The 55752-nt window shown below is 67.0% G+C and carries 50 protein-coding genes and 1 tRNA gene (1 of these 51 only partly in view); 24 read left to right on the forward strand and 27 right to left on the reverse strand.

What is annotated here, in order from left to right:
- Nucleotides 1-100: 100 nt before the first annotated feature.
- Entirely contained in the window at nt 101-793 is a 693-nt protein-coding gene (locus LCF40_RS10785; protein WP_224828479.1) for a hypothetical protein, read from the reverse strand.
- A 186-nt stretch (nt 794-979) separates the two neighbouring features.
- Between LCF40_RS10785 and LCF40_RS10790 the strand changes: the two genes are divergently transcribed.
- Entirely contained in the window at nt 980-2095 is a 1116-nt protein-coding gene (locus LCF40_RS10790; RefSeq protein ID WP_224828480.1) for a BMP family lipoprotein, read from the forward strand.
- Between the two features lie 17 nt (nt 2096-2112).
- Here LCF40_RS10790 and LCF40_RS10795 read toward each other — a convergent pair whose 3' ends face one another.
- From LCF40_RS10795 to glpK, 4 genes are all read right to left on the reverse strand, one after another.
- The gene (locus tag LCF40_RS10795) at nt 2113-2580 is read right to left on the reverse strand and encodes an FKBP-type peptidyl-prolyl cis-trans isomerase (protein ID WP_114578300.1); all 468 of its coding nucleotides are present in this window, start codon (nt 2578-2580) and stop codon (nt 2113-2115) included.
- Nucleotides 2581-2645: 65 nt separating this feature from the next.
- Nucleotides 2646-3821, reverse strand: coding sequence for a Cdc6/Cdc18 family protein (locus LCF40_RS10800; RefSeq protein WP_114578301.1), 1176 nt, complete (start codon nt 3819-3821; stop codon nt 2646-2648).
- Nucleotides 3822-3888: 67 nt separating this feature from the next.
- Nucleotides 3889-4980 carry a DUF7973 family transport facilitator gene (locus tag LCF40_RS10805; protein ID WP_114578302.1) on the reverse strand — a complete coding sequence of 364 codons (1092 nt, stop codon included), beginning with the start codon at nt 4978-4980 and terminating at the stop codon, nt 3889-3891.
- Between the two features lie 4 nt (nt 4981-4984).
- A complete protein-coding gene (gene glpK, locus LCF40_RS10810; protein ID WP_114578303.1) occupies nt 4985-6517 on the reverse strand; it encodes a glycerol kinase GlpK in 1533 nt (510 codons plus the stop codon).
- 553 nt (nt 6518-7070) lie between these two features.
- Between glpK and glpA the strand changes: the two genes are divergently transcribed.
- From glpA to LCF40_RS10825, 3 genes are read left to right on the forward strand one after another with little or no spacing between them, the layout of a single operon-like run.
- Nucleotides 7071-8801: an anaerobic glycerol-3-phosphate dehydrogenase subunit GlpA gene (gene glpA, locus LCF40_RS10815; RefSeq protein ID WP_114578330.1), complete on the forward strand. Its 1731-nt coding sequence runs from the start codon at nt 7071-7073 to the stop codon at nt 8799-8801.
- Nucleotides 8791-10065, forward strand: a complete 1275-nt coding sequence (gene glpB / locus LCF40_RS10820; protein WP_114578305.1) for a glycerol-3-phosphate dehydrogenase subunit GlpB — start codon at nt 8791-8793, stop codon at nt 10063-10065. The genes glpA and glpB overlap by 11 nt, the downstream gene beginning before the upstream one ends.
- The gene (locus LCF40_RS10825) at nt 10062-11447 is read left to right on the forward strand and encodes an anaerobic glycerol-3-phosphate dehydrogenase subunit C (protein WP_224828481.1); all 1386 of its coding nucleotides are present in this window, start codon (nt 10062-10064) and stop codon (nt 11445-11447) included. The genes glpB and LCF40_RS10825 overlap by 4 nt, the downstream gene beginning before the upstream one ends.
- A gap of 32 nt (nt 11448-11479) precedes the next feature.
- On the opposite strand, the gene LCF40_RS10830 is transcribed toward LCF40_RS10825, so the two are convergent.
- Nucleotides 11480-12700, reverse strand: coding sequence for a hypothetical protein (locus LCF40_RS10830; RefSeq protein ID WP_224828482.1), 1221 nt, complete (start codon nt 12698-12700; stop codon nt 11480-11482).
- On the opposite strand from LCF40_RS10830, the gene LCF40_RS10835 reads away from it, so the two are divergent.
- A complete protein-coding gene (locus tag LCF40_RS10835) occupies nt 12625-13842 on the forward strand; it encodes an IS701 family transposase (RefSeq protein ID WP_224828483.1) in 1218 nt (405 codons plus the stop codon). The two genes, LCF40_RS10830 and LCF40_RS10835, sit on opposite strands and share 76 nt — an antisense overlap.
- Before the next feature lie 556 nt (nt 13843-14398).
- On the opposite strand, the gene LCF40_RS10840 is transcribed toward LCF40_RS10835, so the two are convergent.
- Together LCF40_RS10840 and LCF40_RS10845 are read right to left on the reverse strand one after the other, a co-directional pair.
- A tRNA-Ile gene (locus LCF40_RS10840) sits at nt 14399-14472 on the reverse strand.
- A 55-nt stretch (nt 14473-14527) separates the two neighbouring features.
- Nucleotides 14528-15142 carry an FxsA family protein gene (locus LCF40_RS10845; protein WP_114578307.1) on the reverse strand — a complete coding sequence of 205 codons (615 nt, stop codon included), beginning with the start codon at nt 15140-15142 and terminating at the stop codon, nt 14528-14530.
- A 124-nt stretch (nt 15143-15266) separates the two neighbouring features.
- Between LCF40_RS10845 and LCF40_RS10850 the strand changes: the two genes are divergently transcribed.
- Both LCF40_RS10850 and LCF40_RS10855 read left to right on the forward strand, forming a co-directional pair.
- The gene (locus LCF40_RS10850; protein WP_224828484.1) at nt 15267-16946 is read left to right on the forward strand and encodes a DUF255 domain-containing protein; all 1680 of its coding nucleotides are present in this window, start codon (nt 15267-15269) and stop codon (nt 16944-16946) included.
- Between the two features lie 46 nt (nt 16947-16992).
- Nucleotides 16993-17796 carry a TrmB family transcriptional regulator gene (locus LCF40_RS10855; RefSeq protein ID WP_224828485.1) on the forward strand — a complete coding sequence of 268 codons (804 nt, stop codon included), beginning with the start codon at nt 16993-16995 and terminating at the stop codon, nt 17794-17796.
- A 356-nt stretch (nt 17797-18152) separates the two neighbouring features.
- Here the strand turns inward: LCF40_RS10855 and mptA are convergent, their stop codons facing one another.
- On the reverse strand, nt 18153-19082 hold the full coding sequence (gene mptA / locus LCF40_RS10860; protein WP_224828486.1) for a GTP cyclohydrolase MptA: 930 nt from the start codon (nt 19080-19082) through the stop codon (nt 18153-18155).
- 323 nt (nt 19083-19405) lie between these two features.
- Here mptA and LCF40_RS10865 point away from each other — a divergent pair, with 323 nt between their 5' ends.
- The 4 genes from LCF40_RS10865 to LCF40_RS10880 all read left to right on the forward strand — a co-directional run bounded on the left by LCF40_RS10865 (nt 19406) and on the right by LCF40_RS10880 (nt 24463).
- Nucleotides 19406-20665, forward strand: coding sequence for an RNA-guided endonuclease InsQ/TnpB family protein (locus LCF40_RS10865; RefSeq protein ID WP_224828487.1), 1260 nt, complete (start codon nt 19406-19408; stop codon nt 20663-20665).
- A gap of 104 nt (nt 20666-20769) precedes the next feature.
- Nucleotides 20770-23400: a leucine--tRNA ligase gene (leuS, locus tag LCF40_RS10870; RefSeq protein WP_224828488.1), complete on the forward strand. Its 2631-nt coding sequence runs from the start codon at nt 20770-20772 to the stop codon at nt 23398-23400.
- A gap of 130 nt (nt 23401-23530) precedes the next feature.
- Nucleotides 23531-23812: a DdfA family disk-determining factor gene (ddfA, locus tag LCF40_RS10875; protein ID WP_114578312.1), complete on the forward strand. Its 282-nt coding sequence runs from the start codon at nt 23531-23533 to the stop codon at nt 23810-23812.
- A 45-nt stretch (nt 23813-23857) separates the two neighbouring features.
- Nucleotides 23858-24463 carry a DUF420 domain-containing protein gene (locus LCF40_RS10880; protein WP_224828489.1) on the forward strand — a complete coding sequence of 202 codons (606 nt, stop codon included), beginning with the start codon at nt 23858-23860 and terminating at the stop codon, nt 24461-24463.
- A 6-nt stretch (nt 24464-24469) separates the two neighbouring features.
- Here LCF40_RS10880 and LCF40_RS10885 read toward each other — a convergent pair whose 3' ends face one another.
- The gene (locus LCF40_RS10885; protein ID WP_224828490.1) at nt 24470-25228 is read right to left on the reverse strand and encodes an ABC transporter permease; all 759 of its coding nucleotides are present in this window, start codon (nt 25226-25228) and stop codon (nt 24470-24472) included.
- On the reverse strand, nt 25225-26202 hold the full coding sequence (locus LCF40_RS10890; RefSeq protein ID WP_224828491.1) for an ABC transporter ATP-binding protein: 978 nt from the start codon (nt 26200-26202) through the stop codon (nt 25225-25227). The genes LCF40_RS10885 and LCF40_RS10890 overlap by 4 nt, the downstream gene beginning before the upstream one ends.
- Nucleotides 26203-26306: 104 nt before the next feature.
- Between LCF40_RS10890 and LCF40_RS10895 the strand changes: the two genes are divergently transcribed.
- Together LCF40_RS10895 and LCF40_RS10900 are read left to right on the forward strand one after the other, a co-directional pair.
- On the forward strand, nt 26307-27263 hold the full coding sequence (locus tag LCF40_RS10895) for a TIGR03557 family F420-dependent LLM class oxidoreductase (RefSeq protein ID WP_224828492.1): 957 nt from the start codon (nt 26307-26309) through the stop codon (nt 27261-27263).
- Between the two features lie 50 nt (nt 27264-27313).
- The gene (locus LCF40_RS10900) at nt 27314-28294 is read left to right on the forward strand and encodes an aldo/keto reductase (protein ID WP_224828493.1); all 981 of its coding nucleotides are present in this window, start codon (nt 27314-27316) and stop codon (nt 28292-28294) included.
- 9 nt (nt 28295-28303) lie between these two features.
- On the opposite strand, the gene LCF40_RS10905 is transcribed toward LCF40_RS10900, so the two are convergent.
- Both LCF40_RS10905 and LCF40_RS10910 read right to left on the reverse strand, forming a co-directional pair.
- Complete coding sequence (locus tag LCF40_RS10905; RefSeq protein ID WP_114578318.1) at nt 28304-28528, reverse strand: YgaP family membrane protein; 225 nt, start codon at nt 28526-28528, stop codon at nt 28304-28306.
- 129 nt (nt 28529-28657) lie between these two features.
- Complete coding sequence (locus LCF40_RS10910) at nt 28658-30085, reverse strand: heme o synthase (protein ID WP_224828494.1); 1428 nt, start codon at nt 30083-30085, stop codon at nt 28658-28660.
- A gap of 107 nt (nt 30086-30192) precedes the next feature.
- Between LCF40_RS10910 and LCF40_RS10915 the strand changes: the two genes are divergently transcribed.
- A complete protein-coding gene (locus LCF40_RS10915; protein ID WP_114578320.1) occupies nt 30193-31194 on the forward strand; it encodes an LLM class flavin-dependent oxidoreductase in 1002 nt (333 codons plus the stop codon).
- A 31-nt stretch (nt 31195-31225) separates the two neighbouring features.
- Here LCF40_RS10915 and LCF40_RS10920 read toward each other — a convergent pair whose 3' ends face one another.
- The 6 genes from LCF40_RS10920 to LCF40_RS10945 all read right to left on the reverse strand — a co-directional run bounded on the left by LCF40_RS10920 (nt 31226) and on the right by LCF40_RS10945 (nt 36660).
- The gene (locus LCF40_RS10920; protein WP_224828495.1) at nt 31226-32323 is read right to left on the reverse strand and encodes a Gfo/Idh/MocA family protein; all 1098 of its coding nucleotides are present in this window, start codon (nt 32321-32323) and stop codon (nt 31226-31228) included.
- Between the two features lie 9 nt (nt 32324-32332).
- Nucleotides 32333-33508: a mandelate racemase family protein gene (locus LCF40_RS10925; RefSeq protein WP_114578980.1), complete on the reverse strand. Its 1176-nt coding sequence runs from the start codon at nt 33506-33508 to the stop codon at nt 32333-32335.
- Between the two features lie 99 nt (nt 33509-33607).
- On the reverse strand, nt 33608-34696 hold the full coding sequence (locus tag LCF40_RS10930; protein WP_114578979.1) for a UxaA family hydrolase: 1089 nt from the start codon (nt 34694-34696) through the stop codon (nt 33608-33610).
- Nucleotides 34693-34953: a UxaA family hydrolase gene (locus LCF40_RS10935; RefSeq protein ID WP_263623666.1), complete on the reverse strand. Its 261-nt coding sequence runs from the start codon at nt 34951-34953 to the stop codon at nt 34693-34695. Before LCF40_RS10935 ends, LCF40_RS10930 begins: the two co-directional genes overlap by 4 nt.
- Nucleotides 34954-35003: 50 nt before the next feature.
- Complete coding sequence (locus LCF40_RS10940) at nt 35004-36218, reverse strand: UxaA family hydrolase (protein ID WP_224828497.1); 1215 nt, start codon at nt 36216-36218, stop codon at nt 35004-35006.
- Between the two features lie 130 nt (nt 36219-36348).
- Nucleotides 36349-36660, reverse strand: a complete 312-nt coding sequence (locus LCF40_RS10945; protein WP_224828498.1) for a DUF7111 family protein — start codon at nt 36658-36660, stop codon at nt 36349-36351.
- Between the two features lie 86 nt (nt 36661-36746).
- Here LCF40_RS10945 and LCF40_RS10950 point away from each other — a divergent pair, with 86 nt between their 5' ends.
- The gene (locus LCF40_RS10950) at nt 36747-37034 is read left to right on the forward strand and encodes a PadR family transcriptional regulator (RefSeq protein ID WP_224828499.1); all 288 of its coding nucleotides are present in this window, start codon (nt 36747-36749) and stop codon (nt 37032-37034) included.
- Nucleotides 37035-37724: 690 nt separating this feature from the next.
- Here LCF40_RS10950 and LCF40_RS10955 read toward each other — a convergent pair.
- Complete coding sequence (locus LCF40_RS10955; RefSeq protein ID WP_224828500.1) at nt 37725-38867, reverse strand: acyl-CoA dehydrogenase family protein; 1143 nt, start codon at nt 38865-38867, stop codon at nt 37725-37727.
- Nucleotides 38868-38973: 106 nt separating this feature from the next.
- Here LCF40_RS10955 and LCF40_RS10960 point away from each other — a divergent pair, with 106 nt between their 5' ends.
- Nucleotides 38974-40026: a phytoene/squalene synthase family protein gene (locus LCF40_RS10960; RefSeq protein ID WP_224828501.1), complete on the forward strand. Its 1053-nt coding sequence runs from the start codon at nt 38974-38976 to the stop codon at nt 40024-40026.
- A 34-nt stretch (nt 40027-40060) separates the two neighbouring features.
- On the opposite strand, the gene LCF40_RS10965 is transcribed toward LCF40_RS10960, so the two are convergent.
- Together LCF40_RS10965 and LCF40_RS10970 are read right to left on the reverse strand one after the other, a co-directional pair.
- Nucleotides 40061-41347: a hypothetical protein gene (locus LCF40_RS10965; RefSeq protein ID WP_224828502.1), complete on the reverse strand. Its 1287-nt coding sequence runs from the start codon at nt 41345-41347 to the stop codon at nt 40061-40063.
- Between the two features lie 74 nt (nt 41348-41421).
- The gene (locus LCF40_RS10970; RefSeq protein WP_224828503.1) at nt 41422-42276 is read right to left on the reverse strand and encodes a 3-hydroxyacyl-CoA dehydrogenase family protein; all 855 of its coding nucleotides are present in this window, start codon (nt 42274-42276) and stop codon (nt 41422-41424) included.
- A 123-nt stretch (nt 42277-42399) separates the two neighbouring features.
- Between LCF40_RS10970 and LCF40_RS10975 the strand changes: the two genes are divergently transcribed.
- Complete coding sequence (locus LCF40_RS10975; protein WP_224828504.1) at nt 42400-43227, forward strand: class I fructose-bisphosphate aldolase; 828 nt, start codon at nt 42400-42402, stop codon at nt 43225-43227.
- Nucleotides 43224-44108: a class 1 fructose-bisphosphatase gene (locus tag LCF40_RS10980; RefSeq protein WP_114578970.1), complete on the forward strand. Its 885-nt coding sequence runs from the start codon at nt 43224-43226 to the stop codon at nt 44106-44108. Before LCF40_RS10975 ends, LCF40_RS10980 begins: the two co-directional genes overlap by 4 nt.
- 7 nt (nt 44109-44115) lie before the next feature.
- Here the strand turns inward: LCF40_RS10980 and LCF40_RS10985 are convergent, their stop codons facing one another.
- Genes LCF40_RS10985 through LCF40_RS10995 form a run of 3 tightly spaced genes read right to left on the reverse strand, consistent with a single transcriptional unit; the run spans nt 44116 to nt 46256 of the window.
- Nucleotides 44116-44922, reverse strand: a complete 807-nt coding sequence (locus tag LCF40_RS10985) for an AAC(3) family N-acetyltransferase (RefSeq protein ID WP_114578969.1) — start codon at nt 44920-44922, stop codon at nt 44116-44118.
- Nucleotides 44923-44947: 25 nt separating this feature from the next.
- Nucleotides 44948-45136: a DUF8119 family protein gene (locus LCF40_RS10990; protein WP_224828505.1), complete on the reverse strand. Its 189-nt coding sequence runs from the start codon at nt 45134-45136 to the stop codon at nt 44948-44950.
- On the reverse strand, nt 45120-46256 hold the full coding sequence (locus LCF40_RS10995; protein WP_224828506.1) for a hypothetical protein: 1137 nt from the start codon (nt 46254-46256) through the stop codon (nt 45120-45122). Before LCF40_RS10995 ends, LCF40_RS10990 begins: the two co-directional genes overlap by 17 nt.
- A 107-nt stretch (nt 46257-46363) precedes the next feature.
- Between LCF40_RS10995 and LCF40_RS11000 the strand changes: the two genes are divergently transcribed.
- The 3 genes from LCF40_RS11000 to LCF40_RS11010 all read left to right on the forward strand — a co-directional run bounded on the left by LCF40_RS11000 (nt 46364) and on the right by LCF40_RS11010 (nt 49912).
- On the forward strand, nt 46364-48157 hold the full coding sequence (locus LCF40_RS11000) for an acyl-CoA carboxylase subunit beta (RefSeq protein ID WP_224828507.1): 1794 nt from the start codon (nt 46364-46366) through the stop codon (nt 48155-48157).
- 166 nt (nt 48158-48323) lie between these two features.
- On the forward strand, nt 48324-48677 hold the full coding sequence (locus LCF40_RS11005; protein ID WP_114578965.1) for a DUF5658 family protein: 354 nt from the start codon (nt 48324-48326) through the stop codon (nt 48675-48677).
- Nucleotides 48678-48721: 44 nt separating this feature from the next.
- Entirely contained in the window at nt 48722-49912 is a 1191-nt protein-coding gene (locus LCF40_RS11010; protein ID WP_224828508.1) for a pyridoxal-phosphate-dependent aminotransferase family protein, read from the forward strand.
- Here the strand turns inward: LCF40_RS11010 and LCF40_RS11015 are convergent.
- Nucleotides 49909-50226 (reverse strand): DUF7116 family protein, encoded by a 318-nt coding sequence (locus LCF40_RS11015; RefSeq protein WP_114578963.1) that lies wholly within the window; start codon nt 50224-50226, stop codon nt 49909-49911. The two genes, LCF40_RS11010 and LCF40_RS11015, sit on opposite strands and share 4 nt — an antisense overlap.
- Nucleotides 50227-50590: 364 nt before the next feature.
- On the opposite strand from LCF40_RS11015, the gene LCF40_RS11020 reads away from it, so the two are divergent.
- Nucleotides 50591-51850 carry an O-antigen ligase family protein gene (locus tag LCF40_RS11020; RefSeq protein WP_224828509.1) on the forward strand — a complete coding sequence of 420 codons (1260 nt, stop codon included), beginning with the start codon at nt 50591-50593 and terminating at the stop codon, nt 51848-51850.
- Between the two features lie 56 nt (nt 51851-51906).
- Here LCF40_RS11020 and LCF40_RS11025 read toward each other — a convergent pair whose 3' ends face one another.
- Nucleotides 51907-53400, reverse strand: coding sequence for a sugar transferase (locus tag LCF40_RS11025; RefSeq protein ID WP_224828510.1), 1494 nt, complete (start codon nt 53398-53400; stop codon nt 51907-51909).
- Nucleotides 53401-53623: 223 nt separating this feature from the next.
- Here LCF40_RS11025 and LCF40_RS11030 point away from each other — a divergent pair, with 223 nt between their 5' ends.
- Together LCF40_RS11030 and LCF40_RS11035 are read left to right on the forward strand one after the other, a co-directional pair.
- On the forward strand, nt 53624-54724 hold the full coding sequence (locus tag LCF40_RS11030) for a glycosyltransferase (RefSeq protein ID WP_224828511.1): 1101 nt from the start codon (nt 53624-53626) through the stop codon (nt 54722-54724).
- Nucleotides 54725-54799: 75 nt separating this feature from the next.
- Nucleotides 54800-55752, forward strand: the 5' portion of a protein-coding gene (locus LCF40_RS11035; RefSeq protein WP_224828512.1) for a hypothetical protein. The gene runs 295 nt beyond the window's last position; only the first 953 of its 1248 coding nucleotides appear in the window; it begins with the start codon at nt 54800-54802; its stop codon lies off the right edge, out of view.

Raw genomic sequence — 55752 nt, forward strand, 5'->3', positions numbered from 1 at the left:
GACGCCGAGGTCAACGAGTTGCTCAAGCATTCCGCCGAGAGCAGCGCGTTCATTGGTCATGTACAACTGCTGTCGGCGGAATGCACTAACTTCCGTGATCTCAGTTCCGCAGTACTACAGAAGAGCGGCGAGGATCGACCTCGATCACCGACGCCTCCTCGACACCGGTCAACGTCTCACGGAACCGGTCGTCGACCGGTCCGAGGAGGGCGACCGTGCTCTCGCCCGCCAGATCGGAAAGCACCTCGCGGAGTCGCCTCTCGGACGCGGTCGGGGAGACGATCGCCGAGACGCCGAGCGCCGGCGCCGGAAGCGAGTCGGCGTCGACGGTCGAAACGACCGTGAGGCCGACGACCTCCTCGCGGCCGGCGCGCTCCCGGAGGGCCTCGAGGTCGGCCCGCGTCGGAACGCCACAGTCGACGACCGCGTGATGGGGGCCGTCGGGCTCGCCCTCGAGGACCTCGTACCCGGAGCGCTCGAGTTGCTCGACGAGCAGCCGGTCGAACCCGTCGTCGACCGACAGGGCGACCGGGGGCGCGGAGTCGGGGGCCGCGGGGAGGGGGTCGTCGCTCTCGACGACCTCCGCGACGCCGTCGGCCTCGAAGGCGTGTGCGATCACCGTCCCCAGCTCCTCGCTCGCGCCGACGATCTCCTCTAGGGCGTCGCGCTGTTCGTCGGTTACCGGGCCGAACGCGCCGTCGAGCGCCAGCTCGGCGTTGCCGAGGATCGGCGCGATCCGCCGCCGGAGCTCGTAGGCGAGGGTTTCGGTCTCCTCGTCTCGAATGACCGTCATGGCTGGTGAGATCGACTCGTCGGTCGACCATAAAAACATGGATGGTTGACAGTCATGTGATCGTACCCGTCGGAGTCCGACCGTCGCGGAGTCCCGTCCCCGGGCCGGGACGCGATACCCATTGGACAAACGACATCATAGATGCAAACGTTTTTACCCCGGTTGAATCACTTGTGGAGGTGTAGCATGGGAGGCCGTCCGGGGAGTCGGGTTCCGGGGACCGGGAGCCGTATCGACCGACGAACGCTGCTTGCGACCGCGCTGTCGGGGACGACGGCGACAGCCGGCTGTCTCGCCGGCGCCGGGAGCGGTCTCGGGGAGGACTCCGGGGAGGAGCGGGTCGACGAGGTGGCGATGGTCTCGAGTCCCGCGGGGTTCGACGACGACGCGTTCAACGACGAGGCCCTGGCCGGCCTCCAAGAGGCCGCCTCCGAGTACGGGTTCGGGATCCGGACGATCCAGGCGACCCAGCCCGAGCGTTACGAGTCGGTCCAGGCGGACGCCGCCGAGGAGGGCCACGATCTGGTCGTCTGTGCCAGCGACTACCACACGGACGCGCTGTCGACGAACGCGGCGACCTACCCCGACCAGAACTGGATGTTGATCAACAACGCCATCCAGGGCGCCGACAACGTCTCGGGCTGGATCGAGCGCAACGACCAACTCTCCTTTCTCGCGGGGGTCGTCGCCGGCACGATGACCGGCGAACGGTTCCATCACAACCGGTACCGGACCGACCCGGAGCGCTCGGTCGTCGGCTTCGTCGGCGGCGAGGAGAGCGATCTGCTCCGGGCGTTCGAGCGCTCCTACATCGAGGGCGCCCGGTGGGCCAACGAGGACGTCGAGGTGCTCTCGGGGTACGGCGGCAGCTTCGAGGACCCCGCCGGCGCCGACCGCGTCGCGAGCGCCCAGATCGACGACGGCGCGGACGTCGTCTGGCACGCGGCCGCCGGGGCCGGCGAGGGGGTGTTCGCGGCGGCCGACCGGCGGGGCCGGTTCGCCCTCGGGGTCGACACCGATCAGTCGGTGGCCGTCGAGGAGTACGCCGACGTCATCCTCGGCTCGGCCGTCAAGGCCGTCGACTCGGCGACCTACCGGGTCGCGAAAGCGGTCGTCGAGGACGAGTTCGAGGAGGTGGTCGGCGAGCGGACCCTGAGCATCGCAAACGGCGGGGTCGGCTTCGTCGTCGGCAGAGAGTTCGAAGACCGCCTCCCCGAGGGCGTCCTCGAGGCCGTCGGCGACGCCGAGGACGCCCTCGAGGAGGGGCGGGTCGATCTCAGCTGTGGCCCGACCGGCTGTTGAGTCGGTCCAGGAGGTCGCTACGCGACGTCCCGGACGCGGACGTCGAGGACGAGCGTCTTCCCCGCGAGTTCGTGATTGAAGTCGACCTCGACGGTGTCACCGGCGACGGCAGTGACGTCCCCGTGGAGGTCGTTTCGCGCCTCGACGTGGAGGCCGATCTCCGGCGGCCGCCCGACCATCGCCTCGAACTCGCCGACGTCGTACTCCCGGACCCGATCGGGGTCGTACTCGCCGTAGCCGTCCTCGGGCGGGACGGTGACGGTCGCGGTCTCGCCGACGTCCATCCCGACGACCGCCTCGTCGAGCCCCTCGATGACCTCGTTCCGGCCGACGGTAAAGGCGAGGGGCTCGCTCTCGTCGTCGTCGCCGGTCGGCTCCGGTCCCCCGCTCTCGGTGCCCGGCGGGTCCGACGTCGCGAACACGGTCCCGTCCTCGAGCCGGCCGACGTACTCGAGCAGTACCCGATCGCCGGGTTCGACGCTCACGGGTCGTACTACGCGAAGGCGAGGATAGCCCTTTCGATGAGCCTCGGGAGGACGCCTCGGAGATGCTACCGCTGGAGATCGTACAGGCGGCGGAACGCGGTCGGGGGAAAGCGCAACTCGAGGCGACTCGGCGGTCGTCCCTTGCCGGTCGACAAGTCGGACCGGACGCGCTCGACGACGGCGATTTCGGCCATCTCGTAGAGGAACCGTTTGACCGTTCCCGCGGAGAGATCGACGTCGGGTTCGGCGCTGATCGCCTCGGTCGTCGCGGTGACCGAACCCCGATCCTCTGGATCGAGGTCGACGAGGTGGCGCAACACGAGTCGCTTGTTGGCCGGCAGCGAGAGCACCCTCCCGAGGGAGACCGACGGCCGCGGGATCTCCTCGATCGCCGCCGTGACGTCGGCCTCGGTGAGACGAGTGCGTCCCTCCCGGTCGGCCCGGTCGGCGGCGACGAACAGCGCGGTCAGCCCGTCGTGGGCGTTGCCCTCGGCCCAGACGGCGATCCGACGCGCCAGGTCGTGCTCGAGTGCCTGCTGGGCGAGCCCCGCCGAGGCACGCGCCATCAGAACGTCGACGAGCACCCGGCGCCGGTAGCGCTCGACCGGGATCGACGTCGCCGTGTACCTGCTCAGGCTCGTCTCCTCCGGGTCGGCTCTCCCGACGGCGAGCCAGCTCACGGTGCTCGGAAGGCCCGCAAACAGGTCGGCGAGCGCCGCCGCGTCGATCCCCCCGGGATCGTCGACGTGGTCGACCGCCACGACGGCCCCGGTCCGGGACGACCCCAGCAGCGCGTGGAGGCGCTCGCGGAGCTCCGCCGTACCGACCCCGTGGTCGGGGACCGGCTCGTCGACGAGCTCGTCGAGGACGCCGTGGTAGAAGGCGAACTCGCTGGTCACCTCCCGCAGGTCGACGTAGACGAACTCGGGAACCGTCGGCGGCACCGCCCGCGTGCTCGTGTGGATGATCGACCGCGTCTCCCTTGACAGCCCTCCCAGATGCGCGAACAGCGCCGTCACGATCGCGGATTTTCCGGACCCGAACGGGCCGTGGACGTACGCGTTCGGGGGGAGCCCGCCCTCGAACACCGGATCGAGATGGTCGAGCAGTCGCTCGAGTACGGGTCCCCGATCGGACGGTTCGTCGACGTGTGCGACCGGCGACAGCGAGTCGTAGTTCCGGATCAGGCGAGGGCTCCCGTCCTGGCGTCGCCGTCGTTCGATTCTCGCGTCGATGTCCATGTATTGGCCGGATCGTCGTCGGTGGGGAGTTTCGGTCACACCTAAAAAAGGATCGCGATCGGTGCTCTCAGAGGTAGCCCGCGTTCGGGAGTACGCCGAGGAGTGCGAGGATCCCGACGCCCAGCATCGCGAGCGCGATCGCCATCGCCGGCGGGTCGACGTGGGTCCCCGAGTGGGCGTAGAACAGCCGCTGGGTCAGTTCGCCCAGCAGTCCGCTCGCCGCCCCGAACACGCCGGCGGCGAGCAGGGCGACGACGCTCCCCGCGACGGGGTCGAAGACGACGGCGCCGACCGCACCGACGAGCGTGATGTGGTGGGTCACCGGGATCTTCTCGACGCCGAGGTTCAAGAACAGCAGGCTCATCGCGGAGATCGCGTAGCCGAGGAAGATACTCCCGGTCTGGATCCAGATGTATCCCCCGAGGATCCCGCCGACGAGGCCGATGACCGTGACGCCCGACCATTCGTACTGGTGGGGGAGCCACGGCTCGGTCGCTAACCGACCCACGTGTTCTCTCTTCTCGCCTTCGGCTTCCGGATACGGCGTCTCGCTCTCGAAGAGGGACATGTCGAGGTAGCCCGATCCCCTCGGCTTCCCGACGAGCGGGTAGCCGAAGGCCAGACGGGCGAGAAGCGCCGTCGCGACCACCGAGACCGCGATGAAGTCCGTCGGGGGTGTCGTCTCCATGACGTTGATGAAGAGTCCGTTGGCCAGTTGCGTGATGAGCATCCCGACGACGCCGAAGACCGCGCCCACCGCGAGGATGTCCGGCTTCGTCCCGAACGCGTACAGGATGTCCTTCCCGAAGTGGTAGTCCCACCCCTCGGGTTTCATCTCGGGATACTTCTTGCCGGCGTACGCCGACGCGGCGACACCCCCCGCGAAAGCGATATGCGGGCCGGTGACGGCGCCAAAGCCGATGACGCCGGTGACCCCGGTCGCAAGATCGCCCGCGGCGACGACGTCGAGTCCCGCGATCTCCCGCTCGAGGATCGCGATGCCCTCGCCGAGGAAGACGACGAACCCCGTGAAGACGAACGCCGGGAGCGCGCCGAGGGCCGCGCCGAAAGCACCCCCCGCAAGCGCGGTGATGAACAGGAGCGCGAACTCCTCCCAGGCCATCCCGACGACCGGAACCTGAAGGACGATTCCGTCCATCGTGTTACTCCTCGCGCGCCCAGTCGAGCGAGCGCTCGACGGCGTCGTCCCACCGGCCGTACATCCGATCGGCCGTCGAGTCGTCCATCTCGGGGACGAACTCCCGGTCGACCCGCCAGTTGTCCCGCAACTCCTCGATGTCGTCCCAGTAGCCCACGGCCAGCCCGGCCGCGTACGCCGATCCCAGCGCCGTCGTCTCGTCGACGACCGGACGGGCGATCTCCGTCTGGATGATGTCGGCCTGGAGCTGACACAGGAAGTCGTTTTTGACCGCGCCGCCGTCGACCCGCAGCGACGTCGTCTCGATCCCCGAATCCGCCTCCATCGCCTCCGCGATGTCCCGGGTCTGGTAGGCGATCGACTCCAGAGTCGCCCGGACGATGTGTTCCTTCCCGGTCCCGCGGGTCATCCCCACGATCGTCCCCCGGGCCCGCCCGTCCCAGTGGGGCGCACCCAGCCCGGTAAACGCCGGCACCATGTAGACGCCGTCGGTCGAATCGACGGAACTCGCGAGCTCTGCGGTCTGTGCGGCGTTGTTGATCAGGTCAACGTCCTCCAACCACTCGATGGCGGCGCCGGTGATGAAGATCGAGCCCTCGAGGGCGTACTGGACCGGCTCGCCCGAGAGCTGGAAGCCGACGGTCGTGAGCAGGCCGTGGTCGGACTCGACCGCCTCCTCCCCGGTGTTCATCAGGTAGAACGACCCGGTGCCGTAGGTGTTCTTCGCGTCCCCCGTGTCGAAACAGGTCTGTCCGAACAGCGCCGCCTGCTGGTCGCCGAGGGCCCCGGCGACCGGGACCTCGGCACCGAGGAAGCCGTCGGGATCGGTGTGTCCGTACAGGTTTTCGTCCGAGGAGGGCCGGACCTCGGGCAGCATCGCCTCCGGAACGTCGAACTCCGCGAGGAGGTCGTCGTCCCACGCCATCTCGTGGATGTCGTACAGCATCGTCCGGGAGGCGTTCGTGACGTCCGTGATGTGGTTGCCCGTCAGGTTGTAGACCAGCCACGAGTCGATCGTCCCCATCAACAGCTCGCCGTCGCGGGCGCGTTCGCGCAGGTCCCGCGACCGGCCGCTCTGGAGCTTCAGGGGCTCGGCGTTGTCAAGGATCCACTCGACTTTCGTCGCCGAGAAGTAGGCGTCACACTCGAGGCCGGTCTTCTCGCGGATCCCCTCGACCTTGCTCGCGTCCTGGAGTTCCTCGACGCGATCCGTGGTTCGACGGTCCTGCCAGACCAGGGCGTTGTGTATCGGCCGGCCGCTGTCTGCGTCCCAGACCATCGTCGTCTCGCGCTGGTTGGTGATTCCGACTGCCGCCAGCTGCTCGGGGTCGAGGTCCGCCTCCTCGAGCGCCGTCTCGACGACGTGTACAGTGTTCTCCCAGATCTCTACGGGATCGTGTTCGACCCAGCCCGGTTCCGGGTAGATCTGTTCGTGTCGTTCGTAGGAGTTGGCGACGACCTCCCCGCTGTGGTCGAAGACCATGAAGCGGGTCCCGGTCGTTCCCTGATCGATCGCGCCGACGTATGAAGTTGCCATGATTGTGACTCTCCGTCAGGCGGCAGTTTACTAACCGAGCCACCTTGACAGTAAACAATAGCGGGATATGTATTAAATGTTCTCCATAATCGGGGAGAATCACGGAACGCTCGGTCGGTCCCAGGAGCATGATCGGCGGATAGAAGCGACACTGGTGCCGTTCGGGGCCAGAGTCGCCTCGATTGTCCCAAACCGCCCCTCCGATGGATCGTCGGCGGTGACCGCATGGGGCCTCTTGCTCGCCCGGCGGGTTCTCGCTTTCTCTCCGCGATGAGGACGAGCCGGCAGCGTGACCATCCCGTCCGAAACGCCGCCGGATCGCGCGTTCGGGCCGTCCATCGACCGCGTTCACCGCTCCCAACGAGCGGTTCGGCCAGCGATCGGCGGTAGCGAGACGGTTCGGGCGCGACGGGGGCGCGATCCGCGGGCCGAAGCGGTCCGTTCCGACGAGGAAGTTCTCGGGCGGATAGTGACCGTCTGCTGAATAAGTTTACCACCAGCTTCGACCCACCGGTTAAATAAAGTGGATCGGGGCCGAACGGGACGAACGGAGATGGGATCGCCACCACACATCGCAGTCATCGGGGGCGGATCGACCGGAGCCGGGATCGCCCGCGACCTCTCGATGCGGGGCCTGGACGTGACCCTCGTCGAACAGGGGAACCTGACCCACGGCACGACCGGCCGGATGCACGGGCTGCTCCACAGCGGCGGGCGGTACGCGGTCTCCGACCGGGCGAGCGCGAGGGAGTGTATCGAGGAGAATCGGGTACTCAGGGAGATCGCGACCCACTGCGTCGAGATGACCGGCGGCCTGTTCGTCAAACGCCCGGAGGACGACGAGGAGTACTTCCAGGAGAAGCTTCGGGGCTGTCGAGCGTGTGGGATCCCCGCCGAGGTGGTCTCGGGGGCGGAGGCCCGCGCGATGGAGCCCCACCTGGCGAAAGACGTCGAGAAGGCGATCTCGGTCCCCGACGGCGCGGTCGACCCCTTCCGGCTCGTGGTCGCGAACGCCGCGAGCGCGATCGAACACGGCGCGCGCATCGAGACCCACTCGACGGTCAGGGACGTCCTCATCGAAGACGGCGAGGTGGTCGGCCTCGAGGTCGAACACGCCTCGGGCGCCGGCAAGCGCGTCCACGGCACCGAGGGGGGACGCGAGGAGATCCGCGCCGACTACGTCGTCAACGCGACGGGCGCGTGGGCCGGCCGGATCGGCGAGATGGCGGGCGTCGACATCGAGGTCCGGCCCTCGAAGGGCGTCATGACCATCATGAACGTCCGGCAGGTCGACACCGTCATCAACCGCTGTCGGCCGAAGGGCGACGCCGATATCGTCGTCCCCCACGAGACGACGGCCATCCTCGGCACGACCGACGAGGAGGTCGAGGACCCCGAGGAGTACCCCGAAGAGGGGTGGGAGGTGGACCTGATGATCGAGACGCTGTCGGAACTGGTGCCGATGCTCGAGGACGCCCGGACGATCCGCTCGTTTTGGGGCGTGCGCCCGCTGTACGAACCGCCCGAGGTCGGGAGCACGGACCCGACGGACATCACCCGCGACTACTTCCTGCTCGACCACGCCGAACGCGACGGCCTCGAGGGGATGACGAGCATCGTCGGCGGGAAGTTCACGACCTACCGGATGATGGGCGAGGAGATCAGCGACCACGTCTGCGCGCAGTTCGGGATCGACGCCGACTGTCACACCGCCGACGTTCCGCTACCGGGCAGCGAGGACTTCACCGTGCTCCGGGATTACATGGACGAGTTCGGCCTGCGATCGCCCATCGGCCGGCGGAGCGTCGAACGCCTCGGCTCCCGGGCCGACGAGGTACTGACGACCAGCGATCCCAACCCCACCGTCTGTACCTGCGAGGGAGTCACCCGCGCGGAGATCCGAGACGCGATCGAGGGGTCGGGCTCGGACCTGAACGCGGTCCGGATCCGGACCCGCGCCTCGATGGGCAACTGCCAGGGGGGCTTTTGTTGTCATCGCATGGCCGGCGAACTCCACGGCGAGTACGACGAGGACGTCGCCCGGCAAGCGTGGGACGAGCTACTCCAGGAGCGTTGGAAGGGCCAGCGCCACGCCCTCTGGGGCGAACAGCTCTCCCAGGCCGCACTGAACTACGCGCTCCACGCCACGACACAGAACCGCGACCGCGACCCGGCCGACGGCGATCCCGTCGACTTCACGGCGTTCGACGGCGGCGCCCGATCAAGCGAGCCCTCGGGAACGGCCGGCGTCGCCACCGACGGAGGGGGCCAGGATGGCGATTGAGTCGGAGGTGCTCGTCGTCGGCGGGGGGCTCGCGGGACTGACGAGCGCGCTCGCGGCCGCACGCGAGGGCGCGGACGTCCGGCTGGTCTCCTACAAGCAGAGCTCGCTGCACCACGCCTCCGGGCTGGTGGACTTGCTGGGGTACACGCCAGACGGCGAGGGGCCAATAGTCGATCCCTACGCCGCGATGCCCGGGTTGCCCGACGACCATCCGTACCGAACGGTCGGCGTCGAGACGGTCCGGGAGGCGATGACTCTGTTCGACGACGTGACCGACTACCGCGGCGGCCACACCGACGCGAACGCGCTGGTCCCGACCCACGGCGGGACGGTCAAACCGACCGCGCGCTACCCGGCGGGCGCGGCCGCCGGGCTGGCGAGCGACGACCGCAACGTGTTGCTGGTGGGCATCGAGTCCATGACCGACTTCGATGCGCCCCAGGCCGCGGCCCACCTGGAGGCCGCGGGCGTCCCGTTCGACGTCCGCGGGGAGACGATCCGATTTCCAGGCGACCTGCGGGCGGACGCGAAGGTGACCCGGTACGCGAAGCTGCTCGACACGAACGGCGAGGTCGCCGTCCGGGGGCGAACGCGGGGCGCCCGCGACGCGCTCGCCGAACGGGTCAACACCGTCCACGGGAACGAACGGCGCGTCGGTTTCCCGGCCGTCCTCGGCGACCAACATACCGACGCCGTGCGCGGTGCGCTCGAGGACCGGATCGGCGCCGACGTCTTCGAGGTTCCGATGGGACCGCCGTCGTTACCCGGCCTCCGGCTGGAAGAGGCCCTGTTCGAGGCCCTAAAGGAGGCCGGCGCGAGCGTCGAGACCGGAAACCCGGTCGTCGATTTCGACGCCGACGGCGGGGAAATCGAGACGGTGTACGTCGAGAAAAACGGCGCGCGGATCCCCAACCGCGCCGACCAGTACGTCCTCGCGACGGGCGGGCTGGTCGGCAAGGGCATCGAATCGGATCGGGAGTCGGTCCGGGAGCCGGTGTTCGACTGTCACGTCGCCCACGCCGACGACCGCTACGAGTGGTTCGACGGCGACGCCTTCGGCGACCACCCCTTCGCCAGGTTCGGCGTCGACACCGACGAAACGCTCCGTCCGCTCGCCGCCGACGGGCGAGTCGAGTTCGAGAACCTGCGGGCGGCGGGATCGGTGGTCGGCGGCTACGACTTCGCCGCGGAGAAATCGGGCAGCGGCGTCTCGATCGCGACGGGCTACGTCGCGGGCAACACGGCTGCGATGGAGGTACGATGAGCGACACAGGACCCCAAACCGACTTCGATCCGATCGAACCGAACACGGGCCGCGAGTTCGAGCCCGTCGACGTCTTTCCTGCGACCGAGGAGTTCGACCTGCGTCCGGGCGCCGACTCCTGTTTCAAATGCTCGGCGTGTGATACGAGCTGTCCGGTCGCGGAGGTCGACGACGACTTCCCCGGACCGAAGTTCCAGGGGCCCGAACAGTGGCGGCTCAAGCGCCGGCAGGGCCACGAGATCGACGACTCGGTGATGTCGTGTTCGAACTGCATGCGCTGTGACGACGCCTGTCCGTCTGGCGTTCCGCTCTCCCAGATGCACAACACTGCCCGCGGGGAGTACGTCAGCGAGCAAATGAGCAAGACGTCGGTCGAATACTGGCGCAACCGCGTCCTCTCGAACTACCGCACCTCCGCCTTCCTCGCCAGCAAGGTGCCCCGCCTCGCCAACGTCGCGATGAACTTCGGGCCGGCCCGCTGGCTCATGGAGAAAACGATGGGTGTCACCAAAGAACGCGAGTTCCCCGAGTTCGCGTCCACGACGTTCCGCGAGTGGTGGGCCGAGCGCGGCGGGGCCGACGAGTCCCGTCGCCGTGCCAGAGCGCATCGTGAGCGTCTGGGACTGGACCGCGACGCCGACAAACGGGTCGCGTACTTCCACGGCTGTTACTCGAACTACAACACCACCGAGGTCGGGAAGGCGATGGTCCGCGTCTACGAACGCTACGGCTACGAGGTCGTCGCCCCCGAACAGAAGTGCTCGGGCACGCCGATGTTCGCCAACGGGATGCTCGCGGACGCGCGACGCCACGCCGAGGTCAACGTCTCCTCGATGGCGGACCTCGTCGAACAGGGGTACGACGCCATCGCGTCGTGTACCTCCTGTTCGATGGCGCTTCGCCAGGAGTACCCCGAACTGTTCGACATCGAGGGCATCGAGACGGTCGCCGCCAACACCTTCGAGTCCGTCGAGTACCTGCGCATCCACGAGGATCTCAAAACCGACGTCCGGGAGGCGAGCGTCTCCGGGGAGCTGGCCAGGGAGTTCGCCTACCACGCGCCGTGTCACGCCCGCAATCAGGGACTGGAGCGCCAGTCAGTCGAGTTGTTCGGCGACCTCGAGGGCGCCGGCATCGAGGACGTCGGCGACTCCTGTTCGGGGATCTCGGGAACCTACGGCTGGAAAGAAGAGAAGTACGAGACCTCGATGGAGATCGGCGAGGAGATGTTCGACCACATGGCCGAGGCCGACGGCGACGTCGGGATGACGGAGTGTCCGACGTGTGCGATGCAGATGGAACACGGCACCGGCTACGAGATCCGCCACCCCCTCGAGTTGCTCGAGGAGGCGCTGGTCGAGAACCCGCAGTCGGAACCGTAGTGGGTACGGTCGGAGTCGGTGCCGAGAACTCGTCATTCGGTGGAGTTATTAGACGGCGTTGTAGAAGCATTTTCATCGTCGTTAGAAGCAGTAGAGGCAGTTTCATTAGATCCATTAGCATCGTCTGACGGGGTTGATGGTGACTCTAACCCAATGGTAACGTCATCGACTCCAGAAGCATCAATAGTGGTTCCATTGCTTTCAAAGCCGTCAGCACTTACGTCGATGGTCCATTCACCACAGCGTTCATCGATAATTGCTTCACCAGCTTTGTTAGTAGATCCGTCTGTATTAGCAAAGGCTCCAGCAGTAGTCGTAATGTCAACATCGATGGTAGCACCAACGATAGGTTCTTCAGCTTCGTCTAGGACAGTGATAGTGGTACTACACAAAGGTTCATTGAAGGTTTCTATTTGAACTTCAGTATCATCATGAACTTCTACGCTAGTCGTTTTTCCATATTCGTATAGATGGCCTTGTTGTCTAGTTGCAGCAGTAATGTCTACAACACCATTGTCGGCTAATGCATAGATGGAAACACCATCAGCAGGCTCTTCATATACATCTATGGTTGCAACGCCATCGTCGTTAGTTTGGATAATGCCATTGCCACCACTAAACATCAAAAAGCTTTGAATTGGTTCACCATCATCGACGGTAGTGATGGTTAGCTCATATGGCGGACCATCATCGTCTTCTTCAGTGTGAGAGCTATCAGAAGCTTCTGAAGTATCATTTTCTTCTTCGGTAGAGGTGTCTTCTTCGGTGTCATTCCCCTCCCCTTCATCTGGAGTGTCTTCTTCAGTGCTTTGTTCTTCAGTATCTTCCTCTACAGTTTCCTCTTCGGTATCCATCTCCTCTTCTTCAGTTTGTTGTGCCGTTTCAGTTGATTGCTCTTCAGTGGTCTGTTGATCGTCAGACGCATTTTCAGAACCACTGGTATCTCCATCATCTACAGTGGCATTTTCAGGGGCCTGATTATCGTCAGAATCGTTTTGATTGTTGGTAGATGGTTGTTCAGTTCTGTTAGAGCCATTGTCAACCCGCTCAGAACCGTTTGTGTTGCCTTCAGTCGTCTGTGAACGAGACGTATTGTTGGTATTGCTATTAGATGTGTTGTTTGTACTCGGCTCTGCACGTTTAAGTTGAGGCGTGCTGTAGGCGGCGTCAACGGCTGATGCTGCCGATAACAGATTTCCTGTCGTGTACTGACCCGCTGGACGAGTTCGATTCGCTGTCGTATCACCAGACACATCACGCCAAAACGTACGTGACAGGTCTTGCTGCGGCCCGCAGCAAGACCGTGACTGGGATCGCACGAGAGGTACTTCCGGCAGGGAGTGACCGAGCGCTCAACAAGTTCCTCACCGAGTACGACTGGGACGAAGACCAGCTCAACCACGAGCGGTTAGAGGAACTGCAAAAGCACGGTGAGACGCGGTGGTCACAGGATGGCTACATCGTCATCGACGATTCGGTGTTCCAGCGAACCGGGAAGGAACTTCCCGGTGCTGGGGAGTTCTACGATCATACCGAAGGAGAGCCTGTCTGGGGACAGGATCTCGTTTACTCGTTCTACACCGACGACAAAACGTCCTATCCGCTCGTGTTTCGCCAGTACGAGAAAGCCGACGACGAGGATCAGGATGACGCAGACGAGACGAAGTACGATCTGTCCCGGGAGATGGTCACGGAACTGGAAGAAGAGGTAGGTGTGCCTGCGGACACCTACCTCTTCGATTCCTGGTTTGCACACGACTCGGAGTTGATCAAACACGTCGAATCATACGGCAAGGACTGGATCGGGCCGCTTCGGAGCAACCGGAAAGTGACCTACGCAAACCAGGAGATGCGCGTCGATGCGCTGGAAGAGCGCATCGACAAGGAAGAACGGGAGATTGACGAGGAAACGTACAAGATCTGGACGAAGACGCTGCCTGTGTCGAAGTTGGGCGAGGTTCGGCTGGTGATCGCTGAGAAAGTGACTGACGACGACGAGGAGAACCCGATCAAGTACCTTGCGACCAACAAGATCGACGCGCCTTCAGCCCATATCATTCGGAGCTATTCCTACAGATGGCGAATAGAGACGTTCTTCGAGGACTCGAAGCAGGATTTGGGCCTGGGAGACTGCGAGATGCGTGATTCTGACGGTGCCAGTCGTCACTGGCACCTCCAGATGCTCACCTACAGCCTCCTTCGTCTTGGTCCGGAATCGAGCGTCTCGGAGCGACTCGTCTCGAAAGCCTCGTCGCTCCGAGCACAGCTCGAACACGGCCTCAAAGAGGCGATCTACAACATGTTCTCGTGGGTCCGCGACCAGCCAGACCGAAATCTCGACGGACTGATGGAGGAAATCGACCACCTCTTCCTCCATTCTGACGGGAGCTTATAAACGTGCAGAGCCGAGTTTGTAGACGATTGATCTACACTGTTGGAGTCGTCGTCAGAACTATTATTAGATGAAGTGGATGTGTTGTCATCTACGTCTTCTTCTGTACTTTGTTGTTCTTCATCTAACTGTTGAGTACAGCCAGCTAGGAGCACAGCACTACCAGCCAACAGGTTTCGTCGTCGCATATCCTTGTCCACAACGCACAGTCAAATAAAACTTGACAATAGTGATAACAGTCACTAATGGCGTCAAAGGAGCAATAGAGTAGGGCTGGGCGGTATCTTATTTACTGAGTTATTGAGCAAACCTCTGACTTAGTAGTAATAGAGCCCTGTGTGATAATGTTTATACTATCTTATAAGTTATAGACCTATCCAACTACATTGATGGTTGGTTGCGGCTCAATGGCCTATGACGCCTTCAATTGGTTCAACTGACGCAAATCCCTAGACGGAAGGCACTGCACTTACTGAGTAGGTGAACTGAAACCGTTTGACCGGTAGATGCTTTTAATTCACCGCTCTATACTGTGTATAGCCGTCGTCCAACAGAAGTATGGGCCAACTCGGATTTGAACCGAGAGCCTCCACCTTATCAGAGTGGCGCTCAACCTAATTGAGCTATTGGCCCGCGCGTCTCCCCCTTGCCGGCTGTCGGGTTTAAACGTTTCTTTCTCCCCCGTCGACTATCGGGCGTCGGCGCCGTCGTCAGTCGGGTCGCCGTCGGAAGGGTCCTCGACGTCGACCGTGTACGACTCCCCCTCGACGGAGTAGTCGTCGTCGCCGAGATCGACGGTGTCCCCACCGTCGTCGGCGTCCGGGCCCGGTCCCGTGCCCGTCCGACCGGCCTGGCCCCCGGCGTCGGTGCCGCCACCGCCGGGGAAGCCGTAGGTCCAGACGGCGCCGCTCGTGAACCCGCCGGTCTTCTCGTCGAGATAGGGAGTCACGACGTACCGTTTGACGCCCATCCGGATCGGGACCCGGGTGATCGGGACGACCAGCAAGAATCCGATCAGGTCGGTGACGAGCCCCGGCGTGAGCAGGAAGGCGCCTGCGGCGATCAGGAGCGCGCCGTCTAAGAGTTCGTTCGTCGGCGGCTGCCCCTCGGCGAGCGAGCGCTGGATCTTGCGGATCGTCCGCCGGCCCTCCGCCCGGACGAGGATCATCCCGACCAGGCCAGTGAGGACGACCAGTAACACCATCCCAACCCAGCCGACGTAGGTGGTCTGGCTGACGACGACCGCGAGCACGACGGCGTCGAGGAAGGGGATGAGCAACAACGCCAGGATCCACCGGAGCATACCCTGCGGTAGCGTCCGGGGGATGAAAACCCTTTACGTCCGACACGGGTTCGACCGGTCGGACGCGCCGGGCGATCCCACGGGCGAACGAAGGCCTTACGCCCGCCACGACCGACCCTCCGGCATGGACGACCAGAGCCGGGTCGACTGGCGCCCGTGGGGGGAGGCCGCCTTCGTCGAGGCCGAGCGATCCGACCGGCCCCTCCTGCTCTCGCTGACGGCGACCTGGTGTGACCACTGCCACGAGATGGACCGGGAGACCTACGCCGTCGAGTCGATCGCCCGGACGATCGACGAGCGGTTCGTCCCGGTCAGGGTCGACGTCGACCGGCGCCCGCGGGTCCGCGACCGGTACAACATGGGCGGCTTCCCCTCCACGGTCTTTCTGTCGCCCGACGGCTCCCTGCTCACCGGCGCGGGCTATCTCGGCCCCGACGGGATGGAGCAGGTCGTAGAGCGAGTCGGGACGATGTGGGACGAGGAGGGCCGCGAGGCCGGACGGATCCCGCGGGCGCTCGCCGGGGAGGAGCCTCCCTCGGGAGAGCTCTCGGAGGCGATCGAGACGGGGATGCTCGTCGCCCTCACCGACGCCTACGACGAGGTCGTCGGCGGCTGGGGCGATGGGCCGAAGTTCCCGCTGCCGGAGGCCCTCGAGTTCGCGCTCGCCCGCGACCGGTCGATGGCGACCCGCTCGCTGGACGCCGTGAGCGCGAACCTGCTCGACGACCACGAGGGCGGCTTCCACCGTTTCGCGGGCGAGCCCGACTGGTCCGGTCTCCGCCACGAGAAGCTCCTCGACACGAACGCCGCCCTCGTCAGGGCGTTCTCGAACGCCTACCTCGCGACCGGCCGCGAGGAGTATCGCCTGCCGGCCGAACGGACGATCGAGTACCTGACGACGACGCTGTGGACCGGCGACGCCTTCGCCGCCAGCCAGGCGCCCGGCGACCCCGAAGCGTACACCGCGGCGGCCACGGATCGGGAGGCAGCCACCGAGCCACCGGTCGATCGGACCGTCCTCGCCGGCCCGAACGCCCTCGCCGTCGAGGCCCTGCTGACCTACGGCGCGTACACCGACGACGAGCGCGCCCGTCAGTACGCCGAACGCGCCCTCGATACGATCCGGGAGTCGCTCCTCGACGGGGGAGAAGTCGTCCGGTATCGTGAGCCGACGCGCAAGGGGGGCCACGACGGCGGGGAGGCCGACCCGCCGCCGTGGCGGACGGACACCGAGTCCCCCCGGCTCCTGCTCGCCGACCAGGCCCGGGTCTGTCGGGCGCTGCTCGCCGCCCGAAGCGTGCTCGGAAGCGACACCGTAGCGCCCGCTCGAGAGGTCGCAGACCGGACGATCGAGGCCCTTCGCGAGGGAGAGTCGTTCCTCGACGGCCCCCGGGAGGGCGAGGGGTTGCTCGACCGTCCGCTTCGCCCGCTCGAGGGCAACGTCTGGATGGCCGACGCCTGCCTCGACCTCGCGACCCTCGCTGGCGACGACCGCTACCGCGAGGTCGCCCGGGAGACGCTCTCGGCGTTTGCCGGCGCGAGCGACCGTCTGGGTCCCGAAGCCGCGGGCTACGCCGCCGCCGTCGCCCGCCTCACGGGGGACCGGCTCGTTATCCGGGTCGGCACCGACGCGGGATCGGACCTCCATCGGGCCGCCTTCCGCCTCGCCGACCACGAGAAACTCGTCGTCCCCCGGGCCGACGTCGAGAGCGACACCGCGGTCGTCGAGTACGGCGACCGCGTCGCCGAGCCGGCAACGACCCCCGCCGAACTCGAGAGTCGAGTCTCGGCGCTGTTCGAGTGAATCAAACTACCACAGCGTTTATACTCGACGGGGCGGACGTCCCGGTATGGCCAGTCTCAGGGATCTCGGGCTCTCGGAGTACGAATCGCGGGCCTATCGCGCCCTGTTGAACACCGGTCCGACAACGGCAAAGGAGTTGTCACGGGCCAGCGACGTCCCGATGGGCCGGATCTACGACGTGTTGGGCGCGATCGAACAGTACAACCTCGTCCGGAGCCAGACCGCCAGCCGCCCGAAGAAGTACGTCGCCGTCGAACCCGACACCGCCCTCGAGCGCCTGCTCGACGACAAGCGACGCGAACTGAGCGAGACCGAGGAGCGCTACGAGGCGATGGTCGAGGAGCTCTCCGCGGAGCTAGAGGCCGCCGAACCGATCGAGGAGGAGTTCTGGACCGCCACGGTCGGCCCCGAGGAGACCGCCGACCTCCTCTTGGAACGGCTCGCCGCGGCCGACGACAACATCGTGATGGTCGCCGTCGATCCCTCGCCCCAGCTCGACATCCGAACCCTGGGCGAGGACGCACTCGCCCACTTAGAGGACGCCCTCGATCGGGGCGTCACGGTCGAGATCCTGATGAGCCGGGAGCTCGTCGACTCGCTTCCAGAGACCGTCGGCCGGCGCTATCGCGAGGCCCTCCAGGAGCGTGCGGACTTCGCGGTCCGGACGAGCCCCGACGTCCGAGGGTCCTTTACCATCGTCGACGGCGTCGAGGTCTGTATCCAGGTCCCAAACCCGCTTGGATCGGGCGAGGCGTTCGGGATGATCGACCTGAAGGACCCCGAGTTCGCCGCCGACGTCTACGGGAAGTTCGGGCCCCGGTGGGAGGAGGCGACGCCGCTTTCCTTTTAGAGTTGGTATCTCCACGGGCCATTCGTTCCAACGGCATTGTGGGAAACGCCACCTACAGGTGTGGATCTCCCAAAAGAGTATGACGTTTCGCCAGTGATAGACGAGACATGCCCTCGTGGGAGGGGTTGAAAACGTGGTTCGACTACGAACTGGTGTTTACAGGGCTCGCTGTGGTGTTCGTCCTGATCTATTGGGGAGCGAGTCGAATACCACCGCTCTTCGGCGACTTCGCGGTTTCGGGTCCCCAACTCGCGGGCGTCGGAATCGGTATTAGCCTGAGCGTGATTCTCCTTCTGATGTGGATGGCACGAGGACTCGACCGATAGATTCGACGCTCGTCGATTCGTCCGGGGTGTCTAGTCGCCGTTGACTTCTGCTCGCAGGGTCCCCATCTCGACGACGCGCTCGGCGTGGGCGTTGTGCTGGTGGATCGACTCGTCGTTGGACTGTTTCATCGTGAGGACGGCGTCGTCGGCGAGGCCGTCGAACCGATCGACGACGCCCTCGGCCATCGAGCGTACGCAGTCCTCGACGAACTTGGCGTCGCTGTGGGCGTCGAAGGTCATGTGGTCCTCGTCGGGCCGCTTCGCCAGGTTGTAGATCCGGGCGCTCATCGAGTCTCTGGCGACGTCGATGAGGTCGTTCAGATCGACGTCGGGGTCGCCGTCGGCCTCGACGGTGAGGGTGGCGTGGCCCCGCTGGGAGTGACCCGGCTGGGGAATCTCGTCTAAGAACTCCGTGATCTTTCCCTCCGCAACGTCCAAGTCCTCGAGCTTCTGTTTCGCGCGGGCGACGGACATCCCCTGGGAGCACGGACAGACCGTCATCCCGACGACGCGGGCGCCAATCTCCTCGCGGGTGCCCTCCTCGGTCGCGGTCGCGCTCGCGAGGATGTCGACGGTGTGTTGGGTCTCGCGGTCGGTCGCGGGCGTCCGCTCGCGGCGGACGAACTCGGCCTCCATCGACACCTCGGCTTTCGTCGTGTAGTCGTGTTTCTCCAGCAGGCGTTCTGCGGCGTCGCCACAGACTTCCTCCGTCCGGTAGGCCTCCTCGCGGGTGGCCGCCTCGAGCACCTCGTCGATGACCTCCATGTTCCGGCTCATGTCGGCGCCCTTGCGCCAGGAGGGCAGATCGACGAAGACCTCGAACTCCGCCATCAGGACGATCGGCCGTTTCCCGTTACGGGCGATCTTGACCAGTTTCTCGACGCCGGTGACCCCCACCTGGCTCAGCCCGACGGTGACGTCGGGTGCCGTCGCCTGGACGTCCGGCAGCTGTTGGCTCATTGACCGACCTTCAGGAGAGCGCGCGATTAGGCCTTTCGGAACCTGCAGGCCGCTCGTTTATACGCTGAACAGGCGCGTATCCACGCCCTTGAGTGGTCTGCGTAACGTTTGAACACGTGGTCGTCAAGGCTGGGACCGACGGGACGAGGAGACGCAGTTTGCAGAGCTTGGACGTGCAAAGGTTACGCCAATTACTCCGGGGCGTGGATACGCGCCGTCAATTGCTGCAACAATCCACCGCCTATTGCATGGCCGGATATTCTATACTGGATCGGTAGTAGTAAGTTCTCGAGGTCCATAACTGGTTATGAAGCCAGAAATCGATGCGCATCCACCGAACTTTCGAAGCGTCAATCACCAACCCAGGGCAGGTGAGTGACGACCTCGATCAACTCGGACGGGCCGCGTCGAAACTCTGGAACGTCGGTCGCTACTACGCACACGAACAGTGGGACGATACGGGCGAGATCCCCGATGACGGGGAACTCAAATCCGATCTCAAAGGCCACGAACGCTATACGGATCTTCATTCTCAATCCAGTCAGCGCGTTCTCGAGGAACTCGCTGAAGCGTTCAACGGTTGGTTCAGGAAGCGTCGGAGCGGCGAGAGCCGTGCCCGACCGCCCGGCTACCGCAAACGCGGCGATTCGCACCCACGTTCTACCGTGTCGTTCAAAGCGGCTGGCTTCAAGCATGATGCACAGTTCACCCGCGTTCGCCTCTCGAAAGGACGAAACCTGAAGGAACATCGCTCGGACTTCGTGCTGTGCGAGTACGGGCTACGTCCCGACGTAGACCTCTCCGAGTGGGACATTCAACAGGTCCGGGCCGTCCACAAGTACGGCGAGTGGCGGCTTCAGTTCGTCTGCCGAACGACGATTGATCCCGAACCACCCGGTGAGGAGACTGCCGGGATCGACCTCGGTATCTCGAACGTTGCCGCGCTTTCGTTCGGCGGTGAGTCGATCCTCTTCCCCGGTAACGCGCTGAAAGAGGACGAATACTACTTCGGACGAAAGAAGGCAAAGTGTGACGATAGTCGGTCGCACGAGCGGCTTCGGCTGGATCGGAAGCGTACCGAACGCCGAACTCACTTCCTCCATACGCTCTCAAAACACATCGTTGTGGAGTGCGTCGAGAGAGATGTCGGAACGATCGTCATAGGAGACCTCGGTGATATCCGAGACGACGAGAACGGGGACTCCCGAAATTGGGGCACACACGGAAACCTCGATCTTCACGGGTGGGCGTTCGACCGCTTCACGTCGATACTCGACTACAAGGCGGAAGCCGAGGGGATCGACGTGACGGTGGAGTCCGAACGCGATACCTCAAAGACGTGTTCCGCCTGTGGGACGAAAGACGGCGACCAGCGCGTCGAGCGCGGGTTGTATGTCTGTGAAGAGTGCGATACGGTGGCGAACGCGGACGTGAACGGTGCGGAGAACATTCGGCGAAAAGTAACTCCGAGTCCTTCGCAGGATAGGAGTAACGGCTGGTTGGCACAGCCTTCAGTCCATCTGTTCGATTGTAGTGAGGGCCGTTTCGCCCCGCGAGAACAGGTCGTGGACTGTAAACCGTAATATCCCAACGGCGGTCGGGATTCCACGTCGTTTACGGCGCGGGGGATGTCAACCCGGGCCCAACAGTGATATGGACGCCCCACCCAGGTGAGCCAAGAGCCGGGATGACGAGACAGTACAACCCCGCCGAGGCCCGCGAGTTCTGGCAGTACGTCTGGGATCGCGAGGACGTTTATGCGCTTCCCGAGGACGTGACCGACCCGACCTACGTGCTGGGGATGATTCCCTACACGTCGGGGACCCTCCACATGGGACACGTCCGCAACTACGCGATCGCGGACGCCTGCGCCCGGTATCGCCGAATGCAGGGCGAGGACGTGCTCCACCCGATGGGATGGGACGCCTTCGGCCTCCCCGCGGAAAACGCCGCCGAGCGGCGCCACACCGACCCCGAGTCCTGGACGCGGGCCTGCATCTCGCGGATGCGTGAGGAGCTCCGGACGCTCGGCTTCGGCTACGACTGGTCGAGGGAGATCACGACCTGCGAACCGGAGTACTACCGCTGGAACCAGTGGCTCTTCGAGCGGTTCTTCGAGGAGGGGCTGGTCTCCTACGAGGGGGCGACCGCCAACTGGTGTCCCGACTGCGAGACGGTGCTCGCCGATGCCCAGGTCGAGTCCGTCAGCGAGTCGGGAAGCGTCGAGAACAGGGGCAGCGACCAGGACCAGCGCCACGGCACCTGCTGGCGGTGTGGAACCGCAGTCGAGCGCCGGGAACTCGACCAGTGGTTCCTACGGGTTACGGAGTACGCCGACGACCTCCTCTCGGGGCTCGACGACCTCCCAGGCTGGCCCGAGGGCGTCCGAGAAATCCAGCGCAACTGGATCGGCCGCCGGGAGGGCGCCCGGATCGCGTTTCGGGTCCCCGACTACGGCACCGTCGAAGCGTTCTCCGCGGAGCCCGAAACGGTCTACGGCGCGACCTTCCTCGCGCTCTCGCCGGGCCACGATCTCGCGGCGGAACTCGCGACCGACGACCCGGGCCTTGCCGACTTCCTCGAGCGCGACCGCGACGCCCGCGAGGGGGGCTACCGGACCGACGCGCGAGCGATCCACCCCCTGACCGGCAAGGAGCTTCCGGTGTACGTCGCCGACTACGTCCTCGCCGACGTCGGCACGGGCGCGGTGATGGGCGTTCCCGCACACAACGACCGCGACCGATCGTTCGCGCGTGAGCAGGGCCTCCCGCTCGAGGAAGTGATCGTCGGAGAGGGAGCGGGCGGCGAGGAATCGCGGGAGGTGCTGACCGGCAGCGGGGAGTACGACGGACTCGCCCGGCCCGAGGCCCGCGAAGCGCTGTTCGAGCGGGAGGCGTTCGAGCCGGCGACGACCTACCGACTGCGCGACTGGCTGATCTCCCGCCAGCGCTACTGGGGGACGCCGATCCCGGTGGTTCACTGCGAGTCGTGTGGCCCCGTGCTCGTTCCCGAAGAAGAGCTTCCGGTCGAACTGCCGGAGTTCGTCGAGACGACCGGCAACCCGCTGGAGGCGGTCGAGTCGTTCGTCGAAACGGAGTGTCCTGACTGTGGCGCCGACGCCCGCCGGGAGACCGACACGATGGACACGTTCGTCGACTCTTCGTGGTACTTCCTGCGATTTCTCGATCCCGACCTCCCCGACGCGCCGTTCGATTCCGACGCCGCCCGCGAGTGGATGCCGGTCGATCTCTACGTCGGCGGCGACGAGCACGCGACCGCCCACCTGCTGTATGCCCGGTTCGTCATGCGTGCGCTCGCCGACATGGGCCTCGTAGACGATCCCGAGCCCTTCGAGCGTCTCGTGACCCAGGGGACGGTGCTCCACGGCGGCGAGAAGATGTCGACCTCGACGGGCAACGTCGTCGCACCCCACGAGTACGGCGCGGAGACGACCCGCCTGTTCTTGCTATCGGGGGCCCACCCCGAACAGGACTTCGAGTGGACCGCCGACGGCGTCGGATCGGCCTACGACCTCCAGCAGAGCCTGTTCTCGACGGTCGTCGAGTTCGTCGAGGAGGCGACCGTCCGCGAGGAGCGCGAGCCGAGGGACGACTACCTCGACGGCGAGACCGACCGGACGATCGAGATCGTGACCGCCGAGTACGAACGCGTCCGGTTCCACCGTTCGGTCGCCGAGATCCGGCGGTTCGTCCGGCTTCTCGGGCGCTATCACGGCGACGGACCGGTTCACGAGGAGAGCTATCGGCGGGCCTTGCTCGCCGTTACCCGCCTGATCGGTCCGCTCGCCCCCTACGTCGCCGAGGAGTGCTGGAACAAGCTCCGGGGGGAGGGCCTCGTCGCCGGGAGCGACTGGCCCGAGCCGGCCGTCGAGCGCGGGGCCGACCGCGCCCGCCGCGAGCGCCGGCTGGTCGATCGAACGACCGACGACGTCCGGGAGATCGCGGCGGTCGTAGACCGGCCGGAGCCCGACAGCGTCGAGATCGTCGTCGCGCCCGACTGGACCCACCGCGTGGCGGACCTCGCCCGCGAGACGGGCGATCCGGCGACCGTCGCCGAGCGGCTGGCCGGGGAGGGCCTCGGGATCGAGGCCGAGCGGGTGCGAGAGTACGCGGCCTCGGTCGTCGAGAGCGGAGGGGTCGATCCGGGCCTCGAGCCCGAGCGGGAACTCGCGGTCCTGCGAGAGGCCGCCTGGCTCGTCCGCGAGGAGTTCGGCGCCGAGGTGACGGTCCGTCGGGGCGAGGGCGGCGAACTGGCCGACGAGGCCCGACCGGGGAAGCCGGCGATCCGTCTCGAGTGAGAACAAGGAAGCCAGCCCACCGTCGATCGCGATCCGCCTCCGCCGGGACGATCGATCGGCACACCGTTTCCTCTGCCCGACGAGCCGGGAAGGACACACTTATCCTCCCGCCTCGAGTGAGCCAGTACGTATGGACGAGGGGGGCCGATCGACCCGATCAGTCGGCCGGATGGAACCGAGCCAGGCGATCATCGAGGCGGTCGCCGACCGCGAGGGCGTAGAGCCGACTGAACTGGCGCCGCCGGAGTACGAGACGCTGTACGAGGTCGTCGATCCCGGGGCGCTAGACGCGCTGTTCGCGCCGCGGGCAAACGGCGCAGGCCGGCTCGACGGTTCGGTCACCTTCCGGTTCTGTGGGTACACGGTGAGCGTCACGGCCGAGGGGACGGTCTCGGTCGAGCCGGCGGAGTGAGTCCGAAGGGGAACACGGATACGGGACCCGTCCCAACCCCCGATAATGGCTATTGCGACAGCGAGACGGCGGCTCCGCGAGCACGCTCTCGGCGTCACCCTGTTGCTGACGGTCGTCGGCTACGCGCTCGTGATCGGCACCTTCCTCGTTGACCTGCCGATCTACCCCGACCTGACCGAGGCCCAGGTGAACCTGCTTTCTCACGCGATCGCAGTCATCAACGCGGCGGCGACCCTCCTGCTCGTCGCCGGCTGGTACTGGATCCGCCGGGGCGAGGTAGACAAACACCGGCTGGCGATGGTCGGCGCGTTCGTCCTGATCCTCGCCTTCCTCGTCGTCTACCTGCTCCGGGTCGGCGGCGGCGGCGAGAAGTACATCGCAGGCGCCCCCGATCTCGCACGGTACGCCTACCTCGGGATGCTCGCCGTCCACATCCTGCTGTCGGTGGTCGCGGTCCCGGTCGTCCTCTACGCGCTCGTCCTCGGACTCAGCCACACGCCGGCCGAGTTGCGAAACACGGCCCACGCCCAGGTCGGCCGGATCGCCGCGGGCTCGTGGATCCTGAGTCTCTTTCTGGGAGTCGTGACCTACGTCCTCCTGAACCACGTGTACGGCTACGAGTTCCACCCGGTGACGGTCCTCCCCGTCTAAGTACCGCTAGTCGGTCCGTGGGATCGACCGCGCGCCGAGTGCGAAGAAGGCGACGGCAAAGGCCGACAGGACGAGCAGGTTCACCGTCGGATCGCCCCCGCCCGCGACCTCGGGTGCGGTCGCAGCCCGGACCCCCCGCGCGAAGTACGTGAGCGGCGAGAGCGCCATCAGGGGCTCGAACCAGCCCGGAAGCTGGGCCGCGGTGACGAACGTCTCCGAGAGAAAGAGCAGCGGAAGCCCGATCGCGTTGCTCGCGGCGACGGCGCCGTCCCGGGAATCGGTGTAGCTGCCCAGCATCGCGCCGACGCCACAGAAACAGACGACGCCGACGACGACGTAGGGTACCAGCAGGGGAGAGAACGCGATCCCGGCGCCGGTGAGGGCGACGACGAGACCCAGGATGAGCAGACTCGCGAGGCCGATGATCGCCGCGTTGACGACCGTACTGGCGAACAGCCACTCCCCGCGGGTGAGCGGGGTGGTCGCGAGCTTCTCGAAACGGTTTCCCTCGCGGTGGCGTGCGACCTCGCTGCCCAGCCGCGAGAGGGGAGTGAAGAGAACGACGACCGCGAGATAGCCCGGAACGTAGTAGGCCGGCGGCTCGGCGAACAGCCCCCCGCCGCCCGGATCGGTCCGGACCAGCGCGCCGAAGATGACGATCAGCAGCGCCGGAAAGAGGAACGTGAAGAAGACCGCGGTCCGCCGACGGGCGAACGACCGCCAGCCGGCCGAGATCTCCGCGCGAAGGCGTCCCACGCGGCTCATCGGGCCGACTCACCTCCCGTCCCGGCTCCGGCGGGACCGACGTCCGCCTCGTCGAAGCCGACTTCGCCACTTCTCCCCGTTCGAACGCCCTCGACCTCCCCCGCGAGTTCCATGTAGACGTCCTCCAAATCGGGTTCGCTCCAGGCGATCCCGGTGTACTCGATTCCCCGCTCCTCCAGGGCGGCGACGACGCCGCCGATCCCCGTGGGGTCGACGCCCTCGACGACGACGCCTCCCGCGACCGTCCTCGTCGGGTAGTCGACTCCCTCGAGGGTGGCGTCCGTCTCGACGACCAGCCTGCTCTCGCCGGCGTACTCCGCGATCAGGGTCTCGGGGGGGTCACAGGCGACGAGGTCGCCGTCGGCGAGCAGGCCGACGCGGTCGGCCATCCCTTCGGCTTCGGCCATGTCGTGAGTCGAGACCAGAACCGTGGTCCCGCCCGCCGCAAGCGAGTCGACCAGTCCCCGCACCGTGCGCCGGCCCGCGGGGTCGATCCCCGTCGTCGGCTCGTCCATGATCACGACGTCGGGGTCGTTGACCAGTGCCGTGCCGACACAGAGCCGGCGCTGCTGGCCCCCCGAGAGGTTCTCGTATCGCGTGTTGCCGGCGTCGGCGAGGCCGACCTCCCGAAGAACCGTGTCGGGCTCCCTGGCGTCGTCGTACAGTCCCGCGTAGTAGGCGAGCAGCTCCCGAGCAGTGAGCCGCTCGGGGGGCGAAAACGACTGGGGGAGCACCCCGATCCGGTCGCGATCGACCGCCTCGGGGCCAGTTCCGAGGATCGTCGCCGACCCCGAATCCGGGCGGGTCGTCCCCGTCAGTGCCCGGATCAGCGTCGTCTTCCCCGCGCCGTTGGGGCCGATGAGCGCGAACACCTCCCCCGATCGGATTGACAGCGACACCCCATCGACGGCGAGATGGTCCCCGTACGCCTTCCGCAGGTCCTCGGCGACGACGACAGCGTCTCCCGCGTCCATACGGGCGCTACCGACCGCCCGCGGGTAAGGGGTTCGGTTCGTCGGGCACCGCGCAGGCTCACGCAAGGCGAACTCCCACGGAGCGGATCGCCGTAGCCGACCCCATGGTAGAGATCGGCTACACGCTCTCGAGCGAGGAGCACGCCCCCGACGAACTGGTCGACAACGCCGTCCGTGCCGAGGAGGCCGGCTTCGACTTCGTCTCGATCTCGGATCACTTCCACCCGTGGGTGTCGGCCCAGGGCGAGTCCCCCTTCGTCTGGTCCACGCTGGGTGCCATCGCCCGCGAGACCGAGGAGGTCGGCATCGGCGTCGGCGTCACCTGCCCGACGGTCCGGATCCATCCGGTCAACGTCGCCCACGCGGTCGCCACGATCGCGGAGATGGCCGACGGCCGCTTCACCTTCGGCGTCGGCACCGGCGAGAACCTGAACGAACACGTCGTCGGCGAACGGTGGCCCGAACACGACGTCCGCCTCGAGATGCTCGAGGAATCGATGGACGTCATGCGAAACCTCTGGACGGGCGAGGAGGTCAGCCACCACGGCGACCACTACACCGTCGAGAACGCGAAGCTCTTTACCGTCCCCGACGAGCCGATCCCGACGCTCGTCTCCGCCTTCGGTCCCCAGACCGCACGAATGGCCGCCGACTACGGCGAAGGGCTGTGGTGTTCGGGTCCCCAGGCCGAGGTCGTCGAGGCCTACGAGGACGCCGGTGGAGAGGGTCCGGCCTACACCCAACTCCACGGCTCCTATCAGGACACTGAGGAGGAAGCGATCGATACGGTGTACGATGTCTGGCCCAACGGCGCGATCACCGGCGAACTCGCCCAGGAACTCCCCTCGCCCGCACACTTCGAACAGGCAGCGGAGATGGTCGACCGCGAGGACGTCGCCGAAGGCGGAACGATCACCGAGCCGAGCCCCGACCCCTACGTCGAGAGCATCGAGACCGCGATCGACGCGGGCTACGACCACGTCTACGTCCACCAGATCGGCGACAACCAGGAGGAGTTCATCGACTTCTTCGCCGAGAACGTGATGCCCGAGTTCCGGTAAAGGCGCCTGGGTTCGGGCGGCTTTTACCGCCGGCAGGCGAACCCGCTCGCATGGAGTACACCACCCTCGGCGAGACCGGTCTGGCCGTCTCGCAGCTCTGTTATGGTACCTGGCGCTTCGGCAAGGAGACCGACGGCGTCGTCGAGACCGACCGCGAGGAGGCCCACGAGATCCTCGATGCCTGCCGCGAGCAGGGAATCAACTTCATCGACACCGCAAACGTCTACGGAGACCCCAACGGCACCGCAGAGGAGTACATCGGCGAGTGGCTCGAAGACCACGACCGCGAGGAGTACGTGCTCGCCTCGAAAGTCTACTTTCCCTTCGACGGCTGGGGCGAGCCCGGTCCGAACGACTCGGGGCTCGGCCGAAAGCACATCCGCGCCCAGATCGAGGGCACCCTCGACCGATTGGGCACCGACTACCTCGACCTCTACTACATCCACCGCTGGGACGACGACACCCCGATCGTCGAGACGATGCGAACCCTCACCGATCTCGTCCGCGAGGGGAGAGTCAACTACCTCGGTGCCTCGACGATGGCTGCCTGGCAGCTCACGAAGGCGCTCTGGCAGTCGGATAGCGAAGGACTCGAGCGCTTCGACGTCACCCAGCCCCGGGTCAACGCCATCTACTACGACGAGGTGAGCGACTATCTCGACGTCTGTGGCGATCAGGACCTCGCGGTCTGTCCGTACTCGCCCCTTGAGGGCGGCTTCCTCACGGGCAAGTACGAGCGCGCGGGCGACGACCCCAACGACGTGATCTCGCCGGACGGCTCCCGGGGCAGTCTGAGCGGGATGTCCGTCGACGAGAGCGACTGGGCCGTCCTGGAGGAAGTCGAGGCGGTCGCCGACGAACTCGACGCGACGCCCGCCCAGGTCGCCCTGCGCTGGCTGATCGACCAGCGCGAGTTCACCTGCGTCCCGATCGTCGGCGCGCGCTCGCCCGACCAGCTCGCCGAGAACGTCGGCGCGGTCGAACTCGAACTCTCTGACGACCAGTTCGATCGGATCGACGAGGCGCGCTGACGACGCGCGTCAGGACTCCTCGGAGTCGGAACAGGTGTCGATTCCCAGCAGGGCGTTCGCGCCACAGAAGCCGGTCGCCCAGTTGACGAGGAGACCGGCACCCGCAACGACCGCGAGGACGCCGGCCGTCCGCCTCCCTGCCAGGATGGCCACGAGGGCGGCGACGACCAGCGAGGTGCCGAGGACGCCTCTGACGGTTCGATCCAGTCCGCCGACGTTCTTCGCGGGTCTCATGCCTAGCGGAAGGGGCTGGCGGAAAATAAGCGTGGTCCCGACTTATACGGTCGGAGACAACGATTTCCCGTTCAGTCGTAACAACGCATTACGACTGACGTTCACTGACTCGTCTCGTCTCCGAACGTATCAGAGCACGAGCGCGTCGATCAGGACGGCGACGAGGACCGCCCCGAGGAACGCGTTCGAGGCATGGAACGACCGGAACGCGGCGGCCTCGCTTTGCTCGAAATGGAGCGAGACGGCGGCCAGGAGGAAGATCGCCCCGAAGACGACGACGGTCGCGGCGTAGAGGGTCCCCAGATCGGTGATCCAGGCGAGCGCGATCGTTCCCAGCAGGGTCGCGCCGATGTAGTAGAGGATGTGTTTTCGGGTGACGGTCTCCCCGCGGACGACCGGCATCATCGGGAAGCCGCCGCGGGCGTAGTCCTCCTTGTAGGCGAGCGCGAGGTTGTAGAAGTGCGCGGGCGTCCAGAGGAAGATCACGCCCGCGAGCGCGAGCCCCGGGGCGCCGATCGAGTTCGTGACCGCGGCCCAGCCGATCAGCGCCGGCAGGGCGCCCGCAGCACCCCCCAAGACCGTGTTCTGAACGGTATGGGGCTTGAGTAGGAGGGTGTAGACGACGCTGTAAAAGAGGATCGCGGCCAGGCCCAGCGCGGCCGCGAGCGCGTTCACGGTGAGGAAGGCGGTCATCGAGGCCGCCGCCAGAGCCAGCCCGAACAGGAGCGCGTTCCGAACGGGGATCAGTTCGGTCGCCAGCGGCCGGTCTGCGGTGCGGGACATCCGCCGGTCGACGTCGCGCTCGAGGACGTGGTTGAAGGTGCCGGAGGCGCCGATCGCGAGCACGCCGCCGCCGAGGGTCGCGACGATCGTCCGGGCCTCGAGAGCGGGTCCAGCGGCCAGGGCCATCCCGGCGGCGGCGACCAGACAGAGCAGCCACATCAGGCGGGGTTTGGTCATCTTGAAGTACGCCCAGGCGGTCCGACGGGCGCGTCCGACGGCCGAACGGTCGACGCTGCCGGCGTCCGCGGCGGTGCCGGTCGGCTCGTCGGGGCCGGCGATGGGCTCTGCGGGCCGGTCGATCCGATCGTCGGTGCCAGTCGCCCGCTCTAGGTCCCAGGCGAGCGCGCCGACGACGCCCGCGAAGATGACGACGCCGAGCGCGAGGTGGAGTCCCGGCGCGACTGCGTCCGGGCCGAGGGTCGCGGTGACGGCGCCGACGCCGACCTGGAGGGCGTAGAGCCCGGTCGCCGAAAGCAGGGCGGCCCGGACGCGGCCGGAGGCTCGCCCCAGCAGGGCGGCGGCGGTCGAGGCGGCGACCAGGAGGCCGACGACGACGGCGGCGAGCCGGTGGCCCCAGGCGACGGCGAGTTCTGTCTGGCCCGGCGCCGTCGGCGGGGAGCAGGCCGGCCAGGTCGAACACGCCGCGGCGGCGTCGGTCAGCGAGGTCGTGGCGCCGACGATCAAGAGGAGGTAGACCCCCACCGCGGTCGCTGTGAGCAGCCGCGAGAACCGTTCGTGTGTTCCGATCGGACGGGGGAAGTCGGTCGGTGCCACCGTTGGCTAGAGGTTCGGCTCCGCGTATTTAGCGTCGGCGGTTTTTCCCACGGCCCTCTGCTCGTTGGGGCCCCCAGCCTTATCGACCCGCGCTCCGGAGGTCGGGTATGCAGTTCGACTGGATGGTCCAGTGTTACGCCGGCGACGGCGTCCACCGCGACGCGCCGCTGCTCGAACGACTCGACCGCGAGACCGTCATGTCGGGCGTCGATACCGCCGTCGACGTCGGCCTCGAGGGGCTGTGGGCGCCCGACCACTTCATGCTCGGTCCCCGCGCCGAGGAGTACGAGGTCTGGACGCTCCTCTCGGCGCTGGCCGAACGAACCGACGACGTCGATATCGGCCCCCTGGTGGGGTCGATCACCTACCGGAACCCCGCCCTGCTCGCGAAGATGGCCACCACGGCCGATATCCTCTCGGAGGGCCGTCTCAGGCTGGGCCTGGGCGCGGGCTGGCACGAGGCCGAACACGCCGCCTACGGGTTCGACTTCCCGGACGTGGGCACCAGAGTCGACATGCTGGAGGAGGGAGTCGAGGTCGTCCGGACGATGTTCACCGAGCCCAAGCCGACCTTTCATGGCTCTCACTTCGAGATCGAGAACGCGCTCAACGAGCCCAAACCCGTTTCCGACCCTCACCCGCCGATCGTGATCGGCGGCGCGGGGCCTCGAATGCTCCGGCTCATCGCCCGCGAGGCCGACGAGTGGAACGTCGAGATCAGCGCCCGGGCACGTGGCAAACCCATCGAGTTCAAGGTAGAGAAGTTCGAGGAGTACGCCGAGGAGGCCGGGCGCGACCCCGCAGAGATCGACCGGTCGTGGCTCGCCCACGTCCTCGTGTGCGAAGACCAGGAAGAAGTCGATGAGTACGTCGATCGGATCTTCCCGCTGCCCTGGGGCGAGGAGTCCGACATGGACGAACAACTGGAGGACATAGAAGACGCCCGCGAGAAGGGGAGCATGCTGATCGGGACGCCCGCCGAAGTCGCCGAGGGGATCGAGGAGATTCGGGAACTCGGCTTCGGCAAACTCCAGCTCATGTTCCTCGACTTTCCCGACACTCGAGGCATGGAGCTGTTCGCCGACGAGGTCGCGCCCGAATTCCGGTGATCGCGAGCGCGGTTCGGGGACCGGACTCGAGCTACCAGGAGGTGACGGTTACGTCCCGGAGCGGGCGCGCCAGCGGAATCTCGACCTGTCCGTCCGTGTAGTGAGAGAGGTAGAAGGCAATGATGATCTCCAGAGAGCGCGTCGCCTCCTCGCCGGTCGAGCCGTTTTCGGCCTCGCCCTCCAGGACGTCGACGATGTGGGCGGCCGCGTTCGCGAACGCGCGCTGATAGTCGTCGTCCCACGTCCAGGCGCCCTCGATTCCCGGGAGGGGCCGTTCGACGTGGTCGCCGTCCTCGAGACTCCAGTAGCGCCACTCGCCGTCGTCGTTGTTCATGTAGAGCTTTCCCTCCGTGCCGACGACGTTGAACGTCATCGAGGAGATTTCCCGGGGAAGCGTGCAGTCGACGGTGACGAACGTACCGTCGTCCATCACAACGAACCCGCCCCCGCCCGAATCGTCAACCTGTTCGCCTGCCTCGAGACTCTCGACGGCTTCGTTCTCGCCAGTGATGTACCCCGAAACCCGCTCCGCGCGCGCGTCGAGCAGGTAAACCAGCGTGTCCAGCAGGTGTGTCGAGTTCCGCAGCAGTTCCATCCGGAACTGAGTGCTTACCGACCGGATCTCCCCTAGTAAGTTCTCCTCGTGGATCAACTGTCGGAGCTGCTGAAGCTTGTCCGTAAACCGGAACGAGTGGTTCACCAGCAGTTCCGTCTCCGTGTCCGCACAGACGTCGACCATCTCCTCGGCGTCGCTCACCTGCGAGGCGATGGGCTTCTCACACCAGATCAGCGACGGGTCCGCCGTCGAGCGGGCGGCGTCGACGACGTGGTCGTGATGGAGGTAGGAGGGCGTACAGACCGAGATGATATCGAGGTCCTCGGCGGCGAGCATCGCGTCGTGGCCGACGTAGCGCCGGTCGTCGGGGATCTCCCAGGCCTCGCCGAAGCGTGTGAGTTTTCCCTCGTCGACGTCCGCGACCGCGACGAGCTCGATTTCCTCGGTGGCGTCGAACCCGCCGGCGTGGCTCGCCTCGATCTTTGTCTGGCCGATCTCCTCGGCGTCGTGCATCCCGAGGATGCCCATCCCTGCGATGCCGCCCGTGCCGATGATGCCTGCCGTGTAGCTCATCTCCGACACCTACTCGTAGGCGTGGACCGAGCCGGTGGCGTTGTCCTCGATGTACTCCCAGTCGTAGGAGACGCCCAGTCCGGGACCGTCGGGGACCGAGATCTTCCCCTCGTCGTCGATCGTGTCGATCATGTCCGAGTAGTCGCCCTCGTAGACCGGCGGCTGGGTGTTGGGCGCCTCGGGGTGGACCAGCGCGAGTTCGTAGTAATTCGTATTTCGCGTGGCGGCGATGCAGTGGCGCTGGGCGGGGCCGGGCGCGTGGAACTCGACGTCGAGGCCGAACGCCTCGGCCATGTGGACGATCTTCATCGCGCCGGTGATGCCGGCGTCGTACTCGGGGTCCGCGCGGACGAAGTCGGTCGCGCCGTTGGCGACGAAGTCGGCGTGGGGTTCGAGCCCGCGGACGTGTTCGGTCTGGAGGATCGGCGTCTCGATGTGTTCGCCCAGGCGTTTGTGGCCGTGCTGGGAGATCCCGCCATCCCGATAGGGGTCCTCGTACCAGAAGAAGTCCTGTTCGTCCAGCGCCTTCCCGACTTTGAGGGCGTCGCCGAACGTCTCGTACTCGCAGGCGGGATCGAACATCAGGTCCATCTCGTCGCCGACCGCCTCGCCGACGGCGTGGACCGACTCGATCTCGCGGCCGAGGTCGCGGCTGGCGTCGCCGCCACCCCAGCCGTGGATCTTGAAGCCGGTGTACCCCATCTCGAGACACTCCTCGCCGAACTCCGCGAACGCCTCGGGGGAGTCGAGCCCGCCGTTCTCGTCGCCGTGGTACGTCGAGGCGTAGGCCGGAATCTCCGTCCGGTAGGTGCCGAGGAGTTCGTGGATGGGGGCGTCGTAGTACTTGCCCGCGAGGTCCCAGAGGGCGATGTCGATGGGGCCGATGCCCATGCGGTCGTACTTGCGGAGGGCGCGTTTGATCTCCGACCAATGTTTCTCGCGGTCGAAGGGGTTCTTCCCGATGAGGTAGTCGGCGAACATGTTGACCTGGGCGGCGCCGGGGGAGTTCCCGCCGACGTACTCGCCGGTGACGCCCTCGTCGGTCTCGATCTGGATGGCGAACAGTTTCCGCCAGGTAGTCTCGCCGGGCTCGTAGACGAGGTTGAAGCCGTGCTGGTCGGTCGCGAGGTCCTCTAAGGGGTACTCGAACTCGCGGCTCTCGATGCGCGTGATCGTCGGTGCCATACGCGACGACCGGCGGGGAGTATCATAAAGCCAGCCCTCCCGGAGGCGGCTGCCGTCGTTCGAGGCGTCCGGCCGATATCGGTGCCGACCGGTCGAACGCTACAGCGACGGCCCGGCCCGCTCGATCGCAAACGAGGTCACGCCGTGTCGTTCCGCCCGGCAAGGCTCGCCCGCCGCAGTCTCTCGGACCCGCCGGGCGAGTCCCGCGGCGTCGGTCTCCCTCGCGTCGACGTCGATGTCCGCGCCGACCGCCTCGAGGGTGGCCCGCGTCGCCGACACCTTCAGGACGGGCGCGAGCGGGTGACCCGTCGGGATCCCGTCGCCGGTGACGTGGACGACGATATGGGCACCGGCGGCGACGACTCCGGTCGCGGCCTCTTCGAATCGGGAGGCCGAATCGACGAGCGCCAGCCCGGAATCGGGGGCGGGACGGTCGCCGTAGGCGACGACCTCCTCGATCCTTCCTTCGCCCCACAGCCGACCGACCTCGGCCGGAGCGTACTCCCCGGCTTCGCGGGCCACACGGGGCGCTCGGGCGGGTTCTCCCCGGTCCGATAGGAGCTCCTCGATCGCCTCTCGGTCTCCGACGAACCGCTCCCGGGCCGCGTCGGGATGGGCCCGGACGCGCTCGGTTCCGGCGACGACGACCCGCCCGCCGGCGGACCGGACGCGGTCGACGAACTCGCCGACCAGCGGTTCGGCCCGCCCGACGGTGGGCTCGGCGAGGTCGGTGCTGACGACGCCGACCGTGAGATCGCCGAGGTCCGGCCCGCCGTTCTCGACGGCGTGGTCGGCCCGAAGCTCCTCGGCGGCCGCGACTCCCTCCTCGAGGCAGGCGTCGGTGCCGCCGACGCTCTGGATCGAGAGCTCCCGGACGGGGACGCCCCGGTCGGCGATCCGGCCGGCGAGGGCGTCGCTCTGGACGTGCTCACAGCCCAGCCCGACGACGACGCAGCCGGCGACGTTCGGGTGGTCGCCCATCGCGACCAGGGTCCGTGCGGTCCGGTCGTTGTCCCGGCCGATCTGGGCACAGCCGTGGTCGTGGGGTGTCGCGACCGCGCCGGGGACCCGGTCTGCGATCTCCTCTGTCACCTCGTGCGAGCAGATGACCGACGGAAGGATCAGGACCCTGTCCCTGATACCCGGCTCCCGGCGGTTCTCGGCGGTTCGGGCGTCCGCCGTGCTCATGACCGCCCCCCTCCGGCCGCCGCGTCCGCGTTCGCTCCGTCGGCTCTCCCCCGCGCGCTGTCGCAGTTGTGGGTATGGACCCACTCGCCGGCCCGGATCGGCTCGGTCGCGACGCCGATCGCCTCGCCGTACTTCCGGACCGCCTCGTCCCGCTCGTGATCTCGAAGGGCGACCTTGTGCCCAAAGGGGATCTCTTCGGCAAGTTCGACGTCCCCCTCCACCGCGAGGGAGTGGCCGACCTCGCCGCCTTCCAGCATCGTCGCGACGGTATCGGTCCCGTCGAGGACGATCGCCTTACGGTCGTCGCTCACGAGCCGCCCGCCTCCGCGGGGTCGGGCTCGCCCTCGAAGTATCCGAGCTCGTTGGGCTGGAGCTCGTTGATCGCGAACTCCCGCAGTCCCCGGACCTCGGCGGCGGTCCGCCGGCCGCTCGCCGTCTCCAGGATCGTCCCGTAGATCCGCTCGCCGACGGTCTCGAGGTCGTCTCCGCCCGTGACGATCGTGCTCGCGTTCGCGTCCATGTTCGAGCCCATCCGCTCCCAGGTCTCGGGGTTGCCACAGACCTTGATCACGGGTGCGATCGGGTTGCCGGTCGTGCTCCCCCGCCCGGTGGTGAAGACGATCACCTGCGCGCCGCCGGAGACCTTGCCGGTGACGCTCTCGACGTCGTAGCCGGGGGTATCCATCAGGACGAGTCCCTCGCCCGTCGGAAGGTCTGCGCCGTAGGGAACGACGTCCCGGATCGGGGTCGTCCCGCCCTTCGCGATCGCGCCCAGGCTCTTCTCCTCGATGGTCGTCAAACCGCCCTCCTGGTTTCCGGGCGAGGGCTGGGCGCCCCGGAGGTCGGCGCCCATCAGTTCGGCGGCGGCCTCGCGGCGCTCGACGTACGCGAGCAACTTCTCGCGGACCGCCTCGCTCGCACACCGCTCGGCGAGGACGTGTTCGGCGCCGATGAACTCGGGGGTCTCGCTGAACGAGGCGGTTCCTCCCGCCTCGATCAGCCGGTCGCAGGCCTCTCCCACCGCCGGGTTCGAGGCGAGCCCGCTGGTCGCGTCGCTGCCCCCGCACTCGACGCCGACGACGAGTTCGGAGACGTCGACGGGCTCTCGGCGGGCGCCGGCGGTCTCCGTAGCCAGATCGTCGACGATCTCCTCCCCGGCGGCGACTGCCGCGGCCGTCCCACCTTCCTCCCGGATCGATAAGGTCTCGACCGGCCGGCCCGCCGCGGCGACCGCATCCGCGACCCGCTCGCCGTCGACCGCTTCGGTACCGAGCTTGAGGAGCAACGCGCCGCCGACGTTGGGGTTGGTCGCGACGCCCTCGAGGACCCGTCTCGTTTGCTCCAGGGTCGCCTCGGGCGCGTCGGCCGCGAGCTGGTGGGGGGTCGCATGGACCCGGTCGGGTCCCTCCTCGGCGATCCGGGCGGCGACCGCGCTGACCGCGACCGACAGGGGCATGACGGCGACGACGTTCCTGACGCCGACGGTGCCGTCACCCCGCCGGTAGCCTTCGAACGTGTTCATGTGAAACCTCAACGAATTCGCGCGCATAAACCGTTAGGGTCCCCCTCGATCTCGCGACGTCGGTTGGTTCGGCTCGATCACCGGGCCGTACCTCGAGCGGACGTGCCCTCGCGAACCGACCCGCCCCGGCTCACATCCCCATGTCCGCGGCCGGGTCGGGAACCGGGAGGTCGCGGGGAGAGACCCCGAGGCGTTCGCCGACGTGGTCCAGGGCCATCTCGAACCCGTAGTAGCGCTCGAGTTCCTCGCCCTCGCGAGCGGTCCTGACGGCCACCATCGCGTAGCCGTCGCGGTTCTGGGCGACCGCGGCCGTCCGACCGTCGCGTTCGAACGTCAGGAGCCGCTCGGTCTCGGTCTCGGCGTACGTCGCGACGATGCCGTTCGACTCGCGTTCCGTGTCGACGCGTTCGCTCCCGCCTCGGTCGTCGGGGTCGCCGTCCATGCCGGACGGTGGGCGTGGGGGAACGCCAACGTGTCGGTCCCGGCCCGACCGAAATCTTCGAGAGGACGGCACCGCTAACCGGCGGTATGGCGAAGTGGCTACAGAGCGGGCGCCGACGGGACATCTGTATCGTTCTCGCGGCGGAGGGGGAGCTTCCGGGCCAGCGGGTGAAGTCCGAACTTGAGTCCCGCTACGACGAGCACATCGAGCCGAAGGCGTTCTACGGCTCGCTGTCGGCGCTGGTCGATACGGGGTTCGTCGAGAAGCGCACTGAAGGAATACAGGATCTCTACGCGCTCACCGAGGCCGGCGAGCGCCGGCTCCGCGAGCAGTTCGAGTGGATGTCCGGCGCGGTTGAGGGCGGAAACGAGTAGGCGGAATTACTCGAACGGGTCGCCGGGCATCATGCAGATCGGTGGGTTCGTGACATCGATTGTCAGAACTACTTTCCTTCCTAATCCGTAGGTCAAACAACGATTGTAGTTACGTTAGCAATTTTTATAATTCAGGTTCTATCGACATCCATGAATCGTCGAGCGGTACTTTCGATCGCCATAGCGGGCTTCGCTTTTAGTGGCTGCTTGGGTCGGATCGAGAGAGATGGCGACATCTCCTCGGATAACACGTCGGTAATACAACGTAGGGAGTTCCAATTTCTTGAGTACGATGAGTTTTCTGAGGATCCGAATGAAGGTCCACAGATAGAGTTCGATACGGCTGGGAATCAGGTTACGGTTACTGGGCGTCTCTTTGTGGGGTCCGGGAATTGCAAAGAAGCACAGTTAGACGACATACGGTACGAGAAATCGGAAGATCAGCTCACGGTTATTGTCACTCACGGAAAAAGTGGAAATCATCCGAATAATAACCCTCTCGGCTTGGGATCATGTACCGAGGACATGAGTTCGGACGGATACGAAGTTACAGTTACGACAGAGGGATCGCTTCCCACGAGAACCACCGCAATCGAGCGGGATGCCGAGAACGATGAACAGACGACGACGACGGCTACACCGACGAATAGACGCTCGCAGTATATGACAACTAGGCCGAGCGATCGATGACTACTCGAGCAACTGATCGCCGATGGTGTTCCGGAGTACCTCGCTGGTACCCTCGTAGATCTCGTTCAGCTTCGCGTCGCGGTAGAAGCGTTCCGCGGGGAAGTCCTTCGTGTAGCCGTAGCCGCCGTGGATCTGGATCCCCTCGTTTGCGACCTCCCGGCTCACCTCGCTCGCGTACAGTTTCGCCTGTGCGGCCTCCTTGATGTAGTCCTCGCCGCGGATCTTTCGATCCGCCGCCCGGTGCATCAACAGCTTCGCGGCCTGGATCTTCGTGTCCATGTCCGCGAGCTTGTGTTTGATCGACTGGAACTCGCCGATGGGCTGGCCGAACTGCTCGCGCTCGCCGGCGTACTCTCGGGCGGCCTCGAAGGCTGCCCGCGCGATGCCGACGCCGCGGGCGGCGATGGTGATCCGGCCGCCGTTCAGGGTCTTCAGCGCGTGGACGAACCCCCGACCCTCCTCGCCGAGCCGGCGCTCTTCTGGAATCCGCATCCCGTCGAACCGGAGTTCCGCCGTGGGACAGCCCTTGTCGCCGAGTTTCTCCTCGGTCCCCTCGACGTGGAATCCGTCGTCCTCCTCGGGCCGGACGATAAAGGAGGAGATCCCCGCGTTTCCCGCGTCGGGATCGGTCTTCGCGAACAGCGTGATCGTATCAGCCACTGAGCCGTTCGAGATCCAGAGCTTGCCGCCGTCGACGACGTACTCGTCGCCGTCTTTCCGAGCCCTGGTCTCCATCGCGGGCACGTCGCTGCCCGCGCCCGCCTCCGAGAGCGCGAACGCGCCGATCTCCTCGCCCTCGGCGAGCGGGACCAGATACTCCGCTTTCTGCTCTTCGTTGCCGAACTCGTAGAGCATGTTTCCGGCGAGCGAGACGTGGGCCGCGACGACCGTTCCCAGCCCGCCCGAGCCCCGCGATATCTCCTCCAATGCGAGCGCGTAGGCGTGATAGTCGAGGCCGGCCCCGCCGTACTCCTCGGGGAACGGCATCCCCATCAGTCCGAGCTCCGCCATCTCCCCGACGAGATCCTGGGGGAACTCGTCCTCGCGGTCGATCTCTCCCGCGACGGGGACGACCTCGCTGTCGACGAACTCCGCGACCATCTCCCTGATCTGGCGCTGCTCGGCCGAGAGGGTGAGATCCATACCCGCCCGGTCGCCCGGAGGGACCTTCATTGTTCCTCATCCCGGGCCGCGAACGGCCGCGACCACGGTGTTTTTCCGGAATGGGAACATACGTGGGGGCACGTAGATGACCACCAGCCAGTCCCGATCGACGGAAGACGCCGATATGGAGTGGTGTTACGAGGCCGTCCACGGCGTCTCGCGGACGTTCTCCATCACCGTCGATCGCCTCGAGGAGCCGATGGCGAGACAGATCTGTCTCGGCTACCTCCTCTGTCGGGTCGCGGACACGATCGAGGACGCAGGGCATATTCCTCCCGGAGAACAGAGCCGGCTACTCGAGCAGTACGACCGCGTCCTCGACCCTGAGGACCCGACAGACGCCGAGGCCTTCGTCGCGGAGGTCGGACCCTGGCTCCCCGAACCCGAAGAGCGCACCGAGGACTGGGAGGTCGTCGCCCGGACGCCCCGGGTCGTCGCGACCTACGAGGCCCTAGAGGAGGAGCCCCGCGAGATCATGCGCGAACCGGTCCGCGAACTCGTCGACGGGATGGCGATGTTCACCCGCCGGTACGCCGAGGAAGGGGGCCTTCGCCTCCAGACCTTAGAGGAGTTAGAGGAGTACTGCTGGTACGCCGCCGGCACCGTCGGCACGCTGATCACCGGGCTCGTCTCGCGGGGAGCCTCGCCCGAGCGGGCCGCGACGCTCCGGGACAACGCCCGTTCCTTTGCCCTCCTCCTCCAGCTGGTCAACGTCGCGAAAGACGTCGAGGACGACTACCACGAAGAGAACAACGTCTACCTCCCCGCGGAGTGGCTCGAAGAGGAGGACGTCGAGAGCGAGGCGGTCACCGACGACGCGAACCACGGCGGCGTGACGACGGTCATCCGGCGAGTCGCCGGTCGGGCGGAGGGCTACCTCGACGGCGCCCACCGCTACCTCGAGGCCGTCCCCGAACGCCACGGCAACACGCTCTCGGCGTGGGCAATCCCCTACCTGCTCGCGGTCGGCACCCTCCGGGAACTGCGCGAGCGCCCCGAGGACGTCCTCCGCGAGGGCGACGTCAAGATCTCGCGGGCGGAGGTATACGCGCTGCTCCAGGCCTTCGAGGGCGACGTCTCCCAGGCGCACCTGCAGGCGTTGCGCGAGGAGATGGTCGAGGCGCCCCTCCACCAGTAGATCTTCTCGCCGGCCGCCACGATATTCCGCCCGACTACTCGTGTGCCAGGCGCCGACCGAGCAACGCGACCGGATAGCCGAAGGCGACGACGACGGCGATCCAGGGCATCAACAGGAGACCGTAGACCGCCGGGCCGAAGCCGAGGACGTAGACGGGAGCGACGGCCGCGACCGCGGCGATCGGCGCGAGCGCGGCGAGCGCGACGATCGCGACCGGCGTCCGTCCCCGCTCGGCAGCGTGGCCGATCGGGAGATAGAGCGCGGTCGCCAGCCCGAAGGCGAGCGGTGTCGCGTACACCGGACCGGCGAGGAGGTGGGCGATCCCCGCGGCGACGACCGTCGCGAGCACCGCGAGGCCGACGAGCCCGCGGGTCCCGAAGCGAGCGAGACGACGCGCTCCGGACCCGAGCAGGGCGTAGCCGGCGCTCAGCGAGGCCAGCGCGGCGAGTTCCGGCGCGAGGCCGCCGGCGGTCGTGACCGCACCGACGACGAAGAAGCCGGCCGCGCCGACGATCCCGACGGCCACGATCAGTCTCTCGAGCGTCGCGGCGTCGAACGCGTCGCGGCCGAAGCGGGTGTGGCCGATCCCGATTCCCGCGAGTACCAGCACCACCGCGGGAACGACCCCGCCGCGAACGCCGTGGTCGAGTGCCGTCGGGCCGGTTTCCGCGGCGAGCGTCGCATACCCCCTCATCGAACCAAAGGGGCCGTCTCCGCCGTAGGTAACGTACGTCTGCTCGTCGAACCCCCCGGGTACTTCGCCCTCGCGGGTCCAGGTAGCGGCGTTTCCCTCGACGGCGGCGCCGGCGGGATCGTTCGTGACAACCGCCCTGGCCGGCGCGTGGATCGTCACCCGCTCGACGACCATCTCGTAACGCGTGGGCGACGCACCCGTCGCGAAGTAATCGACGATCCAGGCGTCGCCGACGCCGGGTTCGGCGACGTCATCGACGGTGTAGTTCACCACGACGGCGCCCTCGGCCACCCTCGACTCGACGGTCCGGACGTCGCCAGCGGCGACGTGGTGGCGCGCCCACGCGTCCTCGACCGCGGCCTCGAGGGCGGCCCCGTCCGTCCGGTAGCGCTCGGCCGCGTCCTCGGCGACCGGCACGGTGGCCTGCCAGCGGGAGTCGCCGTCGTCGTCGATGTAAACGTCGAGCGTTCCCGGACCCCTCGCGCCCGCGATCTCGGCGTCGTTCGCGGTGCTCGGGCCACAGACGCCACAGAGCTGTTCCGGCGGCGGCGCGCCGGCGACGACGGCGGTGGCGAGGACGCCAGCGACCACGAGATAGACCGCGAACGCGAGACCGGCGCGTCCCATCGACTCGATCAACTCGTGTCAGTGCCAAATAGGTACCCCGCGATGGACGGGCGGCGACTCGGGACGGACGGCCGTCACTCGTACTCGTAGAATCCCGTGCCCGTTTTCTTCCCGAGGTCGCCGGCCTCAACCTTCCGTTTGAGGAGGTAGGCAGGGATGTAGCGATCGCCCAGTTCCTCGTGGAGCGTCTCGGAGGCGTGCAGACAGACGTCGAGCCCGATGTGGTCGGCCAGTTTGAGGGGCCCCATCGGGACGTTCGTCCCGAGTTCCATCCCCCGGTCGATGTCTTCCTTCTCGGCGACGCCCTCGTCGTAGGCTCGGATCCCCTCGTTGATCCAGGGCATCAGGATCCGGTTGGTGACGAAGCCGGGCTTGTCGTCGGCCTCCCAGGTCGTCTTTCCCAGCGATTCGGAGAAGTCGTTGGCCAGCGCAACGACTCCCTCACTGGTCCGCTCGCCGACGACGATCTCGACGCCCTCCATGATCGGGACGGGGTTCATGAAGTGGATTCCCACGACCCGTTCGGGAGAATCGGTCGCTGCCCCGATCGACGTGATCGAGAGCGTGCTCGTGTTCGTCGCGAGCACCACGTCGTCGGGAAGGAGGTCGTCCAGATCGGCGAAGACCTCCCGCTTGATCTCGAGGTCCTCGACGATGGCCTCGACGACGAGATCGCAGTCCGCGAGGTCCGCCAGCTCGGTGGTTCCCGTCACGCGCCCGCTGATCTCCCCGGGCTCTTCCTCCAGGTCGTCCCGATCCTCGAGCCGCGAGAGGCTCGAGTCGATCGCCGCCAGCCCGTCCTCGACGAACTCCGCCTCGACGTCGCGCATGACGACGTCGTAGCCTGCCGTCGCGGCGACCTGTGCGATCCCGTTTCCCATCGTCCCCGCGCCGACGACGCCGACCCGGTCGATCCGATCGCGAACCATGCCCTCCGTTGCTCGGAGGGGGCCGTAAGCCTGGCGCCCCGAGGATTTACTACACGAGGTAGTATAAATTTTCACCGTTGCAACCGCCACAAATATATGCGCTCCTGTCGGAGGTGTTTCCCAATGCTACCGATCGACGATTCGCCGATCGTCCGGGACGGAAAGTCCGTTATCCTCGCGATGGATCACGGACTCGAACACGGCCCGGTGGACTTCGAGGACGTGCCCGAGAAGTTAGATCCCGCCCAGGTCTTCGAGACGGCGACCCACGACGCGGTGACCGCGATCGCCGTCCAGAAGGGGATCGCCGAAGGGTACTACCCCAGTTACGAAAACGACGTCAACCTGCTCGTCAAGCTCAACGGCACCTCGAACCTCTGGATGGGCGAGCCCGACAGCGCCGTCAACTGCTCGGTCGAGTACGCCGCCGAGATCGGCGCCGACGCCGTCGGCTTCACCGTCTACGGCGGTTCGAACCACGAGATCGAGATGGTCGAGGAGTTCCGGGAGATCCAGGAGGAGGCCCGCGAGTACGGCCTCCCGGTCGTGATGTGGTCGTATCCGCGCGGCCAGGGGCTGAAAAACGACACCAAGCCGAGCACCATCTCCTACGCCACCCGCCTGGCTCTCGAACTCGGCGCCGACATCGCGAAGGTGAAGTATCCCGGCAGCCGGGAGGCGATGGCACACGCCTGCCGGTGTGCCGGCGACATGAAGGTCGTGATGAGCGGCGGCTCGAAGACCAGCGACGAGGAGTTCCTCTCGACGGTCGAGTCGACGATCCGGTCCGGCGGGTCGGGCCTCGCAGTCGGGCGCAACGTCTGGCAGCGCGAGGACCCCACGCCGCTTTTGGACGGCCTCGAGTCGGTCATCTACGAGGAGCAAACTGCGGGGGCCGCCCTCGGCAACGAGTCGGAGGCCGACGCCACGGACGCCGCCATCGAGGGATGAGCGAGGGTCTGGATGCCCTCGTCGTCGGCGGCGACCACGACCGCGTCGTCGGCGAGGTCGTAGACGTCGTCAGCCGAACGGCCCCCGAGATCCGGGAGGGCCTCGTTGGCCGGCGCCAGCCGGTCGGCGGAGAGGCAAACCCCACCGGGGACACACAGATGGAAGCCGACGTCTGGGCCGACGACCTCCTCGGAGAGCGGCTCCGGGCGATCGAGGGCGTCGGCGAGTACGCAAGCGAGGAGCGCGAGTCGGTGGTCGACTGCGGCGAGGGACTCTCGGTCGCGGTCGATCCCCTCGATGGCTCCTCGAACCTCGTCTCGAACAACCCGATGGGCACCATCTTCGGCTGCTATACCGAACCGATCCCCGCCCCGGGAACCGCCCTCGTCGCCGCGGGCTACGTCTGTTTCGGCCCCGTGACGACGATGGTCGTCGCCACCGACGACGGCGCCGCCGAGTACGAGATCGACGGCGGCGACCGCCGATTGCTCGAGGGCTCCGTGACCCTCCCGCGGGAGCCGACGGTGTACGGCTTCGGCGGCCGGGTCCCCGAGTGGTCCCCCGAGTTCACCGCCTTCGCCCGCGAGATCGAAGGCGAGTGCAAACCCCGCTACGGCGGCGCGATGGTCGCCGACGTCAACCAGGTGCTCTCCTACGGCGGGATCTTCTCGTACCCGGCACTCGGCTCCCGGCCCGCCGGAAAGCTTCGACTCCAGTTCGAGGGGAACCCGATCGGCTACGTCGTCGAACGTGCGGGCGGTCGTTCCTCCGATGGGGAGGGGTCGCTGCTCTCCCGCGATGCGGACGAACTCCATGGACGGACCCCGGTCCACGTCGGCTCCCCCGATCTGATCGACCGGCTCGAGGACGCGCTCGCGTAGCCGGCGGCTACCGGTTTTTCTCGAACCACTCCGTCGCGAAATCGACGAGATCTCGGTGGTCACACCGGACGGCGGTTGCCGCGCCGACCTGTCCTCTCTCCGCGCCGACCTCGCGCTCGAAGGCCTCGCCGACCGCGGGGAAGTCTCCGGTGTCCTCCGGGACGTTCTCGTACTCGATCCAGACGCGCTCGCCGTCGGCGAGGATCGGGGCGCCGTTTTCGACCGTCTCGGTCCCGAGGTCGGCCCGGTTCTCGGCCAGGTGCAGGGAGGTGTTGGCGTCGTGGCCGACGCCGAGTAAGAGCACCGAGCCGTCCCGATCGTAGATCTCTGCCAGCGGGGAATCCTCGCCGTGAGGGTAGTCGAGGGCGTGATCGGCGACGACCGCCTCGGCGTCCCGTCCCCAGGCGGCCATTGAGGTCGCGGGGTGGGCACTCCGGTGGACGTCCGGGTAGCTCCGAAAGCATTCGGGGATCGCGCCCATCCCCCGAGTCGGCGTGATCGACGGACGGTACGGCGGCATCGTCTCCTTGATCCGGTCGATCCACTCGTCGGGAACAGGCGGGTTCGACCAGCTCTCGGGATCGGTGTAGTCCGTCGAGTGCGTCGGCATCATGAGCGTCCCTGCCTCGCTCACCGCTCGCTGGAGGGCATCGAGGACTGCCGGCGCGCCGCCGGGAACCCACCCGATCGCCGACAGCGAGGAGTGGACCAGCAGCGTCTCGCCGCCCTCGATTCCGAGGGCTCGGAGGTCGGCCACGATCCGCGACGGCACCACCGGCTCGGCGACCCGCTCGATCGCCTCCCATTCGCTCATGAAGGGAGTGTTGTCGCGGGGTCTCTCAATCCTTCTGATCGGCCGTGATCTCGACCCAGGCGGCGATCCCGCCGACGAGCAGGGCGTAGAACACCGACCTGGGCCAGGCGGTCGCGAGGGCAGCGAGCGTCAGGAAGGCGACCCAGACGGTGACCACGAGGAGGTCGGCGAGGACCCGGCGGACGACGCCGAGAACGTCAGAAGTGGTACCCATGGGTTTCGGTGAGGTGGTAGGCGGCGACCCCCCAGAGGTGGTTCTGGCCGGGCCACCAGGTCCGGGCGTTGTTGAACCCCGCGATCAGGAGCCCCTCCTCCGTCGGGTAGTAGGCCGCCGAACCGCTGTCGCCGTCGGTCAGGTCGGTCTCGGTGCCCCACTGAAGCTGTCCCCGCCGGCAGTCACCGGTCACGCAGGTGACGGCGTCGATCCCCAGGATCTCCCCGGTCGTGTGGCCGGTCTGGGCGCCGACCTTCTCGAGAGGCTCGCCCCGCGCCGCGAGGTCCGCGAGCCCGAACCGGGTGAGCTGTCCGATCACCCGCGAGGGGGTGGCGCCGTCGATGGCGCTCTCGGGTTCGAACCCCCCCGTCGGCGAGACGGCGACGACGTCCACGGCGGGGTGGACGTGGCGAACCCGTCCGATCTCGACCGTCCCCGCGTCCCGCCGGGGCAAAGAGAGGGGGTCGCCGACGGTCGCGCCCTCGCCGTAGGCGTGTTCGGCCGTCGTGAAGTACGCAGAACCGTCCCGGTAGAGCGCGGGCCCGAGCGTCGCGACCCTGTCCCCGGTCCGGCAGCGAACCCCGCCGGGGACGGGACCGCCCCCGAGAGCACCCGCGAGTCGTGGCTCGCCCGACGCGTCCTCGGGAGGGTGCCGACGGACCGACTCGATCGTGACTTCCTCGCCCGCGAGCAGCATCTCGAGGGCCTCGCCCACCTGGTCGGCGTCCTCCGGGCGGACCTCGACCGCGAGCGTCGCCGTCCCTCGGTCGTAGGAACCGGGACGGACCGCGCTGCCGAGCAGCCCGGTGATCGAGCGGGCGGCGACCTGCTCGTGGAGGGCGAAGGCTTTCGACACCCGGGCGTACCAGTCGGCGGGGACGGCCCGCGTCCGGGAGGTGAGCGACGACGGATCCGAGCGGTCCTCCCGCACGAGGGCGGTGACGACCGGGACCTCGCCCTCGTCGGCCGCGAGGAACTCGTCGACGCCGAGGAGGCTCGCCAGCCCGAGGCCGTAGCCGGTGGTTCCGGCGACTCGGAGAAAGCGACGCCTCGATGTCCTCGAGGAGAGCCGATCCCGGACGGCGGCGAGTCGGTCGGCGGGGCTCCCGGTTGAGGTCATCGAGAGCGAGAGTGTGGCGCCGGTCGTGATAGCTAATGTTCACGTACAGCGGTCGGTCGGGAACGATAATGGGAAAACGGTTTGGAGCGCGCTCTCCCAGAGCCGGCATGGACGTCCGAATCGCGGCCGGCGCCAGCGAGGAGGAGGCCGCCGCCATCGCCGCCGCGCTCGCGGGACACGTCGACGAATCGGTCGCTGTCTACGCCGAGGAGGGCGAGGAACCGATCGCGGTTCGGGACCCACCCGGCGAAACTCGAGGCGAGGACTCCGGGAACGATCGAGAGCCCGAGGTCCAAGCGGGACCGACCGACCGGGAAGAACGGCTGCGCGAGGAGATCGACGACATCCTCGAGGGAGGACCCGAGAAGTATCGCGACCGGCTCGCGGAGCAAGGTAAACTGTTCGTCCGCGACCGACTCGAGCTCTGGTTCGGGGAGAAAAGCGCCCACCAGGGGGGCGATTCGGCGGGCGGGATCCGCTTCGAGGACGGCTCGTTCGCGAACTTCGACGCCTGGCATCCCGACGGGAGGGATCCCGACCCCGACGACCGCCTGCCCGCCGACGGCCTGCTGACCGGCGCCGCCGAGTTCGAGGGCCGGGACGTCCACTTCATGGCCAACGACTTCACCGTGAAGGCGGGCTCGATGGCCGAGAAGGGCGTCGAGAAGTTCCTCCGGATGCAACAGCGCGCGCTGAAGACCGGAAAGCCGGTGCTCTACCTGATGGACTCTTCAGGGGGGCGGATCGACCAGCAGACCGGCTTCTTCGCCAACCGCGAGGGGATCGGGAAATACTACTACAACCACTCGATGCTCTCCGGGCGAGTGCCACAGATCTGCGTCCTCTATGGCCCCTGTATCGCGGGCGCGGCCTACACCCCCGTCTTCGCCGATTTCACCGTCATGGTCGAGGGGATGAGCGCGATGGCTATCGCAAGCCCCCGGATGGTTGAGATGGTCACCGGCGAGGAGATCACGTTAGAGGATCTCGGGGGGCCCCAGGTCCACGCCCGAGAGTCCGGTTCGGCGGATCTGGTCGCCCGCGACGAGGAACACGCCCGGGAGCTGGTCGCCCAGTTGATGGGCTACCTTCCCGACAACGCCGACCAGAAACCGCCGGTAGCAGAGTCCCAGAAGCCGACGGCGGCGCCCGAGGGACTGGACTCGGTCGTTCCAGGGGCGCCGAACAAGGGGTACGACATGGCCGACGTGATCGAGCGCGTGGTCGACGGCGACTCCTTTTTCGAACTCCAGCCCGAGTACGGCAAGGAGATCCTGACCGGGTTCGCCCGGATCGACGGCCGCCCGGTCGCCGTCGTCGCAAACCAGCCCGCCCACCGCGCGGGCGCGATCTTTCCGGACGCCGCCGAGAAGGCGGCGGGATTCATCTGGAAAGCCGACGCGTTCGACGTCCCCCTGCTCTACCTCTGTGATACGCCCGGCTTCATGGCTGGCTCGGGGGTCGAAAAGGAAGGCATTCTCGAACAGGGCAAGAAGATGATCTACGCGACCTCCTCCGCGACGGTTCCCACACAGACGGTCGTCGTCCGGAAGGCCTACGGCGCGGGGATCTACGCGATGGGTGGGCCAGCTTACGACCCCGAGAGCGTCCTCGGCCTCCCTTCCGGCGAGATCGCGATCATGGGTCCCGAGGCCGCGATCAACGCGGTCTACGCACGCAAACTCGCCGAGATCGACGACGAGGAGGAACGCCAGCGACGCGAGCAGGAGTTGCGCGAGGAGTACCGCGAGGACATCGACATCCACCGGATGGCCAGCGAGGTCGTCATCGACGAGATCGTCGCCCCGAGCCGCCTTCGAGAGGAACTCGCCGCCCGGTTCGACTTCTACGCGGACGTCGAGAAGGAACTGCCCTCGAAGAAACACGGGACGATCCTGTAACCACCCCGTTCGTCGGATTCCGTGGCCGTTCGAGCCGCCTCCATTGGTGTAGGGGTGGCCTACCGATCCCCCGAGGGGGCCCGCACGCGGCTCATACCAATACTCCCGCCCGGTCCTTCTCCGTTCCCGCGAGGGTTCGGGCCGGTTCGACTCCGGCGGCGGGGGTATGGGAACCGATCGCGTTCGGGAGGAAGTCCTCGGTCTCGGACGACCCGGGACGCCGGGCAGGCTTGAGCGCGCCCTCTGGCTCGCGGTCGCCCTCGCGCTCGTCGGCGACGTCGTGACGACGCTTCTCGGACTCCACCTCGGCCTCGTCGAGTCGAACCCGGTTGCTCGCGGCGCGATCGAGGTCGCGGGACCCGTCGCGATGGTCGCGATGAAGGCGGGGGCCATCGGCGTCGGCCTCGCCTGCCGGCCGCTGCTTCCCGCTCCCTACGCGCCGATCGTCCCGGCCTGTCTCGCCGGTCCCTGGCTCTGTGCGACCGCGTACAACCTCTCCGTGCTCGTGGTCGTCATCTGACCGATGCGTGAACGCTTTTGTCGGTTCCCCTCCTGGCCCCCGCTATGGCCGACACCGACGGGCCGACGACGGGCGAACTGACGCCGCCGGACCGGACGCTGATGGGGCCGGGACCGAGCGACGTCCACCCGCGCGTGCTGCGCGCGATGAGCACCCCCCTCGTGGGCCACCTCGACCCCGCCTTCGTCGAGATCATGGACGAGGTCCAGGAGCTTCTCAGGTACGCCTTCCGGACCGAAAACGAGTGGACGATCCCCGTCTCGGGCACCGGCTCGGCCGCGATGGAGGCCGCCATCGGCAACGTCGTCGAGCCCGGCGACACCGTACTCGTGCCCACGAACGGCTACTTCGGCGGCCGGATGGCCTCGATGGCCCGCCGGGCCGGCGGCGGCGTCGTGGAGGTCGAGGCGCCGTGGGGCGAGCCCCTCGATCCCGACGCCGTCGCCGACGCGCTCGCGACCCACGATCCCGACGTCTTCGGCTTCATCCATGCGGAGACGAGCACCGGCGTCCGCCAGCCCGCAGTGCCCGAACTCACGGCGGCGGCCCACGACCACGACGCGCTCGTGATCGCGGACTGCGTCACCTCGATCGGCGGCGTCGAGCTTCGGGTCGACGACTGGGGGATCGACGTCGCCTACGCCGGCCCCCAGAAGTGTCTCTCCTGTCCGCCGGGCGCGAGCCCACTCACGCTCTCGGACGAGGCCATGGAGAAGGTGCTCTCGCGCGAGGAGGAGGTCCGGTCGTGGTACCTCGACCTCTCTCTTCTGGAGGGCTACTGGGGCGAGGAACGTTCGTATCACCACACCGCGCCGGTGTCGAACGTCTACGCTCTGCGAGAGGCGCTACGGCTCGTCGCGGAGGAAGGGATCGAGGCACGCTGGGAGCGCCACGAGCGGATCGCGGGCGCGCTGAAGGCGGGCGTCGAGGGAATGGGGCTGGAGATGAACGCCCCCGACGACTACTGGCTCCCGAGCCTGAACGCAGTCCGCGTTCCCGACGGAGTCGAGGACGGCGAGGTCTGTGCGGAGCTGTTGGATCGGTACGACCTCGAAATTGCGAGCGGACTGGGCGACTTAGAGGGGGAGATCTTCCGGATCGGCTGTATGGGCCACTCGGCGCGCCCGGAGAACGTGATCTACGTGGTGACGGCACTGGGTGACGTGCTCGAGTCGATGGGTGCCGACGTCGATCCCGACGCCGGCGTGGCGGCGACACGGCGCGCGCTGCGCTAAGCCGAGACGGTCGGTCCCGGGGGCGCGCGCTCGACCTCGTACTCCTCGCCGTCGACGACCATGATCGCCCATTCGTAGTCCGGATCGACCCGGCGGAGTTCGGCCTCCAGGTCGTCGGCGCTCTCGGGTTCGGCGACGAAACAGTGGAAGTCGCCGCCCTCGGGGAGCCGTCCCTCCTCGAGTACGGTCCGGACGTGGACGACCTTCCACTCGCGTTCGGCCCGGAACTCGGGGCCGTCGCCCTCGACAGTGTATCCCAGCTCCGCGAAAATCGACCTGGCCTGCTCGACGAGACGCGTGTTAACAGGTCCCATTCGTACTGGGATACGTTCGCATCGGTCATAAGCCTTTGCGTTGTACTCTCCTGGCGGATGTTTGTGGACGTGCGGACGATAAAAGGCCATAAAGCGCAAACATGGCCCATCAGTCCGGGTCAGAACTATCCGTGTTCTGCGCCCCGATCGGTAGGCGTGCGGAGATTGCCGGCAGTCGCACTCGCTCGCCCCATCGGGTCCATCGCCGCGTCGGCGCTCACAGGTCGGAAACGAAGCGCTACGGTCCTCGCTCGGGCACCGGAGGCGACACGGCGGGCAGGGCCGCGTCGAGCGCGGTCGAGGGCACCACCCGGACGCCACCGTTTCCGCGGGTTTTACGAGCGGGCGAGAAAAGAGGATACTGATGCGGTCTCACGCCCGTGACGACGCGGTCTTCTCGACTCTCTACGTTGCGTTCGTCTTCGCGGGCGTCTACAAGAGCGCGTGGTACCTCGCCTGGATCCCGGTCGATCTGACCCTGGTGTTCGGAACGCTCATGGTCGCCGCCGGGGGCTGGCTGGTCCTGCGAGGGCGGATCCGGCTCACCCGGGCCGGCCTCGCCCTCACCGCCTGTTTCGTCGCCTTCAGCGCCTATGCGGTCGTCTCCGGGCTGTGGACGCCGAGTTCGGAGTACTACCTCTCGAAGGCGTTCCGGCTCGTCGCCGTGACCGGACTGGCGTTCGGCGCCGGCGCCCTCGGCGTCGCGTCGTCGACCCGACGCCTCCGGTATACCGGGATCGCGACGACGGGACTCGCCGTGCTCACCGGGATCGAATCGCTGATCGAGTACGCCCAGCCGTCGGGCCGGGCCACGCTCTCGCCGTTCGGGACCAACTACCTGATCACCAGTCGTCTCCTGGGGCTCGGCGTGTTGCTCCTCGTCGGCTATCTCGTCCTCTCGAGGAGCGATCGCCGGGTCACGGTCGCCGCGGCCGTGGCTCTCCCCGGGATGGTGTTCGCGCTCTTTGCGACCGGGGCCCGCGGTCCGATGGTCGCGACGATCGTCGCCATCGGGCTGCTCCTCGTCGTCGGCATCTCGACCGGCACGCTTCCGAACGGCGTCGCCGCGATCGGGGCCTACACGGGCGGTGCGCTCGCGCTCGGAGTCCTTACGGTGACGGTCGGGCGCCAGCTCGCCACTGTCCGGCGGCTCCTGGTGTTGGCCGACGGACCGGGATGGTCGCTCAACCGTCGGTTCGTGCTCTGGAACCAGACCATCGACGGGCTCGATATCGGGATGCTTCCGGTCGGGCACGGCCTGGGCTCGTGGCCGGTACTCACCGGCTACGGCGACCACCAGTACTATCCCCACAATCTCGTCCTCGAGGTCGTCTTCGAACTCGGGCTGGTGGGTCTGGGACTTCTCGCCTGCCTGTTCGGAACTGCCCTCTTCATCGCGCTCTCGGAGTGGCAGACGACCGGTCGGTCCGTCCATCTCGTTCTCCTCGTCGTGTTCGTCTATCTGGGAATCAACGCGATGGTGACCGGAGACGTAAACGAGAACCGGTATCTGTTCGCCCTCGCCGGACTACTCGCCTATCGAGCAGATCCGCGTCGGTACGAACGGATTTCGGGACCGTCGGTTCTCGGTTCGGACTCCACGATGGGATCGGCGCGCTCGTGAGTGTCGGTTCGGCGAGCGCGTTCACCCGGCGGGTACCTTCGGTCCGGCGTCATTCGTCACGGACGTCCGACGAGCGACCGCCGGACGAGATCGAGGAGGCTTCGAACCACCATCCAGAGCTGGCGGATGACGATCTTGGTGTCGAACCAGAACGACTGGTTTCTGATGTACGTGAGGTCGTACTGCAGTTTCGCCCTGGAGTTCTCGCTCGAGACCTCGTTGATCTGGGCCAGCCCGGTCAGGCCGGGCTTGACGAACCACCGCTTCTTCCAGGTCGCCATCTCCCGCTGGATGACCTCCTCCTCGGCCGTCCACGCCGCTCGTGGTCCGACGACGCTCATCTGGCCCGTAAAGATGGCCCACACCTGGGGGAGTTCGTCGAGGTGGGTCCACCGCAGGAGGCGCCCGACGCGGGTGATCCTGTCCTCGTCGTCACCGGGAGCGGCGGCCTCGCTTTCGGGTTCCATGCTCCGAAACTTGTAGACCGAAAACCGATCGCCGAACTGCGTGGTGCGCTCCTGTTTGTAGATCACTGGTCCGGGACTGTCGAGTTTGATCGCGATGGCGATGGGGACGAACAGGAACAGCGTCACGAGGAGGCCGACGCCGGCGAACGCGACGTCGAACAGCCGTTTGACGACCCGGTTCTGGAGGTCCAGCGGTTCCATGTTGATCCCGATCAGACGGTCGGCCTGTTCGGACGAGATGGCGCTTTCGTCCTCGACGAGCACGCTCTCGTTGTGCTCGGTCAGGATCTCCACGTTCACGTTGTGTCGGTGGCAGGTCTCGAGGACGCCGAAGAACTCGGCGCGGTCGGTCTGGGGGAGGGCGGGGATCACCGTCCCGACGTCCGACCGATCGAGGATGTCGTCCAGACGGGAGAGCCCGCCGAGACAGTCGTACTGTGCCAGTTTCTCCGGAACCGGGTGGGCCCCGCCGTCGGCGCGGGCGTCACCGTCGACGCCGTGGGAGTCGGTCGGCGAGAACGCGTAGCCGGCGATCGGTTCCGCCGCGGCCTGCACTGCCGCCTCGATCCGATCCGGGTTGTTACCGACGACCAGGGTCCCCTCGGCTCGTTTGAGCTGTCTCTGCTGGAGGAGGACGAACCAGCCCGGAAGCGTCACGGCGAGCACGCCCACGTACGACAGGAGCGTGGCCCGCGGAAGGTACAACGTCGTCGAGAAGTAGCCGGCCGTCGCGAGGGCGACGACGACGATCAGCAGGGACCGAACCGTCGCCGTGAGCATGTCCAGAATCCGCCGAGGCCGTGGCTTGCACAGCGGCAACGCAGCGAGAACCGTCACGACGGCCGTCGTCACCAGAACGACCGGCGACAATGTCATCGAGGGGGTCGTCCGTCCACTTTCGAACGGCCGTTCGAGGCCCGGGAGTCGCTGTGGCTCGGCGGCGACGACGACGAGAGCGAGCCCCGTCGCAACCACCAGCCCGACGAACGAGAGGAGCCGATAGACATTTTTGCGACGCGAGAGAGAGCCATCGCCGGCGAACGTCGTCTCGACGTTCGACGATGACCGTGCGTCCGCTGGCATCGCCCTGTTTTCGGTCGGCCTAAACCAAAAGCGTATGGATTTCGGCTCGAGCGTGCCACGCCCGTATCGGCGGGGTTCCGTCGGGATACCTACGATCGTTCGCTCCCTCGCCCCACATTGTTTTCGGCCGGCCTAAGAATCGCATCGTTTATCTTCCCTCTTTCCACTATCCCGAACGAGCACGCCCTCCCACCGCCGTTGCCGGGATAGCACCCCCCAACCCATGACCGAGAACACGCCGAACGTCCTGCAGGTCTGTACGTACTACTTCCCGTTTACCGGCGGGATACAGAAGATGGTTCGGACCCTGGTCACCGGAATCGACGACGCCAACTTCCGGATCCTCACCTCACGAACCCGGGGGTGGGGTGGCGTCGGCGAGAAACACGGTACGACGGTGGTTCGTGCCGGGAGTTTCGGCCCCGTCAAATCGACGCCGATCAGTCCGGGATTTCCCTGCCGACTGAGAGAGCAACTCGAGTGGGCCGACCTGATCCACTACCACCTGCCCTTTCCGCTCGGGCCGGTGAGCCACCTCCTGAACCAGGTCGAGACGCCGTTCGTCGCGACCTTCCACGACGACATCATCGGCAAAGGACCCGTCGTCTACCCCTACAAGCCAGTGCTCGACCGGTTTCTCGGCGGTGCCGAGCGGATCATCGTGACCTCGCCCCAGATGCGAGACGAGTGTGCGCGCCTCTCGGAGTTCCGTTCGAACGCGGCGGTCGTCCCCATCGGAATCGAGGCCGACGACACCCCGATCGCCCCGAAACCGCTCGAGGGCCGGGAGCTCCTGTTCGTCGGTCGTCTCGTCGAGTTCAAGGGCGTCGATCGCCTCATCTCGGCGATGAGGGGCCTGGACGCGACGCTGTCGATCGTCGGGAAGGGGCCGGCCCGGGACTCCCTGGAACGCCACACCCGCGCGGAGGGGGTCGCCGACCGCGTCACCTTCGAGGGGTTCGTCTCCGAGGCACGACTCGACCGGCTCTACTCCGAGGCGACCCTGTTCGTCCTCCCGTCGGTGGGCAGAAACGAGTCGTTCGGGATCGTCCAGCTCGAGGCGATGAAACGCGGGCTGCCGGTGATCAACACCGCCCTTCCCACGGGCGTCCCCTACGTCAGCGTCGACGGGAAGACCGGCCGAACCGTTCCTCCGGGCGACCCCGGGGCGATCGCGGCGGCTGCCGAGGAGTTGCTCGCGGATCCGGAGCGCTACCGGCGCTACTCGGCGAACGCCCGGCGTCGCGTCCGCGAGGAGTTCGCCGAGACACGGATGCTCGAGCGGACGAGCGCCATCTATCGGGACGCGGTCGCTTCCGAGTGACCGCCCGATCGGATCGAGTCCGGGCCTTCGACCGATCCGCATCTATATGGGGCGTCCGGGAGTAGCCGTCCGCGAATGGTCGCCGCCGCCGTCGTCGCGGTCGTCGTGGCGTTCGCCCTCGTCGCTCGGCGACGATCCCGGCTCTACGGCTACGCGGGCGGCGTCGCCCTCGCGGGCCATCTCCTCCTCGCCGTGGTCGTGCTCCCCCTGGTCCCCTACGACTGGGACATCGATCTGTTCCATACGGCCGCCGTGGCCATCCTCTCCGGGGCCGACCCCAACCTCCTGTCCCCGGTCGACGCGTTCGCCACGGTCCAGGCGCTCCTCTACGCCGCCTTCGGGGCCGATCCGACGGTGCTGGCCGTCGTCAACGGCCTGCTGGCCGTCCTGATTCCGCTCCCGCTGTGTTACGTCGCCCGGCGTCTCTACGCTCCCCTGGAATCGACCGACGGCCTCCTGGTCGTTCTGCTGTTCTTTCCGTTCCCGTTCCTGTTCAACACGCTCCCGATGCGCGACGCGCTCTCGACGCTGCTGGCGGTGGCGCTGCTCGCGGTCTGCGTGCGGGTCATCGCAGACGGCCGGCGCCGGTGGGCGCTTCCCGCCCCGGCGCTGTGGGTGGCCGTCTTCTTGTTGCGGGAGGAACTGGCCCTGCTGATCCTGCTGGGTGCCGGGGGAGCGCTGCTCGTCGCCGTAGTGAGGAAAATCGCCGGCCGGGAGATCCCGCTGCGTTCCCTGGCGCTCGCAACGATCCCCGTCGGCGTCTGCGGGTTCGCGCTGTTTTCCGCCCTGTTCCCCGTCGATGCCCTCGACGCGCGGGTGCAGTACCGCGCGATCGGGGGCGGCGCCTACCTCGAGTCCATGCGATACGAGTCGTGGCTCGACGTCGTGCTGGCCGCGCCGGTCCGTGCGATCTACTTCCAGTTCGCGCCGTTCCCGCTGCACGTCGATTCGGCGTTCGACCTGGCGGCCGTCCTCTCGCTGCCGCTCCTGGTCGCGCTCGTCGTGATCGCCTACCGCTCGCTTCGCGC

Origin of the sequence: Saliphagus infecundisoli (assembly GCF_020177375.1) — an archaeon.
Classification (GTDB): Archaea; Halobacteriota; Halobacteria; order Halobacteriales; family Natrialbaceae; genus Saliphagus; species Saliphagus infecundisoli.

Bases quoted from the DNA above. Each gene is read 5' to 3' on its own strand.
- LCF40_RS10785 (WP_224828479.1), bottom strand. From the start codon at position 793: ATGACGGTCATTCGAGACGAGGAGACCGAAACCCTCGCCTACGAGCTC.
- LCF40_RS10790 (WP_224828480.1), top strand. From the start codon at position 980: ATGGGAGGCCGTCCGGGGAGTCGGGTTCCGGGGACCGGGAGCCGTATC.
- LCF40_RS10800 (WP_114578301.1), bottom strand. From the start codon at position 3,821: ATGGACATCGACGCGAGAATCGAACGACGGCGACGCCAGGACGGGAGC.
- LCF40_RS10805 (WP_114578302.1), bottom strand. From the start codon at position 4,980: ATGGACGGAATCGTCCTTCAGGTTCCGGTCGTCGGGATGGCCTGGGAG.
- glpK (WP_114578303.1), bottom strand. From the start codon at position 6,517: ATGGCAACTTCATACGTCGGCGCGATCGATCAGGGAACGACCGGGACC.
- glpA (WP_114578330.1), top strand. From the start codon at position 7,071: ATGGGATCGCCACCACACATCGCAGTCATCGGGGGCGGATCGACCGGA.
- glpB (WP_114578305.1), top strand. From the start codon at position 8,791: ATGGCGATTGAGTCGGAGGTGCTCGTCGTCGGCGGGGGGCTCGCGGGA.
- LCF40_RS10825 (WP_224828481.1), top strand. From the start codon at position 10,062: ATGAGCGACACAGGACCCCAAACCGACTTCGATCCGATCGAACCGAAC.
- LCF40_RS10835 (WP_224828483.1), top strand. From the start codon at position 12,625: ATGCTGCCGATAACAGATTTCCTGTCGTGTACTGACCCGCTGGACGAG.
- LCF40_RS10845 (WP_114578307.1), bottom strand. From the start codon at position 15,142: ATGCTCCGGTGGATCCTGGCGTTGTTGCTCATCCCCTTCCTCGACGCC.
- LCF40_RS10850 (WP_224828484.1), top strand. From the start codon at position 15,267: ATGGACGACCAGAGCCGGGTCGACTGGCGCCCGTGGGGGGAGGCCGCC.
- LCF40_RS10855 (WP_224828485.1), top strand. From the start codon at position 16,993: ATGGCCAGTCTCAGGGATCTCGGGCTCTCGGAGTACGAATCGCGGGCC.
- mptA (WP_224828486.1), bottom strand. From the start codon at position 19,082: ATGAGCCAACAGCTGCCGGACGTCCAGGCGACGGCACCCGACGTCACC.
- LCF40_RS10865 (WP_224828487.1), top strand. From the start codon at position 19,406: ATGCGCATCCACCGAACTTTCGAAGCGTCAATCACCAACCCAGGGCAG.
- leuS (WP_224828488.1), top strand. From the start codon at position 20,770: ATGACGAGACAGTACAACCCCGCCGAGGCCCGCGAGTTCTGGCAGTAC.
- ddfA (WP_114578312.1), top strand. From the start codon at position 23,531: ATGGACGAGGGGGGCCGATCGACCCGATCAGTCGGCCGGATGGAACCG.
- LCF40_RS10880 (WP_224828489.1), top strand. From the start codon at position 23,858: ATGGCTATTGCGACAGCGAGACGGCGGCTCCGCGAGCACGCTCTCGGC.
- LCF40_RS10885 (WP_224828490.1), bottom strand. From the start codon at position 25,228: ATGAGCCGCGTGGGACGCCTTCGCGCGGAGATCTCGGCCGGCTGGCGG.
- LCF40_RS10890 (WP_224828491.1), bottom strand. From the start codon at position 26,202: ATGGACGCGGGAGACGCTGTCGTCGTCGCCGAGGACCTGCGGAAGGCG.
- LCF40_RS10895 (WP_224828492.1), top strand. From the start codon at position 26,307: ATGGTAGAGATCGGCTACACGCTCTCGAGCGAGGAGCACGCCCCCGAC.
- LCF40_RS10900 (WP_224828493.1), top strand. From the start codon at position 27,314: ATGGAGTACACCACCCTCGGCGAGACCGGTCTGGCCGTCTCGCAGCTC.
- LCF40_RS10905 (WP_114578318.1), bottom strand. From the start codon at position 28,528: ATGAGACCCGCGAAGAACGTCGGCGGACTGGATCGAACCGTCAGAGGC.
- LCF40_RS10915 (WP_114578320.1), top strand. From the start codon at position 30,193: ATGCAGTTCGACTGGATGGTCCAGTGTTACGCCGGCGACGGCGTCCAC.
- LCF40_RS10920 (WP_224828495.1), bottom strand. From the start codon at position 32,323: ATGAGCTACACGGCAGGCATCATCGGCACGGGCGGCATCGCAGGGATG.
- LCF40_RS10925 (WP_114578980.1), bottom strand. From the start codon at position 33,508: ATGGCACCGACGATCACGCGCATCGAGAGCCGCGAGTTCGAGTACCCC.
- LCF40_RS10930 (WP_114578979.1), bottom strand. From the start codon at position 34,696: ATGAGCACGGCGGACGCCCGAACCGCCGAGAACCGCCGGGAGCCGGGT.
- LCF40_RS10935 (WP_263623666.1), bottom strand. From the start codon at position 34,953: ATGCTGGAAGGCGGCGAGGTCGGCCACTCCCTCGCGGTGGAGGGGGAC.
- LCF40_RS10940 (WP_224828497.1), bottom strand. From the start codon at position 36,218: ATGAACACGTTCGAAGGCTACCGGCGGGGTGACGGCACCGTCGGCGTC.
- LCF40_RS10945 (WP_224828498.1), bottom strand. From the start codon at position 36,660: ATGGACGGCGACCCCGACGACCGAGGCGGGAGCGAACGCGTCGACACG.
- LCF40_RS10950 (WP_224828499.1), top strand. From the start codon at position 36,747: ATGGCGAAGTGGCTACAGAGCGGGCGCCGACGGGACATCTGTATCGTT.
- LCF40_RS10955 (WP_224828500.1), bottom strand. From the start codon at position 38,867: ATGGATCTCACCCTCTCGGCCGAGCAGCGCCAGATCAGGGAGATGGTC.
- LCF40_RS10960 (WP_224828501.1), top strand. From the start codon at position 38,974: ATGACCACCAGCCAGTCCCGATCGACGGAAGACGCCGATATGGAGTGG.
- LCF40_RS10965 (WP_224828502.1), bottom strand. From the start codon at position 41,347: ATGGGACGCGCCGGTCTCGCGTTCGCGGTCTATCTCGTGGTCGCTGGC.
- LCF40_RS10970 (WP_224828503.1), bottom strand. From the start codon at position 42,276: ATGGTTCGCGATCGGATCGACCGGGTCGGCGTCGTCGGCGCGGGGACG.
- LCF40_RS10975 (WP_224828504.1), top strand. From the start codon at position 42,400: ATGCTACCGATCGACGATTCGCCGATCGTCCGGGACGGAAAGTCCGTT.
- LCF40_RS10980 (WP_114578970.1), top strand. From the start codon at position 43,224: ATGAGCGAGGGTCTGGATGCCCTCGTCGTCGGCGGCGACCACGACCGC.
- LCF40_RS10985 (WP_114578969.1), bottom strand. From the start codon at position 44,922: ATGAGCGAATGGGAGGCGATCGAGCGGGTCGCCGAGCCGGTGGTGCCG.
- LCF40_RS10990 (WP_224828505.1), bottom strand. From the start codon at position 45,136: ATGGGTACCACTTCTGACGTTCTCGGCGTCGTCCGCCGGGTCCTCGCC.
- LCF40_RS10995 (WP_224828506.1), bottom strand. From the start codon at position 46,256: ATGACCTCAACCGGGAGCCCCGCCGACCGACTCGCCGCCGTCCGGGAT.
- LCF40_RS11000 (WP_224828507.1), top strand. From the start codon at position 46,364: ATGGACGTCCGAATCGCGGCCGGCGCCAGCGAGGAGGAGGCCGCCGCC.
- LCF40_RS11005 (WP_114578965.1), top strand. From the start codon at position 48,324: ATGGGAACCGATCGCGTTCGGGAGGAAGTCCTCGGTCTCGGACGACCC.
- LCF40_RS11010 (WP_224828508.1), top strand. From the start codon at position 48,722: ATGGCCGACACCGACGGGCCGACGACGGGCGAACTGACGCCGCCGGAC.
- LCF40_RS11015 (WP_114578963.1), bottom strand. From the start codon at position 50,226: ATGGGACCTGTTAACACGCGTCTCGTCGAGCAGGCCAGGTCGATTTTC.
- LCF40_RS11020 (WP_224828509.1), top strand. From the start codon at position 50,591: ATGCGGTCTCACGCCCGTGACGACGCGGTCTTCTCGACTCTCTACGTT.
- LCF40_RS11025 (WP_224828510.1), bottom strand. From the start codon at position 53,400: ATGCCAGCGGACGCACGGTCATCGTCGAACGTCGAGACGACGTTCGCC.
- LCF40_RS11030 (WP_224828511.1), top strand. From the start codon at position 53,624: ATGACCGAGAACACGCCGAACGTCCTGCAGGTCTGTACGTACTACTTC.